The 55,621-nt window shown below is 71.5% G+C and carries 54 protein-coding genes (1 of these 54 cut by a window edge); 20 read left to right on the forward strand and 34 right to left on the reverse strand.

Translation table 11 applies throughout. The features are described 5' to 3' along the window. Window positions 1-232 precede the first annotated feature (232 nt). From ACZ3HQ_RS28795 to ACZ3HQ_RS28815, 5 genes are all read right to left on the reverse strand, one after another. Complete coding sequence (locus ACZ3HQ_RS28795; protein ID WP_467515370.1) at window positions 233-832, reverse strand: imidazolonepropionase-like domain-containing protein; 600 nt, start codon at window positions 830-832, stop codon at window positions 233-235. A gap of 7 nt (window positions 833-839) precedes the next feature. After that, the gene (gene mqnC / locus ACZ3HQ_RS28800) at window positions 840-2,054 is read right to left on the reverse strand and encodes a cyclic dehypoxanthinyl futalosine synthase (RefSeq protein WP_350905555.1); all 1,215 of its coding nucleotides are present in this window, start codon (window positions 2,052-2,054) and stop codon (window positions 840-842) included. Between the two features lie 94 nt (window positions 2,055-2,148). After that, complete coding sequence (locus tag ACZ3HQ_RS28805; protein ID WP_467515372.1) at window positions 2,149-2,865, reverse strand: prepilin peptidase; 717 nt, start codon at window positions 2,863-2,865, stop codon at window positions 2,149-2,151. Continuing rightward, the gene (locus ACZ3HQ_RS28810; RefSeq protein ID WP_467515374.1) at window positions 2,858-4,426 is read right to left on the reverse strand and encodes a serine/threonine-protein kinase; all 1,569 of its coding nucleotides are present in this window, start codon (window positions 4,424-4,426) and stop codon (window positions 2,858-2,860) included. The genes ACZ3HQ_RS28805 and ACZ3HQ_RS28810 overlap by 8 nt, the downstream gene beginning before the upstream one ends. Window positions 4,427-4,481: 55 nt before the next feature. Continuing rightward, window positions 4,482-5,330: a menaquinone biosynthetic enzyme MqnA/MqnD family protein gene (locus ACZ3HQ_RS28815; RefSeq protein ID WP_467515376.1), complete on the reverse strand. Its 849-nt coding sequence runs from the start codon at window positions 5,328-5,330 to the stop codon at window positions 4,482-4,484. A 285-nt stretch (window positions 5,331-5,615) separates the two neighbouring features. Between ACZ3HQ_RS28815 and ACZ3HQ_RS28820 the strand changes: the two genes are divergently transcribed. Together ACZ3HQ_RS28820 and ACZ3HQ_RS28825 are read left to right on the forward strand one after the other, a co-directional pair. Then, complete coding sequence (locus ACZ3HQ_RS28820; RefSeq protein WP_030813734.1) at window positions 5,616-5,819, forward strand: cold-shock protein; 204 nt, start codon at window positions 5,616-5,618, stop codon at window positions 5,817-5,819. Between the two features lie 219 nt (window positions 5,820-6,038). Then, window positions 6,039-6,710 (forward strand): class I SAM-dependent DNA methyltransferase, encoded by a 672-nt coding sequence (locus ACZ3HQ_RS28825; protein WP_467515378.1) that lies wholly within the window; start codon window positions 6,039-6,041, stop codon window positions 6,708-6,710. A gap of 142 nt (window positions 6,711-6,852) precedes the next feature. Here ACZ3HQ_RS28825 and ACZ3HQ_RS28830 read toward each other — a convergent pair whose 3' ends face one another. From ACZ3HQ_RS28830 to ACZ3HQ_RS28865, 8 genes are all read right to left on the reverse strand, one after another. After that, entirely contained in the window at window positions 6,853-8,817 is a 1,965-nt protein-coding gene (locus ACZ3HQ_RS28830; protein ID WP_467515380.1) for an AMP-dependent synthetase/ligase, read from the reverse strand. Between the two features lie 262 nt (window positions 8,818-9,079). Beyond that, window positions 9,080-9,367 carry a DUF4229 domain-containing protein gene (locus ACZ3HQ_RS28835; RefSeq protein ID WP_467515382.1) on the reverse strand — a complete coding sequence of 96 codons (288 nt, stop codon included), beginning with the start codon at window positions 9,365-9,367 and terminating at the stop codon, window positions 9,080-9,082. A 94-nt stretch (window positions 9,368-9,461) separates the two neighbouring features. Next, complete coding sequence (locus ACZ3HQ_RS28840; RefSeq protein WP_467515384.1) at window positions 9,462-9,986, reverse strand: GNAT family N-acetyltransferase; 525 nt, start codon at window positions 9,984-9,986, stop codon at window positions 9,462-9,464. Window positions 9,987-10,028: 42 nt separating this feature from the next. Next, a complete protein-coding gene (gene mqnE / locus ACZ3HQ_RS28845; RefSeq protein ID WP_031183153.1) occupies window positions 10,029-11,192 on the reverse strand; it encodes an aminofutalosine synthase MqnE in 1,164 nt (387 codons plus the stop codon). Window positions 11,193-11,254: 62 nt separating this feature from the next. Then, window positions 11,255-11,710: an Lrp/AsnC family transcriptional regulator gene (locus tag ACZ3HQ_RS28850; protein ID WP_018543802.1), complete on the reverse strand. Its 456-nt coding sequence runs from the start codon at window positions 11,708-11,710 to the stop codon at window positions 11,255-11,257. A 50-nt stretch (window positions 11,711-11,760) separates the two neighbouring features. Further along, window positions 11,761-12,411, reverse strand: coding sequence for a UbiX family flavin prenyltransferase (locus ACZ3HQ_RS28855; protein WP_467515387.1), 651 nt, complete (start codon window positions 12,409-12,411; stop codon window positions 11,761-11,763). 87 nt (window positions 12,412-12,498) lie between these two features. Further along, window positions 12,499-13,398 (reverse strand): menaquinone biosynthesis prenyltransferase MqnP, encoded by a 900-nt coding sequence (gene mqnP, locus ACZ3HQ_RS28860; RefSeq protein ID WP_467515389.1) that lies wholly within the window; start codon window positions 13,396-13,398, stop codon window positions 12,499-12,501. Further along, window positions 13,395-14,852, reverse strand: coding sequence for a menaquinone biosynthesis decarboxylase (locus ACZ3HQ_RS28865; protein WP_467515391.1), 1,458 nt, complete (start codon window positions 14,850-14,852; stop codon window positions 13,395-13,397). Before ACZ3HQ_RS28865 ends, mqnP begins: the two co-directional genes overlap by 4 nt. A 75-nt stretch (window positions 14,853-14,927) precedes the next feature. Here ACZ3HQ_RS28865 and ACZ3HQ_RS28870 point away from each other — a divergent pair, with 75 nt between their 5' ends. From ACZ3HQ_RS28870 to ACZ3HQ_RS28880, 3 genes are all read left to right on the forward strand, one after another. Further along, on the forward strand, window positions 14,928-15,203 hold the full coding sequence (locus ACZ3HQ_RS28870; RefSeq protein WP_161188087.1) for a PLD nuclease N-terminal domain-containing protein: 276 nt from the start codon (window positions 14,928-14,930) through the stop codon (window positions 15,201-15,203). 132 nt (window positions 15,204-15,335) lie between these two features. Further along, complete coding sequence (locus ACZ3HQ_RS28875; RefSeq protein WP_467515393.1) at window positions 15,336-15,785, forward strand: nucleoside deaminase; 450 nt, start codon at window positions 15,336-15,338, stop codon at window positions 15,783-15,785. A gap of 147 nt (window positions 15,786-15,932) precedes the next feature. Continuing rightward, complete coding sequence (locus ACZ3HQ_RS28880) at window positions 15,933-17,327, forward strand: condensation domain-containing protein (RefSeq protein WP_467515394.1); 1,395 nt, start codon at window positions 15,933-15,935, stop codon at window positions 17,325-17,327. Between the two features lie 16 nt (window positions 17,328-17,343). Here the strand turns inward: ACZ3HQ_RS28880 and ACZ3HQ_RS28885 are convergent, their stop codons facing one another. The 8 genes from ACZ3HQ_RS28885 to hemL all read right to left on the reverse strand — a co-directional run bounded on the left by ACZ3HQ_RS28885 (window position 17,344) and on the right by hemL (window position 25,483). Then, window positions 17,344-17,748 (reverse strand): SRPBCC family protein, encoded by a 405-nt coding sequence (locus ACZ3HQ_RS28885; RefSeq protein WP_467515396.1) that lies wholly within the window; start codon window positions 17,746-17,748, stop codon window positions 17,344-17,346. A 25-nt stretch (window positions 17,749-17,773) separates the two neighbouring features. After that, on the reverse strand, window positions 17,774-18,874 hold the full coding sequence (gene ccsB / locus ACZ3HQ_RS28890) for a c-type cytochrome biogenesis protein CcsB (RefSeq protein WP_467515398.1): 1,101 nt from the start codon (window positions 18,872-18,874) through the stop codon (window positions 17,774-17,776). Next, entirely contained in the window at window positions 18,871-20,562 is a 1,692-nt protein-coding gene (gene resB, locus ACZ3HQ_RS28895; protein WP_467515400.1) for a cytochrome c biogenesis protein ResB, read from the reverse strand. The genes ccsB and resB overlap by 4 nt, the downstream gene beginning before the upstream one ends. Before the next feature lie 3 nt (window positions 20,563-20,565). Then, window positions 20,566-21,339, reverse strand: a complete 774-nt coding sequence (locus tag ACZ3HQ_RS28900; protein ID WP_343237884.1) for a cytochrome c biogenesis CcdA family protein — start codon at window positions 21,337-21,339, stop codon at window positions 20,566-20,568. A gap of 1 nt (window position 21,340) precedes the next feature. Continuing rightward, complete coding sequence (locus ACZ3HQ_RS28905; RefSeq protein ID WP_467515403.1) at window positions 21,341-21,931, reverse strand: TlpA family protein disulfide reductase; 591 nt, start codon at window positions 21,929-21,931, stop codon at window positions 21,341-21,343. Between the two features lie 103 nt (window positions 21,932-22,034). Beyond that, entirely contained in the window at window positions 22,035-23,330 is a 1,296-nt protein-coding gene (locus ACZ3HQ_RS28910) for a polysaccharide deacetylase family protein (RefSeq protein ID WP_467515406.1), read from the reverse strand. Between the two features lie 120 nt (window positions 23,331-23,450). Next, a complete protein-coding gene (locus ACZ3HQ_RS28915; protein ID WP_467515477.1) occupies window positions 23,451-24,107 on the reverse strand; it encodes a histidine phosphatase family protein in 657 nt (218 codons plus the stop codon). A gap of 59 nt (window positions 24,108-24,166) precedes the next feature. After that, window positions 24,167-25,483, reverse strand: a complete 1,317-nt coding sequence (gene hemL, locus ACZ3HQ_RS28920) for a glutamate-1-semialdehyde 2,1-aminomutase (protein WP_467515408.1) — start codon at window positions 25,481-25,483, stop codon at window positions 24,167-24,169. A gap of 337 nt (window positions 25,484-25,820) precedes the next feature. Here hemL and ACZ3HQ_RS28925 point away from each other — a divergent pair, with 337 nt between their 5' ends. Continuing rightward, entirely contained in the window at window positions 25,821-26,459 is a 639-nt protein-coding gene (locus tag ACZ3HQ_RS28925; RefSeq protein WP_467515410.1) for a hypothetical protein, read from the forward strand. Between the two features lie 63 nt (window positions 26,460-26,522). On the opposite strand, the gene ACZ3HQ_RS28930 is transcribed toward ACZ3HQ_RS28925, so the two are convergent. Next, window positions 26,523-27,779 carry a hypothetical protein gene (locus ACZ3HQ_RS28930; RefSeq protein WP_467515412.1) on the reverse strand — a complete coding sequence of 419 codons (1,257 nt, stop codon included), beginning with the start codon at window positions 27,777-27,779 and terminating at the stop codon, window positions 26,523-26,525. Window positions 27,780-27,953: 174 nt separating this feature from the next. On the opposite strand from ACZ3HQ_RS28930, the gene ACZ3HQ_RS28935 reads away from it, so the two are divergent. Next, window positions 27,954-28,436 (forward strand): hypothetical protein, encoded by a 483-nt coding sequence (locus ACZ3HQ_RS28935; protein WP_467515414.1) that lies wholly within the window; start codon window positions 27,954-27,956, stop codon window positions 28,434-28,436. A 206-nt stretch (window positions 28,437-28,642) separates the two neighbouring features. Then, complete coding sequence (locus ACZ3HQ_RS28940; protein ID WP_467515416.1) at window positions 28,643-28,942, forward strand: hypothetical protein; 300 nt, start codon at window positions 28,643-28,645, stop codon at window positions 28,940-28,942. A 21-nt stretch (window positions 28,943-28,963) separates the two neighbouring features. Here the strand turns inward: ACZ3HQ_RS28940 and ACZ3HQ_RS28945 are convergent, their stop codons facing one another. The 4 genes from ACZ3HQ_RS28945 to ACZ3HQ_RS28960 form a co-directional block, all read right to left on the reverse strand. Continuing rightward, window positions 28,964-30,391 (reverse strand): sensor histidine kinase, encoded by a 1,428-nt coding sequence (locus tag ACZ3HQ_RS28945; RefSeq protein ID WP_467515418.1) that lies wholly within the window; start codon window positions 30,389-30,391, stop codon window positions 28,964-28,966. Next, window positions 30,391-31,095 (reverse strand): response regulator transcription factor, encoded by a 705-nt coding sequence (locus ACZ3HQ_RS28950; RefSeq protein WP_467515478.1) that lies wholly within the window; start codon window positions 31,093-31,095, stop codon window positions 30,391-30,393. Before ACZ3HQ_RS28950 ends, ACZ3HQ_RS28945 begins: the two co-directional genes overlap by 1 nt. Window positions 31,096-31,214: 119 nt before the next feature. Then, a complete protein-coding gene (locus ACZ3HQ_RS28955) occupies window positions 31,215-31,709 on the reverse strand; it encodes a MarR family winged helix-turn-helix transcriptional regulator (RefSeq protein ID WP_467515420.1) in 495 nt (164 codons plus the stop codon). 22 nt (window positions 31,710-31,731) lie between these two features. Further along, on the reverse strand, window positions 31,732-32,364 hold the full coding sequence (locus ACZ3HQ_RS28960) for a hypothetical protein (RefSeq protein ID WP_467515422.1): 633 nt from the start codon (window positions 32,362-32,364) through the stop codon (window positions 31,732-31,734). A 561-nt stretch (window positions 32,365-32,925) separates the two neighbouring features. On the opposite strand from ACZ3HQ_RS28960, the gene ACZ3HQ_RS28965 reads away from it, so the two are divergent. The 3 genes from ACZ3HQ_RS28965 (at window position 32,926) to ACZ3HQ_RS28975 (ending at window position 35,048) form a co-directional block, all read left to right on the forward strand. Next, window positions 32,926-33,264, forward strand: a complete 339-nt coding sequence (locus tag ACZ3HQ_RS28965) for a YnfA family protein (protein ID WP_467515424.1) — start codon at window positions 32,926-32,928, stop codon at window positions 33,262-33,264. Window positions 33,265-33,315: 51 nt separating this feature from the next. Continuing rightward, complete coding sequence (locus tag ACZ3HQ_RS28970; protein WP_467515425.1) at window positions 33,316-34,089, forward strand: SDR family NAD(P)-dependent oxidoreductase; 774 nt, start codon at window positions 33,316-33,318, stop codon at window positions 34,087-34,089. A 131-nt stretch (window positions 34,090-34,220) separates the two neighbouring features. Further along, entirely contained in the window at window positions 34,221-35,048 is an 828-nt protein-coding gene (locus tag ACZ3HQ_RS28975; RefSeq protein ID WP_467515428.1) for a hypothetical protein, read from the forward strand. Window positions 35,049-35,051: 3 nt separating this feature from the next. Here ACZ3HQ_RS28975 and ACZ3HQ_RS28980 read toward each other — a convergent pair whose 3' ends face one another. Continuing rightward, complete coding sequence (locus ACZ3HQ_RS28980; RefSeq protein ID WP_467515430.1) at window positions 35,052-36,245, reverse strand: RtcB family protein; 1,194 nt, start codon at window positions 36,243-36,245, stop codon at window positions 35,052-35,054. Window positions 36,246-36,508: 263 nt separating this feature from the next. Here ACZ3HQ_RS28980 and ACZ3HQ_RS28985 point away from each other — a divergent pair, with 263 nt between their 5' ends. The 3 genes from ACZ3HQ_RS28985 to ACZ3HQ_RS28995 all read left to right on the forward strand — a co-directional run bounded on the left by ACZ3HQ_RS28985 (window position 36,509) and on the right by ACZ3HQ_RS28995 (window position 39,681). Continuing rightward, window positions 36,509-37,345, forward strand: coding sequence for a DUF3558 domain-containing protein (locus tag ACZ3HQ_RS28985; RefSeq protein WP_467515433.1), 837 nt, complete (start codon window positions 36,509-36,511; stop codon window positions 37,343-37,345). Between the two features lie 126 nt (window positions 37,346-37,471). Next, a complete protein-coding gene (locus ACZ3HQ_RS28990) occupies window positions 37,472-38,344 on the forward strand; it encodes a DUF3558 domain-containing protein (protein ID WP_467515435.1) in 873 nt (290 codons plus the stop codon). A gap of 98 nt (window positions 38,345-38,442) precedes the next feature. Beyond that, window positions 38,443-39,681: a DUF2637 domain-containing protein gene (locus tag ACZ3HQ_RS28995; protein WP_467515437.1), complete on the forward strand. Its 1,239-nt coding sequence runs from the start codon at window positions 38,443-38,445 to the stop codon at window positions 39,679-39,681. Between the two features lie 65 nt (window positions 39,682-39,746). On the opposite strand, the gene lysS is transcribed toward ACZ3HQ_RS28995, so the two are convergent. Beyond that, the gene (lysS, locus tag ACZ3HQ_RS29000; protein WP_467515439.1) at window positions 39,747-41,489 is read right to left on the reverse strand and encodes a lysine--tRNA ligase; all 1,743 of its coding nucleotides are present in this window, start codon (window positions 41,487-41,489) and stop codon (window positions 39,747-39,749) included. 156 nt (window positions 41,490-41,645) lie between these two features. Here lysS and argS point away from each other — a divergent pair, with 156 nt between their 5' ends. The 3 genes from argS (at window position 41,646) to ACZ3HQ_RS29015 (ending at window position 45,010) form a co-directional block, all read left to right on the forward strand. Next, entirely contained in the window at window positions 41,646-43,415 is a 1,770-nt protein-coding gene (gene argS, locus ACZ3HQ_RS29005; protein ID WP_467515441.1) for an arginine--tRNA ligase, read from the forward strand. Window positions 43,416-43,575: 160 nt separating this feature from the next. Further along, a complete protein-coding gene (locus tag ACZ3HQ_RS29010; protein ID WP_130331205.1) occupies window positions 43,576-43,827 on the forward strand; it encodes a hypothetical protein in 252 nt (83 codons plus the stop codon). A 13-nt stretch (window positions 43,828-43,840) separates the two neighbouring features. After that, a complete protein-coding gene (locus ACZ3HQ_RS29015) occupies window positions 43,841-45,010 on the forward strand; it encodes a flotillin family protein (protein WP_467515443.1) in 1,170 nt (389 codons plus the stop codon). A 48-nt stretch (window positions 45,011-45,058) separates the two neighbouring features. Here ACZ3HQ_RS29015 and hemB read toward each other — a convergent pair whose 3' ends face one another. Then, window positions 45,059-46,051 carry a porphobilinogen synthase gene (gene hemB, locus ACZ3HQ_RS29020; RefSeq protein ID WP_467515445.1) on the reverse strand — a complete coding sequence of 331 codons (993 nt, stop codon included), beginning with the start codon at window positions 46,049-46,051 and terminating at the stop codon, window positions 45,059-45,061. 134 nt (window positions 46,052-46,185) lie between these two features. Here hemB and ACZ3HQ_RS29025 point away from each other — a divergent pair, with 134 nt between their 5' ends. Together ACZ3HQ_RS29025 and ACZ3HQ_RS29030 are read left to right on the forward strand one after the other, a co-directional pair. After that, the gene (locus ACZ3HQ_RS29025) at window positions 46,186-46,614 is read left to right on the forward strand and encodes a hypothetical protein (RefSeq protein WP_467515447.1); all 429 of its coding nucleotides are present in this window, start codon (window positions 46,186-46,188) and stop codon (window positions 46,612-46,614) included. A gap of 18 nt (window positions 46,615-46,632) precedes the next feature. Beyond that, window positions 46,633-49,743: a tetratricopeptide repeat protein gene (locus ACZ3HQ_RS29030; RefSeq protein ID WP_467515450.1), complete on the forward strand. Its 3,111-nt coding sequence runs from the start codon at window positions 46,633-46,635 to the stop codon at window positions 49,741-49,743. 54 nt (window positions 49,744-49,797) lie between these two features. Here ACZ3HQ_RS29030 and ACZ3HQ_RS29035 read toward each other — a convergent pair whose 3' ends face one another. The 5 genes from ACZ3HQ_RS29035 to ACZ3HQ_RS29055 form a co-directional block, all read right to left on the reverse strand. After that, on the reverse strand, window positions 49,798-51,501 hold the full coding sequence (locus tag ACZ3HQ_RS29035; protein WP_467515452.1) for a bifunctional uroporphyrinogen-III C-methyltransferase/uroporphyrinogen-III synthase: 1,704 nt from the start codon (window positions 51,499-51,501) through the stop codon (window positions 49,798-49,800). After that, window positions 51,498-52,457 carry a hydroxymethylbilane synthase gene (gene hemC, locus ACZ3HQ_RS29040; RefSeq protein WP_467515454.1) on the reverse strand — a complete coding sequence of 320 codons (960 nt, stop codon included), beginning with the start codon at window positions 52,455-52,457 and terminating at the stop codon, window positions 51,498-51,500. Before hemC ends, ACZ3HQ_RS29035 begins: the two co-directional genes overlap by 4 nt. Beyond that, window positions 52,454-54,166: a glutamyl-tRNA reductase gene (locus tag ACZ3HQ_RS29045; protein WP_467515456.1), complete on the reverse strand. Its 1,713-nt coding sequence runs from the start codon at window positions 54,164-54,166 to the stop codon at window positions 52,454-52,456. The genes hemC and ACZ3HQ_RS29045 overlap by 4 nt, the downstream gene beginning before the upstream one ends. Beyond that, on the reverse strand, window positions 54,163-54,921 hold the full coding sequence (locus ACZ3HQ_RS29050) for a redox-sensing transcriptional repressor Rex (RefSeq protein ID WP_130331179.1): 759 nt from the start codon (window positions 54,919-54,921) through the stop codon (window positions 54,163-54,165). Before ACZ3HQ_RS29050 ends, ACZ3HQ_RS29045 begins: the two co-directional genes overlap by 4 nt. Before the next feature lie 221 nt (window positions 54,922-55,142). Beyond that, entirely contained in the window at window positions 55,143-55,424 is a 282-nt protein-coding gene (locus tag ACZ3HQ_RS29055; protein ID WP_467515457.1) for a glutaredoxin family protein, read from the reverse strand. A 116-nt stretch (window positions 55,425-55,540) separates the two neighbouring features. Between ACZ3HQ_RS29055 and ACZ3HQ_RS29060 the strand changes: the two genes are divergently transcribed. Continuing rightward, a protein-coding gene (locus tag ACZ3HQ_RS29060; RefSeq protein WP_467515459.1) for an HAD family hydrolase crosses the window boundary here: on the forward strand, window positions 55,541-55,621 show its beginning. It continues 846 nt past the right edge of the window; 81 of the gene's 927 nt are visible here — the first part of the coding sequence; it begins with the start codon at window positions 55,541-55,543; its stop codon lies off the right edge, out of view.

A 55,621-nucleotide genomic window follows, 5' to 3' on the forward strand; every position in this document is an offset into this window, starting at 1 on the left:
CGGGCTTGTCATCCCACGGGGGGCCCCCCGGTTATTTGGCCGGGCCGGTTTGCGGGGGGGGGGGGGGGGGGGGGGGGGCCGGGGGGGGGGGCCCGCGCCGGGGGGTGTCCGTCCTCGGTCCGGCGACTTGCGTTTCTACGATGCGTTGAACTTGCCTTTTCGCCGGCCGCTGCGGGCGGACACCCCCCGGCACGTCCCCTCGCCGCCGTACCCGGCTTTCCCGCCGTGCTCGTCAGCGGCGGCGGTAGACCATACGGCCCTCGATCACCGTCGCCACGCAGGTGCCTGCGCCTCGGGTCACCAGTTCCTCGCGCGACGCCACGTCGAATACCGCGAAGCGGGCCGCTCCCGACCGTGCCAGAGGTGGCAGGAGGATCAGGGGGCGGGGGGAGAGGGACGGGGGGCCCGGCAGGCGGGGTGGGCGTTGGCCCACTGCCAAGCCCGCTCTGCGTACTACGTCCGCCACCGTGCGGGTGCGTAGCTCTCCGGCCACTGCCACCGTTCCGTGCGCCAGCATGCGTTGTACGCCCCTGCGCGCGCTCGCGCCCAAGCGGGAAGGGTCGCTGCGGAAGATCGCCTGGGCTCGCTCGCCTGTGATCGGGTCCGTGCCCAGCGTGTCTGCCTCGCGGGGGTCCGGGTGGTACGTCGACTCCAGGAGTTCTGGGGCGTAGGGGTTGAGGAGGCCCGGGGTGAGGATGCCGGGCCATCTGCGTACGCGTGCTTGGGGGGCTGCTGCGGTCAGGGTTTCGTACGGGGCTACGGCCGCCACCGTTGCCCCGTCCACCAGGACCGCTGTCTCCGGGGAGTTGTCCGCTACGTGAAGTGTCAGCACTTTGGGGTCAGTTGGAGGCGATCAGCTTCAGTTCGGGGTGGGCCGTGCCGCCCTCGATCGCCGTCGAGGAGATGTGGGAGACCACCCGGTCGTCCACCGGGTCGTTCGCCGGGTCGTCGTGCACCACCAGGTGCTCGTACGTCGTCGCGCGCTGCGCGGGCGTGCGGCCCGCCTTGCGGATCAGGTCGATGATCTCCATGCGGTTGCTGCGGTGCTTGGCGCCCGCCGAGGAGACCACGTTCTCCTCCAGCATGATCGAGCCCAGGTCGTCCGCGCCGTAGTGCAGCGAGAGCTGGCCCACCTCCTTGCCCGTCGTCAGCCACGAGCCCTGGATGTGCTGGACGTTGTCCATGAACAGGCGGGCGATCGCGATCATGCGCAGGTACTCGAAGAGCGTCGCCTGCGTGCGGCCCTTCAGGTGGTTGTTCTCGGGCTGGTAGGTGTACGGGATGAAGGCCCGGAAACCGCCCGTACGGTCCTGCACGTCCCGGATCATGCGCAGGTGCTCGATGCGCTCGGCGTTCGTCTCGCCCGTGCCCATCAGCATCGTGGACGTCGACTCCACGCCCAGGTTGTGCGCCGTCTCCATGATCTCCAGCCAGCGCTCGCCGCTCTCCTTCAGCGGGGCGATCGCCTTGCGCGGGCGGGCCGGCAGCAGCTCGGCGCCGGCGCCCGCGAAGGAGTCCAGGCCCGCCTGGTGGATGCGGGTGATGGCCTCCTCCACCGAGACCTTGGAGATCCGGGCCATGTGCTCGACCTCGGACGCGCCGAGGGAGTGGATGACCAACTGGGGGAACGCGTCCTTGATCGCCTTGAAGTGCGACTCGTAGTACTCGACGCCGTAGTCCGGGTGGTGGCCGCCCTGGAACATGATCTGGGTGCCGCCCAGTTCGACCGTCTCCGCGCAGCGGCGCAGGATGTCGTCCAGGTCGCGGGTCCAGCCCTTCTTGGTGTCCTTCGGGGCCGCGTAGAAGGCGCAGAACTTGCACGCCGTGACGCACACGTTCGTGTAGTTGATGTTGCGCTCGATGATGTACGTGGCGATGTGCTCGGTGCCCGCGTACTTGCGGCGCCGCACCGCGTCCGCCGCCGCGCCGAGCGCGTGCAGGGGGGCGTCGCGGTACAGGACGAGCGCTTCCTCGGGCGTGATGCGTCCGCCCGCTGCGGCTCGGTCCAGCACGGCTGCGACATCCAAAGAAGCGAGTTCGGCCTTCTCGGTCACCGGGCGTCCCTTTCGTCAAGGGTTGTGGACGGACCCCGTCAGCCTACGCCAGCGTCCTGGATCACCCGACTTCAGGCCGCGAGGGGGCACTCCCTCAGGAGGCGTACGCGCCCGCCAGCACGCCCAGCAACGTCCCCGTCAGGAGGAAGGGGCCGAAGGGGATGGCCGACTTGCGGGTGGCTCGGCGGGTGAGGAGGAGGGACAGGCCGTAGAGGGCGCCTGTGGTGAAGGTGGCGAACGTGCCGAGCATCAGGGTCGGCCAGCCGTACCAGCCCAGGGCCGCGCCCAGCGCCGGGGCCAGTTTCACGTCTCCGAAGCCCATGCCGGAGGGGTTCAGGAGGTGGAGGGCCAGGTAGACCGCGCCCAGGGTCAGGGCTCCGTAGAGCGCCGTGCGGTACGTGCCCGTGTGGTCGGGGAGCCTCGTCGCCAGGGCCAGCAACGCCAGTACCGCGGGGGTGAGGGGGAGGGTCAGGGGGTCCGGGAGGCGGTGTACGCGGAGGTCCACTGTCGTCAGGAGGATTGCCACCGGGGTCAGGGTCAGCCAGGCCGCCAGTTCCGGGCGGGGGCCCGTCGCCAGGGCCAGCAGGGCGCAGATCGTGGCCGTGAGGAGGGGGAGGGTGGCCGAGGTTCGGCGGGGGCACTTCGGGCATGGTGTCGTGCCCAGCCAGCCGGGCAATGGGTGGTCCGCCTCGCATGTTGCCCGCCACGGGGTGCCCTGCGGGGTCGTGAAGCGGTACGCGGCTCTGGGGAGCAGGGCGCCTGTCAGGGCGCCCCACAGAGCCGCCAGCGCCACGGGGAGGACGTCAGTCATCCGGCTTCACCTTGGACAGGCGGGCCTCGGGGTTGCCCTCCGCCGTGGCGGTGGAGGTGTAGGTGAGGTCGTCTCCGGTGGGGGTCAGGCGGATCTCGTGCGGGGCGGGGTCGCAGCCCTTGTGGTTGGTCTTCGCTCCGGTGGACGTGGCCAGCAGGCGGGTGGAGTTCACTTGCTTCAGGGTGAGGATGTCTACGCAGATTCCGTCCAGTTGGTCCGTCTGGCGCACGTTGCCCAGCTCCTTGCCGACCTTCGCCTGGTGGACCGTGACGCGGAAGGTGCCCATGGGGAGCGCGCCGTCCAGGGCGGTGGCCCTGCCCTCCCAGGTGCCCAGGTAGCGGGCCGGGATCGCGCCCGCGCGGTCGGCCGGGGCGGAGGGGGTCGGGGCGGCGCCGCCCGCCGTGTCGTTGCCGTCGCCGGAGCCGGGGTGCAGCCACGTCGTGACGCCCAGGGAGACCGCCGCCAGCGCGCCCGCCACCGCGAGCGCCACCGTGCAGCTCACCCGGCGCCCGCGTCCCCGCTCCCCCGGTGCCGAGGTCGCCGCCAGGCTGACGCTCACCTTGCCGGGGGCCGTCTCCGGAACCGGGGTCATCGGCGGGGCCGGGCCGAACTCCCCCGGCACCGCGGGGCTGCTGAAGTCCACCGGGCCCGAGGGCGCGTCGGCGGGCGCCTCCAGGTTGAGGATCTGGACCGCGCTCCGGCTGACCTGCTCGACCAGGGGGCCGGGGAGCCAGCCGCCGGTCATCAGCAAGGCGGCGCCCTGCGGGGCGAGGCGGTGGGCGAGGTCGGCCGGAGCGGGGCGCCGGGCGGGGTCCTTGGCCAGGCAGGCGGCGGCCAACACGCGCAACTCGCCGTCCAGCGGGCCGAGTTCCGGTTCCTCGTGGACCACCTTGTAGAGCAGCGCCGCCGAGGAGTCGCCGGGGAAGGGCGGGGTGCCGGTCGCCGCGTAGGCCAGGACCGCGCCCAGGGAGAAGACGTCCGCCGCGCCGGTGACAGGGGCGCCGAGTATCTGTTCGGGGGCCATGTAGCCGGGCGAGCCGACCGAGGCGCCGGTCGCGGTGAGGGAGGCGGTGCCGGTGGTGGCGCGGGCGATGCCGAAGTCGATCAGCAGCGGGCCGTCCAGGGTGAGCAGCACGTTGGAGGGCTTCACGTCCCGGTGGACGAGGTCCAGCGCGTGCACGGTGGCCAGCGCCTCGGCGAGGCCGGCGCCCAGCGCCCGCACGGTGCGGTCGGGCAGCGGGCCGTGGGCGGTGACGGCCTGGGCGAGGGAGGGGCCCGCCGCGTACGCCGTGGCGGCCCAGGGGACCGGGGCGTCCGGGTCGGCGTCCAGCACGGGCGCGGTCCAGGCGCCGCCCACCCGGCGCGCGGCCGCCACCTCGCGGCGGAAGCGCGCCCGGAACTCCTCGTCCAGCGCATACTGCGGGTGGACGATCTTCACGGCGACGGTCCGGCCGCCCGCGCTGCGGCCCAGGTAGACCCGGCCCATGCCGCCGGAGCCGAGCCGGCCCAGCAGCCGGTACGGGCCGACGGCGGCCGGTTCGTCCGCTCCGAGCGGCTGCATGGCGACCCCTCCTCCGCGGGCTCCCCCGTAAAGCCGCGCCCTCGCAGCGTAGTGATTACGCCCCGAGCAGTTCCACCTTCACGTCGGCCGGGAAGCCGGTCGTGGGGCCGACGCGGCGGGCGAACTCCGCGACCGCCTCCAGTTGCGCGGGGCCGAAGGAGAAGTCGAGGGTGGTGAAGTACTGCTCCAGGGTCGCCTCGTCGAACGCCTCCCAGCGGGCGGCCTGCTCGGCGACCTTGCCGACCTCCTCCAGGGAGACGTTGCGGGAGGCGAGGAACGCCTCGTGCACCTTGCGGGTGATCTCCGGCTCGCGTTCGGCGTAATCGCGCCGCGCGGCCCACACCGCGAAGACGAACGGCAGGCCCGTCCACTCCTTCCACAGCGCGCCCAGGTCGTGGACCTGGAGGCCGTAGCGCGGCGCGTCGAGCAGGTTGGCCCGCAGGGCGGCGTCGCCGATGAGGACGGCGGCGTCCGCCTCCTGCATCATCAGGCTCAGGTCGGGCGGGCAGGTGTAGTACTCCGGCCGCACCCCGTACCGCTCGGCCAGCAGCAACTGGGCCAGCCGGACCGAGGTCCGCGAGGTGGAGCCGAGGGCGACCCGCGCGCCGTCGAGCTCGTCCAGCGGCACCTGCGAGACGATCACGCAGGACATCACCGGGCCGTCGCAGCCCACCGCGATGTCGGGGAAAGCGACCAGGTCACCGGCGTTGCGCAGGAATTCCACGAGCGTGATGGGGCCGATGTCCAGATCACCGCGCACGAGCTGCTCGCTGAGCTTCTCCGGGGTGTCCTTGGTCAGCTCGAAGTCGAGGAGCGTGCCGGTTCTCGCGAGCCCCCAGTAGAGGGGCAGGCAGTTGAGGAACTGGATGTGGCCGACGCGCGGCCGGGTGCGAGAATTGTCCACATCGCGAGACTAGACCCCTTGCGATACGTAGCCCCGACCGGCCCGTCGTGTGCGCCTCCGGCGGAGGGTTCAAACATTCGGGTGACGTGATCTTGACCTCTATTGCTTTCCGGTGCCCGCGTGCTAGGCTCGCCGCAAGTTGCAGTTTGGTTTCCCTTGCAGTACAGAGCCTGCGGAGCATGTGACCGCGGGCTCTCGTCGTTTTCAGATGAATGCAGTTGTGCAGCACCGTTCGCACTTGCAGGTTCTGGAGCAGGGCAACCCTTTTGGGCCCAAGGAGGGCTTATGGCTACCGGAACCGTTAAGTGGTTCAACGCCGAAAAGGGCTTTGGCTTCATCGCCCAGGAGGGCGGCGGCCCCGACGTCTTCGTTCACTACTCCGCGATCAACGCCACCGGCTTCCGCTCCCTCGAGGAGAACCAGCAGGTGAACTTCGACGTGACCCAGGGCCCGAAGGGTCCGCAGGCGGAGAACGTCACCCCCGTCTGATCACTGCCTGATCGCAGAACCTGAGTGCAGTACCCAAGGAGCCCCACGCCTTCCGGCGACGGGGCTCCTGCCTTTTCGCCGTGACGTTCCCATGAATTCCGGACGAATTCCGCGCCCCGCCCGCCGCGCTTTGATCACCGGGGGCCCCGCCATTCCGGTCCCCGAGTCCTCACCCGAACGGCCGCGGGGAAGTCCCCGGAACCCCTAGGGTCGCTCCCCATGACCGACTCCTCCGCCTCCCCCGACTTCCTCGCCGCGACCCGGACGTTCTACGACGCGATCGCCGAGGAGTACTCCGATCATTTCCGCCGGGCGCATCTCGACCAGCCCTTCGACCGGGCCCTGCTGAAGGTCTTCGCGGAGCTGGTGGGCGCGGGCGCGGCGGTGGCCGATCTGGGGTGCGGGCCGGGCCGGGTCACCGGGTTCCTCGCCGCCGAGGGACTCGACGTGTTCGGGCTCGACCTCTCCCCCGCCATGCTGGCGATCGCCCGCCGCGAGAACCCCGGCCTGCGCTTCGAACAGGGCTCCATGCTGGAGCTGGACCTCCCCGACGCGGGGCTCGCCGGGGTCGTGTCCTGGTACTCCAGCATCCACACCCCGCTGGAGCGACTGCCCGCGCTGTTCGCCGAGTTCCGCCGTGTGCTGGCGCCGGGCGGGCATCTGCTGCTGGCCTTCCAGGCGGGCGAGGAACCCCGGCGCCACGACCGGCCCTGGGGGCATCCGGTCACCCTCGACTTCCTGCGCCGCGACCCAGAACGCATGGCCGCGCTGCTGGAGGAGGCCGGCTTCGCCCTCACCTCCCGCACGGTACGCGCGCCCGGTCCCACCGAGCCCGTCCCGCAGGCGTATCTGCTGGCCCAGGTGAGCCCGGATCAGGGGGTGTCTTGTTGATCAGGCCGGATCAGGGAGCGGCGTCTGGTGCCGTGCATCGCAAGGCGGAGGAGGGAGTCGATGCGGAGCATCGGGGACCGACGACAACGCGGCGAGGTGCGGTGCCAGGCGTCGCGAGCCCGGCGTGATCGACAAGACACCCCTAAGGCCCGGTGACCTGACCCGACCCCTCGTACAGACCCTCCACCGCGTCCGCGTGGTCCCGGAGGATGCGGGCGCGGCGGAGTTTCATGGACGGGGTGAGGTGACCGGTGTGCTCGGTGAAGTCGCCGGGCAGGACGGTGAAGCGGCGGATGGACTCGGGGCGGGAGACGAGCTGGTTGGCCTGCTCGATCGCGTCCCACAGCACGGCGTTCAAATTTGCGTCTCCGACGAGGAGTTCCGGCGGCACCGGGTGCTTGCCGTTCATCTGGCGCCAGTGGTGGACGCCGTCCGGGTCCAGGGTGATGAGGGCGCCGATGTAGGGGCGGCCGTCGCCGACGAGGAGGCAGTGGGAGATCAGGGGGTGCTGGCGCAGCCAGTTCTCCAGCGGGGCCGGGGCCACCGACTTGCCGCCCGCCGTGATCAGCAGCTCCTTCTTGCGGCCGGTGATGGTGAGGTAGCCGTCGTCGTCCAGCTCGCCCAGGTCGCCGGTGGCGAGCCAGCCGTCGCGGGTCGCGGGGACGACACCGCCCGCCTGCTGGTCCCAGTAGCCGCGCAGGACGTGGTCGCCGGAGATCAGGATCTCGCCGTCGGCCGCGATCCGGAGCCGGGTGCCGGGCAGCGGCCAGCCGACGGTGCCGAGGCGGGGCTTGAGGGGCGGGGTGACCGTGGTGGCGGCGGTGGACTCGGTGAGGCCGTATCCCTCGAAGATCTCGATGCCGGCGCCCGCGAAGAACGCGGCCAGGCGGCGGCCGAGGGGGGAGCCGCCGCAGATGGCGTAGCGGACCTTGCCGCCCATGGCGGCGCGCAGCTTGCGGTAGGCGAGCGGGTCGTAGAGCGAACGGCTGGCCTTCAGGGCCGCGTTGGGGCCGCTGCCGGTGCCGGCCCGGCGGGCCTCCAGCGCCTCGCCGTAGCGCACGGCGGTGGCGGCGGCCCGGTCGAAGGCGGCGGCCTTGCCGCTCGACTCGGCCTTCGCGCGGGCGGTGTTGTACACCTTCTCCAGCATGTACGGGATGGTCAGCAGACAGGTCGGCCGGAACGCGGCCAGGTCCGGCAGCAGATGCTCGGGCTTGAGGCTGGGGGCGTGGCCGAGGCGTACCCGGGCCCGGACGCAGGCGATGGCGACCATGCGGCCGAAGACGTGGGACATCGGCAGGAACAGCAGCACCGACGCCTCCTCCCCGGTCGTCGCCTTGAACACCGGGTGCAGGAGTTCGATGGCGTTGTCGACCTCGGCGAAGAAGTTGCCGTGCGAGAGGGCGCAGCCCTTGGGGCGGCCGGTGGTGCCGGAGGTGTAGATCAGGGTGGCGAGCGTGTCCGGGCCGAGCATGCCCCGGCGTACGGCGACCTCACCGTCCGGTGTGCCCGCGCCGGCCTCGGCGAGCAGCTCCACATGCCCCTCGTCGATGACCCAGACGTGCCGCAGCGCGGGGAGCTGGGCCAGCTCGGGCGCGAGCGCGGCGCCCTGGGCGGTGGTCTCGGTGATCAGGGCGACGGCGCCGGAGTCCTGGAGTATCCAGCGGGTCTGGTAGACCGAGGAGGTCGGGTAGACGGGCACGGTGACCAGGCCGGCCGCCCACGCGGCGAAGTCCAGCAGGGTCCACTCGTACCGGGTGCGGGCCATGACGGCGATCCGCTCGCCCGGCATCAGCCCCTCCGAGACCAGGCCGCGCGCCACCGCCAGCACCTCGGCGGCGAACTGCCCGGCCGTCACGTCCTCCCACTCGCCGGCGGCGTTCTTGCGGCCGAGCACCACCGCGCCGGGCGCCTTCTCGGCGTTGTCGAAGGGCAGGTCGGCCAGCGAGCCGTGGGTGACCGGGGGCGCGAGGGGGGGCACCGCCACTTCCCGCACGGCCCCGTCCAGGCGCCGGATCTCCGGCTCCACCAGCACCGGGCGGCCGTCGTAGTCGAGGGCCGAGACGAGCGGGGCGGGTGAGACGGGGGCGTTGGGGTACGGGGCGGTCACGGGCGGCTCCTGGGACGTGCAGCGGCGTACTGCTTGCTGCATGACATACGCGCCCCGCGCACCGGGGCGTTCAGGGCGGCCGTCCGTCGCACCGGTGCGCCGCCGTCAGGCTGGCGATCGTACGAGGCACCTGTGGTGACCCTGTGCACACCGGGCGGTGGTCCGGCACCGGGTGTGTGCAGTCCCGGAGATTTCGTGAGGGATGTTCCGCTTCGGGGACGGGGCCAGGAGGCCCAGGCCGCGTCAAAAAGCCCAGGCCGCGTCAGGAAGCCCGGCTCGGCGCCTCGGACGCGTCCTCCTGGCTGCGGTTGGCGTCCAGGTTGGCCTTCATCCGCTCCACCCGGCCGGCCACCTGGACCGAGGCCCGCTCGCGCTCCTTGCGCAGCACCACCCAACTGATGGGCGCCGAGAGGATCATGGCGAGCAGCACGATCCAGAAGAGGTTGGAGGCGCCGAACCCGCGCGGGAAGATCCCGGAGTAGACGGCTCCCCAGGCGACCACGAGGCAGCCGGCGAAGACGCCGAGGCGCATCAGCGTGTAGCGGAGCATCTCAATCCACTCTTCCGTGTCGTTACGGTCCCAAAGACGTGCACCGTCCAGTGAAGCACGCGCCCTACCCGATCTTGGCGCGGGGTGGGCGGGCTCAGCGCAGGGTCAGCAGCATGGTGACGTCGTCGCGGTGGTCGCCCGGCGCGACCCGGATGGCGTCCGGCACCCGGCCCACCTCGCGGTAGCCGCAGGAGGCGTAGAAGCGCTCCAGGCCGAGCCCGCCCCGGCAGGCCAGCCGTATCGCGTCGATGCCGTCGATGCCGCGGGCGGCGTCGGCGGCGGCCGCCAGCAGGTCGCGGCCGTAACCCCGGCCCTGGTACTTGGGGTGGACCATCACCGTGTACAGCCAGAGCCAGTGGCCCATCAGGCGGTGGGAGTTGAAGGTGAGAAAGGCGGTCGCGGAGACCCGGCCCTCGTTGTCATAGCCGACCAGCAGCCTGCTGTGCCCCTGCGCGAGCCGGGCCAGTGAGCGGACCAGCTCGGGGCGTATGTCCTCGCGGGTGGCGGGCGCCACGAAGCCGACGGCGCCGCCCGCGTTGGTGACGTCCGCCCACAGGTCGAGCAGGCCGTCGCGCAGCTCGGGGGTGACGGCGGGGTCCAGGGTGAAGGTAAGAGACACGGGGCCAAGGTAACCATTACCCCGGCCCCGGCTCAACGTACTTCAGACGCGCATCGCCTGCGGGGTCTCACGGCGCAGCGGGTCCGGGCCCTCGTACTCGCGGATGATCTCGTACCGGGTGTTCCGCTCCACCGGGCGGAAGCCCGCGTCGCGGATCAGGTCGAGCAGGTCCTCGCGGGTCAGCTTGTTCGGCGTGCCGTAGTTGTCCGCGTCGTGCGTGATCTTGTACTCGACGACCGAGCCGTCCATGTCGTCCGCGCCGTGCTGGAGGGCGAGCTGGGCGGTCTGCACACCGTGCATCACCCAGAACACCTTCACATGCGGCACGTTGTCGAACAGCAGTCGGGAGACGGCGAACGTCTTCAGCGCCTCGGCGCCGGTCGCCATCTGGGTGCGCGCCTGGAGGCGGTTGCGGACCTTGCCGTCCTTCATGTCCACGAAGTCGTGCTGGTAGCGCAGCGGGATGAAGACCTGGAAACCGCCGGTCTCGTCCTGGAGTTCGCGCAGCCGCAGCACGTGGTCCACCCGGTGCCGGGGCTCCTCGATGTGCCCGTACAGCATGGTGCAGGGGGTCTTGAGACCCTTCTCGTGCGCCAGGCGGTGGATACGGGACCAGTCCTCCCAGTGCGTGCGGTGGTCCACGATGTGCTGGCGGACCTCCCAGTCGAAGATCTCGGCGCCGCCGCCGGTCAGCGACTCAAGCCCCGCGTCGATGAGTTCGTCGAGGATCTCGGAGGCCGAGAGACCCGAGATCGTCTCGAAGTGGTGGATCTCGGTGGCCGTGAACGCCTTCAGCGAGACGTTCGGCAGCGCGGCCTTCAGCTCCCGCAGCGAGCGCGGGTAGTAGCGCCACGGCAGGTTCGGGTGCAGGCCGTTGACGATGTGCAGCTCGGTGAGGTTCTCCGACTCCATCGCCGTGGCCAGCTTCACGGCCTCCTCGATGCGCATCGTGTACGCGTCCTTCTCGCCCGGCTTGCGCTGGAACGAGCAGTAGGCGCAGGACGCCGTGCACACGTTGGTCATGTTGAGGTGGCGGTTGACGTTGAAGTGGACCACGTCACCGTTCAGCCGCGTCCGCACCTCGTGGGCGAGGCCGCCGAGCCACGCCAGGTCGTCCGACTCGTAGAGCGCGATGCCGTCCTCACGGGTCAGCCGCTCACCGGAGCGGACCTTGTCCTCCAGCTCGCGCTTGAGTCCGACGTCCATACCCACACCTTTCCACGACAACCTGACCAACCGTACTCCCCCGAAACCGCGTTCCGGCGCGGCTACACCTCTTCGGGCAGCTCCCCCACCCGGTTCTCCCACTTGGTGGAGAGCACGATCGTGGTGCGGGTGCGGGAGACGCCCTTGGTGCCGCTCAGCCGGCGGATCGTCTTCTCCAGACCGTCCACGTCGGAGGAGCGGACCTTGAGCATGAAGGAGTCGTCACCGGCGATGAACCAGCAGTCCTCGATCTCGGTGAGGTCCTTCAGCCTGCGGGCCACGTCCTCGTGGTCGGCGGCGTCGGACAGCGAGATGCCGATCAGCGCGGTGACACCCAGGCCCAGCGAGGCCGCGTCCACCGTGGCGCGGTAACCGGTGATGACCCCGGCCGCCTCCAGCCGGTTGATGCGGTCGGTGACGCTGGGTCCCGACAGGCCGACGAGGCGCCCCAGCTCCGCGTACGAGGCCCGGCCGTTCTCCCTCAGGGCCTGGATGAGCTGCCTGTCCACCGCGTCCATGCGATCGAAGCCTTCCGATGTGAAATTCGCCGTAGTGATGTGAGGTACCGCTACTTGTCCCGCGCGCCGCCGCCCAGCTCGCCCTTCCAGCGCCGGTACAGGCCGTGCTCCACGCCCGCCGCGTCCAGCACCCGGCCGGCGACGAAGTCCACCAGGTCCTGGATGTGGGTGGCGCCCGCGTAGAAGGCGGGCGAGGCGGGGACCACGCTCGCCCCGGCGTCGTCCAGCGCGACGAGCTGGCGCAGGGTCTGCCCGTTCAGCGGGGTCTCGCGCACCGCCACCACCAGCGGCCTGCGCTCCTTCAGCGTCACGCTCGCCGCCCGCTGGAGCAGGTCCTTGGACAGGCCCAGGGCCACCCCCGCGACGCAGGCGGTGGACGCCGGCACGATCAGCATGCCCTTGACCGGGTACGACCCCGAGGACGGCCCCGCCGCGAGGTCGCCCGCGTTCCAGTACCGCACCCCGCCGAGGGCCGGCGCGAAGGTGTCGGGCTTGCCGTCGGCGCCGCGCGCCAGCCAGTCGCGCAGGTCCTCGCGCCAGTGGGCGTCCCGGAACGAGATCCCCGTCTCGTCCAGCAGCGTCAGCCGCGAGGCCCGGCTGACCACCAGGTCGACGTCCTCCCCGGCGTCCAGCAGCGCCCGCAGCACCGCCGCCGCGTAGGGCGTCCCGGAAGCTCCCGAAACCCCCACGATCCAAGGCACGCGCTGCGTTTGTCCTGCGTTCACACCTTGAGAGTACCGGCGCGCCGCACGGTGCTCAGGCCGGGTGGGCATTGGGGGGGTGTCTTGTCAGACCGTCAGCCCCCGCACGAGCAGATCGAGCAGCGCGCACACGAACAGGGCGATCCCGATGAACCCGTTGACTTGGAAGAACGCCCGGTTCAGGCGGGACAGGTCGTGCGGGCGCACGATGCGGTGCTCGTACACGAAGGCCGAGCCCACGATGACCAGGCCCAGCCAGAAGAACGGGCCCGCGTGGGTGAGGACGGCGTACCAGGCGAAGAGGGCCATCGTGAGGGTGTGGCAGGCGCGCGCGCCCCAGATCGCGGCCGGGATGCCGAAGCGGGCCGGGACCGATTTCACGCCGACCTCGCGGTCGGTCTCCACGTCCTGGCAGGCGTAGATCAGGTCGAAGCCGCCGATCCAGATGCCGACCGCGAGACCCAGGATCACCGCGTCCCAGGACCAGGTGCCGGAGATCGCCAGCCAGCCGCCGACCGGGCCCATCGCCTGCGCGATACCGAGGATGGCCTGCGGGAAGTTGGTGAACCGCTTGCCGTACGGATAGACCACCATCGGGATCACCGCGATCGGCGCCAGCGCCAGGCACAGCGGGTTCAGCAGCGCGGCCGCGCCGAGGAAGACCACCAGCGCGACCAGCGCGCCGGTCCAGGCGTGCCGTACCGACATCGCGCCGGTGACCAGCTCGCGGTGGGCGGTGCGGGGGTTACGGGCGTCGATCTCGCGGTCGATGATCCGGTTGACCGCCATGGCGAAGGTGCGCAGGCCCACCATGCAGACGGTGACCAGCAGCAGCCGCGCCCAGTGGATGTTCTTGTCCCACTGGTACATGGCGGTGAGCGAGGCGATGTACGCGAAGGGCAGCGCGAAGACCGAGTGCTCGATCATCACCAGGCGCAGAAAGGCCTTGGTGCGCCCCGGCTGCGGGACGGCGGCGGCGGTGCTCACAGTCCGTACTCCTTCCAGCGCCGGTCGACCAGCGCCGCCGTGGCGGGGTCGGACAGGACCATCTCCGGCCAGCCCCCGTCCCTCGTGTAGCCCTCCTCGGGCAGCTTCTTCGTGGCGTCGATGCCCGCCTTGCCGCCCCAGAACTGCTGGTAGGAGGCGTGGTCGAGATGGTCGACGGGGCCCTCGGCGACCACCAGGTCACGGGCGTAGTCGGTGTTGCCCAGCGCCCGCCAGGCGACCTCGTGCAGGTCGTGCACGTCGCAGTCGGAGTCGACGACCACGATCAGCTTGGTCAGGGACATCATGTGTGCCCCCCAGATCGCGGACATCACCTTCTGCGCGTGCTTCGGGTACTTCTTGTCGATCGAGACGATCGCGCAGTTGTGGAAGCCGCCGGCCTCGGGGAGGTGGTAGTCCACGATGTCCGGGACGATGATCTTCAGCAGCGGCAGGAAGAAGCGTTCCGTGGCCCGGCCGAGCGGCCCGTCCTCGGTGGGCGGGCGTCCGACCACGATGGACTGGAGCAGCGGCCGCTTCCGCATCGTCACGCAGTCGATCTTCAGCGCGGGGAACGGCTCCTGCGGGGTGTAGAACCCGGTGTGGTCGCCGAAGGGCCCCTCGGGCAGCATCTCGCCCGGCTCCAGCCAGCCCTCGATGACGACCTCGGCGTTGGCCGGGACCTGGAGCGGGACGGTCTTGCAGTCGACCATCTCGATCCGCTTGCCCGCGATGAACCCGGCGAAGAGGTACTCGTCGATGTCGCCGGGCAGCGGCGCGGTGGAGGCGTAGGTGACGGCGGGCGGGCAGCCGAAGGCGATGGCGACCGGCAGCCGCTCGCCCCGGCGGGCGGCGACCGCGTAGTGGTTCCGGCTGTCCTTGTGGATCTGCCAGTGCATGCCGATGGTGCGCTTGTCGTGCCGCTGGAGCCGGTACAGGCCGAGGTTGCGGACGCCGGTGTCGGGGTCCTTGGTGTGGGTGAGCCCGAGGTTGAAGAAGGAGCCGCCGTCCTTGGGCCAGGTGAACAGGGCCGGGAGCGCGTCCAGGTCCACGTCGTCACCGGTGAGGACGACCTCCTGGACGGGCGCGTGGTCGCCCTTGACCTTCTTCGGCGGTACGTGCGCCATCGCGCCGAGCTTGCCGAACGCCTCGCGGACGCCGACGAAGCCGTGCGGCAGCTCGGGCCGCAGCAGCCCGCCGATCTTGTCGGAGATCTCCGCGTACGACTTGAGCCCGAGCGCCTTGAGGAGGCGGCGGTCGGTGCCGAAGACGTTCATCGCCAGGGGCATCGCGGAGCCCTTGACGTTCTCGAAGAGCAGCGCCGGTCCGCCGGCCTTCTGTACGCGGTCGACGATCTCACCGACCTCCAGGTATGGGTCGACCTCGGCCTTGATGCGCTTGAGGTCTCCCTCGCGCTCCAGCGCCCGCAGCAGGGAGCGAAGATCGTCGTAAGCCATGTGTCCCAGTATCGGCCACCGGCTACGCTGGCCCGGTCACCGGGGCCGTCCACACCGTGGGGAGATCGCGCGACCATGCTCAGGTATCTGCCGTTGCTGCTGGTCCTGGCCCTGTGGATCTACGCGTTCGTGGACTGTCTCAACACCCCCGAGGACGAGGTCCGCCACCTGCCGAAGGTGGCCTGGGTGTTCATCGTGCTGCTCTTCGGCGAGGTCCTGATCGGCCCGCTGGCCTGGCTGATCACCGGCAAGGTCCGCCAGGCGGCCGGTCCCGCCCCGACCTGGGTGGCCCCCGACGACAACCCGGACTTCCTGCGCTCCCTGAAGAAGGACGAGCCGGAGGCGGAGTGACCCGGCGGGCGGCGCGGGTCAGTCGCCCCGGAGGGGCGCATCGGCTGATGGGGAGCCGGACGAGTACGGGGAAGCTGCTGCTGCGCGTGTAGCCGCGTTTGGCCCCTGCGGCGGTACGGGGACAGTGCCCCCATGGATCTGGAGCTGGCGCGGGACTGGCTGCGCACCGCCGCCGAAGAGGCGCGGGCGGGGCATGCGGAGGGCGGCATCCCGATCGGGGCCGCGCTGTACGGCCCCGAGGGTGAGGTGCTCGGGCGGGGGCGCAACCGGCGGGTGCAGGACGGGGACCCGGCGACGCACGCGGAGACGGCGGCGTTCCGGGACGCGGGGCGGCGGCGGTCGTACCGGGGGACGACGATGGTGACCACGCTGTCGCCGTGCTGGTACTGCTCCGGGCTGGTGCGGCAGTTCGGGATCTCGCGGGTCGTCGTCGGAGAGGCGGGGACCTTCAGCGGCGGGCACGCGTGGCTGGCCGCGCACGGGGTGGAGGTCGTGCTGCTGGACGATCCCGAATGCGCCGCGCTGATGCGGGAGTTCGCGGCGCGGAACCCCGAGCTGTGGAACGAGGACATCGGGGCCTGAAAGAGCGCCGGCGGCGCACGGTCACGCGTTCGGCCCGCCATCCGTTCCGCTGAAAAGCCCCGCGCGGGCATGTCTCCACCGCGTGCGACGGCATTCCCTTGACGGGGGCCCCACCACACCGGGGTCCCCTTCTGCGATCGGAGACGCGTGCGAATCACTGACATCCAGCGCTGCGAGGTCCGGCCGGGGCGGCTCGTCGAGTGGACGCTGAGTCCGGCGACCGTCGCCACGGCGCACGCCTTGCCGGAGGACTCCCGCCCGCCCGCCTACATCCAGGAGTCGCACATCCGCACGGCCCGGCACGTCCGCGAGGACGGCCTGTTCGTGCCGACCTGGCTCGGCACCTCCTTCGACCTGGCCGGACCGGTCGACCTCGATGTACTCGAGGAGTCCCTGCGGGCCTGGACGGTCCGGCACGAGACGCTGCGCAGCGGCTTCCGCTGGGCCGGTGAGGACGGGGACGAGCTGCGCCGCTTCACCCTGGACGCCGGGGACGTCACCCTGCACCGGGAGGCGGGGGGCGACTTCACCGACGCGGCCGCGCTGACCGCGCGTCTCCAGTCCCGCTTCGACACGGTCGCGGACGCGCTGCGCTGGCCCAACCTGATCTACGCGGCGGTGGTCCGGGACGACTCGGCCACCGTCTTCCTCGCCTTCGACCACAGCAATGTGGACGCCTACTCGCTGCACGGCATCCCGGCCGAGATCGAGGAGCTGTACACGGCGGGCCTCCAGGGTCGCGGGCCGGTGGTGCGGACCCCGGCCGCCAGTTACGTGGACTTCTGCGAGATCGAGCGGGCGGACGCCGACCAACTGGACGGCGGGCACGCGACGGTGGCCCGCTGGCGGGAGTTCATCCGCCGCTGCGACGGCACGCTGCCCTCGTTCCCGGTGGAGCTGGGCGTGGAGCCGGGCGGCCCGCTGCCGCGCCAGCGGATGATCTGCGAGCCGCTGGTGGACGCGGAGGCGGCGGCCGCCTTCGAGGCGTACTGCCGGCCGTACGGGGGCAGCCTGGTCGGGCTGCTGGCGGCGACCGCGCTGATCGTGCAGGAGCTGGGCGAGCAGTCGGTGTACCGGACGGTGGTGCCGTTCCACACGCGGGTGAAGTCGCAGTGGAGCGAGTCGGTGGGCTGGTTCGTGGGCGGCGCCCCCATCGAGGTGCCGCTGGAGCACGCCCCCGACCTGACCGCCACCCTGCGGGCGGTGCGCGCGCAGCTCCAGGCCAACCGCACCCTGGCCCGCATGCCGCTGGCCCGCGTGCTGAGCCTGCTCGGCGCGGACTTCCGGCCCACGTCCCCGGACCTGTACTCGATCGTCTCCTTCGTCGACACCCGCGGCATCCCCGGCGCCGCCCGCTGGGCCGAGCAGAACGCGCACGCCCTGCTCCGGGTCTCCTACGGCGACCAGGTCTGCGTCTGGGTCAACCGCCTCCACGACGGTCTCTGGCTGGCCAGCCGCTACCCGGACACGGACGTGGCCGCCAAGAACATGGGCCTGTACGTGGAGCGCCTGCGGGACCTGATGTCGGCGCTGCCGGCCTGAGCGGGGGCGGGGCCGGCTAGCCCATCTGTTCGATCAGACGTTCGAAGCGGGTGCGCCACTCCGTCTCCGAGGCGCCCTCGCCCTGGTACTCGTGGGTGAAGCGGAGGGTGCTGCCCCGCTCGCCGTCGCGTTCGAGGTGGAAGCGGAGGCGGCCGCCGCCCTCGACGGTGTACTCCGCGACCCGGTCCACGTCCCAGGCGGTGACCCGCCCGGCGCCCAGGTCGCGCAGCGCGACCATGCCGTCCAGCCGGGGTTCGAGCACGTCGACCGGGGTGCACCAGGCGGACAGGCCCTCGGCGTCGGCCACCGCGGGCCAGACCTCCTCCATGGGCTTCGGCAGCCGCACGAGGAAGTGCCGGATGTGCGTGTTGCCGTGCGTCTGGCTCATGCTGCGCTCGATGGGGTCGATGGAACCGCACATGCCCCCAGTCTCTACGACCCCGCGCTCACACGCCCGCGTACGAGTGCTTGCCGCTGACGAAGATGTTGACGCCGTAGTAGTTGAACAGCCAGCAGCCGAAGGCGATCAACGCCAGGTAGGCGGCCTTGCGGCCCTTCCAGCCGGCCGTGGCGCGGGCGTGCAGGTAGCAGGCGTAGGCGACCCAGGTGATGAAGGACCAGGTCTCCTTGGGGTCCCAGTTCCAGTACCGGCCCCAGGCGTCGCCCGCCCAGATCGCGCCCGCGATGATCGTGAACGTCCACAGCGGGAAGACGGCCGCGTTGACCCGGTAGGCGAACTTGTCCAGCGAGGCCGAGGCGGGCAGCCGCTCCAGCACCGAGCGGGCGAAGGTGCCCGGCGTGCCGCCGTTCTCCAGCTTGTTCTCGTAGGAGTCCTTGAAGAGGTACAGGATCGTGGCCATCGCGCCCACGTAGAACACCGCGCCGCAGAAGATCGCGGTGGAGACGTGGATGTACAGCCAGTACGAGTGCAGCGCCGGGACGAGCTGGTCGCTGGCGGTGTAGAGCACGGTGACGGCGAGGCCGAGGTCCAGCAGGACCGTGGTGATCAGGAACAGGCCGAGCCAGCGCACGTTCTTCTTGAGCGCGAGCAGGCCCAGGTACACGCCGACCGCGACCGTGGAGAAGGTCAGGTTGAACTCGTACATGTTGCCCCAGGGGGCACGCTGCACGGAGGCCGCGCGGGCGACCACACCGGCCAGCTCCACCAGGAAGGCGAGCACGGTCAGGGAGATCGCGATCCGGCCGTACATGTCGCCCTGGACGTCACCGCCGTGGGCGCCGGGCCCGTCGGGCACGTCACGGCTACCGGCGGCGGCGCGTACGACGACCTGTGGGCGCTCCAGCACGGTGGTGCCGCCCGCCTGCTTCACGGTGACGGCCGGAGCGCTCCGGGCCGGCTTGGCCTCGGCGGTGAGGGCGGCGGCCGTGCGGCCGACCTTGCTGCGGCTGCCGAAGAGCCACTCGGCGATGTAGGCGAAGAAGGCCAGCGTGTACACGGCCATCGAGGAGTAGACCAGCGTGTTGCTGATGCTGGCCAGATGCTCGTTGGTCGCGGCGGCGAGGTCGGTTGCGGCGGCGAGAGTCACTGCTCAGCCCCTTCGGCAGGTACGGCGTGGGATGCGTCTTCGTGGGTGCCGGGGGCGCCCGGCGCGCGGTCGTACAGGGTTCCGGCGAGGTCGCCCAGTTCCTCGGGGACCTTGGCGGACTCGCTGCGGCCGAGCCCGGCCATCTCGACCACCGTGACCCCGTCGGCGCCGCGCACGGCCCGCACCCAGACCCGGCGGCGCTGGATGAAGAGGGACGCGGCGAGGCCGAGGATGGCGGCGATCGCGCCGCCCAGTGCCCAGGCGCCGCCCGGCTCCTGGACGATCTGGAAGCCGGCCCATTCCTTGACGTCCTTCTCGAACGTGACGGTGCCGGCGCCGTCGGGCAGCTTCATGGTCTGCCCGGGCTTCAGGTTGGCCCGGAGCTGCTTGCCGTCGGCGTCCTCGAAGCCCTTCATGTGCTTCTTGTCGAGCTGGTACACGCTCTGCGGCAGACCCGAGTTAACGCCCAGGTCGCCGTGGTACGGCTCCAGGTTGAGCACCGGGTTGAGCAGCGCGGGGAACTGGGAGAGGACGTCGGCGCCGCCGCCGTAGGTCGGCAGGAAGAAGGCGCGGATGCCGAGCTGGTCGTACCGGCCCTTGGCGTCGTGGTAGCCGTCCATGACCTTGATGACGCCCTGCGAGGTGACATTGCCGTCCAGCGGGAGCAGCGGCACCGCGTCCTTGTAGACGACGTTGCCCTTGCCGTCGCGGACGGTGATGACGGGCGCGTAGCCGTGGCTGACCAGGTAGACCTTGGAGTCCTCGATCTTCAGCGGCTGGTTGACCTGGACCGTCTTGGAGCGGCTCTTGCCATCCGCGCCCTCGGTGTAGTCGATCTTCGCCTCGAAGGTGCGCGGGGTGCCGCGGTTGGGGCCGGACAGCTCGTAGGTGCCCTTGAAGTCCTTGAGGTCGAAGCTGAACGGCACGAGGTCGTCGTTGCGGAACAGGCTGCCGGACTTGAAGTCGTCGTACATCGGCAGCGCGTTGGAGAAGCCGTCGCCCTCGACCACCAGCTTGGTGCCGTCGGACTTGAACAACTGGCCCGAGGCGAAGGCGATCAGCAGCACGATCAGCGCGATGTGGAAGGCCAGGTTGCCCAGCTCGCGCAGGTACCCCTTCTCGGCGGCGACCGCGTCCCCGGCGGTGTGGGCGCGGAAGCGGCGCTTCTTCAGCAGGGCGAGCGCGTCCGCCCGTACCTGCTCGGGGTCGGCGGTGGTGCGCCAGGTGGTGTACGCGGGCAGCCGGTCCAGCCGGCGGGGGGCGCCCGGCGGGCGGCCGCGGAGCTGGCCGACGAACTGCCAGGTGCGCGGGACGATGCAGCCGATGAGGGAGACGAACAGCAGGATGTAGATCGCGGAGAACCACACCGAGCTGTACACGTGGAACAGCCCGAGCTTGTCGTAGACCGGCGCCAGTGTGGTGTGGGCCGCCCGGAACGCCTCGACCTTGCTCGCGTCCGCGCCGGTCTGCGGGATCAGCGAGCCGGGGATCGCGCCCAGGGAGAGCATCAGGAGCAGCAGCAGCGCGACCCGCATGGAGGTGAGCTGCCGCCAGAACCAGCGGGCCCAGCCGATGACGCCGAGGCCCGGCAGGGCGCCGGTGTCCTCCTGGGGCGCGGTGGAGAGCTGCTGCCCGGCCGCGCCGAGACCCTCCTGGTCCCGACTCTGCTCGGTTTCGGTGTCGCTCATCGTTCAGATCCCCACAGAGAAGCCGTCGGACCAGGTCTGCATCTCCTGCACCAGGCTGTCCCAGGCCCCGGTCAGCAGGAGCACGCCGGTCACGATCATCATCGTGCCGCCGGCGCGCATCACCCAGACATAGTGGCGTTTGACCCAGCCGAAGGCGCCGAGCGCCTTGCGGAAGGCGATCGCGGTGAGCACGAAGGGCACGCCGAGCCCGAGGCAGTACGCGACGGTCAGTATCGCGCCCCGGCCCGCGCTCGCCTGCTGGGAGGAGAGGGCGACGACGGAGGCGAGGGTCGGGCCGATGCAGGGCGTCCAGCCGATCCCGAAGAGCGCGCCGAGCACCGGCGCGCCGATCAGGCCGGTCGCGGGGCGCTTGTGGAAGCGGAACTCGCGCTGGGTCAGCCAGGGCATCAGGCCCATGAAGAAGATGCCGAGCAGGATCATCAGGACGCCCAGGACATGGGTGAGCACGTCCTTGTAGCCCTGGAGCGTCTGCCCGAAGTACCCGAACAGGGCGCCGCCGGAGACGAACACCACGGTGAAGCCGAGTACGAAGAGGGAGGCACCGGCGGTCATCCGGCCGCGCCGGGCGTCGGCCAGGTCGGTGCCGGTGACGCCGGTCACGTAGGAGAGGTAGCCGGGGACCAGCGGGAGCACGCAGGGCGAGAAGAAGGAGACCAGACCGCCCAGCACCGCGACGGGCAGGGCGAGCAGCAGGGCGCCGTTGAGCACGGTCTCGTTCCGGCTCGTCACGGCGGCGAGCGTCAGCAGGGCGCTCACGTCACTTCTCCGCGAGGACCGGCTTGAGCATCTTCAGCAGGGCCGTGTCGTCGAGCGCCTCCAGCGCACGCGCGGCGACCTTCCCGTCCCGGTCCAGGACCAGTGTGGACGGGATGAGCTGCGGGTTGAGCGTGCCCTTGGGGAAGCGGAGCATCAGCTTGCCGGTCGGGTCGTACAGGCTCGGGTACGTGATCCCGTTGGCCTTCTCGAAGGCGAGGGCCGGGGTGGTGCTGGTGTCGCGGGTGTTGATCCCGACGAACTGCACTCCGTTGCCGGCGTACGCCTTGGAGACCTTGGAGAAGTACTTGGCCTCCTCCCGGCACGGTCCGCACCAGGAGCCCCAGACGTTGAGGACGACGACCTTGCCCTTGTAGTCGGCGACGTCGAGGGTCTTGCCGTCGATCGTCCTGCCGGACAGGGCGGGGGCTTCGGCGCGCTCGCTCTTCGCGGCGGTGTCTATGCCGTTGTGGCCGGTGACGAAGTTGGTGTCGCCGCCACCGCCGGAGGTCCCGCCGCTGCCGCACGCGGACAGGGTCAGGGCCGCGGCGGCGGCCACGGCACCGAGCAGGGCGGCGCGGCTACGGGTACTCATGTGAAAAGTTTCGCATGGCGGTTCCGCCGGTTTCGCCCGCCCCCCTACCGGCCCGAAAAGTGCCTTTCAGGGGGCATTTACACCGGGCATTACGGACGTATCGTCACGCGGCGTCGGCACCGGCGCTCTTGTCGCCCGTACCGGCGCTCCCGTCCGCCAGGAACGTCTTCCAGCCGCCGGCCGGCTGCTGGCCGACCTCCAGGGTGCGCAGCTTCTCCAGCACCTCGGGCCGCTGGACGTCCAGCCAGTCGGTGAACTGCCGGAAGGAGACCAGCCGCACGTCCGCTCCCTTCTCCTTCTCGCGCGCGATGTGCTTGAACGCCTCCTCGACGGAGTCCATGTAGATCCCGCCGTTCCACTCCTCGAAGTGGTTGCCGATGAAGAACGGCGCCCGGTTGGTCTCGTACGCGCGCCGGAAGCCGCTGATGTACGCCTGCGCCGACTGCTTGCGCCAGCCCGGGTAGTTGTAGGAGGGGGCCTTGGTCGAGTTGACCGACTGGTTGGCCAGCATGTTGTAGTCCATGGACAGCACCTCGAAGGAGTGTCCGGGGAACGGCACCTGCTGGAGCGGCAGGTCCCAGATGCCCTGGCGCTTGACCGGCCACGTCTGGCGGCCGCCGGGCGAGGAGGCGTCGTAGCGCCAGCCCAGCTCGCGGGCGGTGGGCAGCAGGTTGTCCTGGCCGAGCAGACAGGGGGTGCGGCCGCCGACCAGTTCCTTGTCGTAGTCGAAGGGCAGCGCGGGCAGGTCGGTCCAGCCCGTGTTGGTCCGCCACTCCTTGACGAACTTCTTGGCCTGGTCGATCTCGCTGCGCCACTGGGCGGGCGTCCAGTTGCCGACGGTGCCGGAGCCGCCGCAGAAGTGCCCGTTGAAGTGGGTGCCGACCTCGTGGCCCTCCAGCCACGCCCGGCGCACGTTGGTCAGCGTGGCCTTGACGTGCTCGTCGGTGAGGTAGCCGATGTCGGAGGCGCCGCGCGGGTTGTTCGGCGGGTTGTAGAGGCGCTTCTTCGACTCGGGCAGCAGATACAGCCCGGAGAGGAAGAAGGTCATGCTCGCGCCGTGCTCCTTGGCCAGGTCCAGGAAGCGCGGGAAGAGACCGTTGCCGACCTCGCCGGCGCCGTCCCAGGAGAAGACCACGAACTGGGGCGGGGTCTGACCCGGCTCCAGCGGCTCGGGGCGGGCGGGCTGGTGGGGCTGCCTGCCGGTGAAGGCGGTGGAACCGTCCCCGATGGGGCGGGCCTTGGCGGGGGTGCTGCCGCTGGGCGAGGGCTTGCCCTCTTCTCCGGAACCGCCGGGGTGCTTGCCGCCGCCCACGGAGGCGGAGGTACCGCAGCCGGCGAGTCCGGCCGCCGCCGCTCCCGCGCCGAGGCCGAGTATTCCCCGCCGGGTGATGGTCTGCATGAAGCTCCCCGATTCGTCACGCCTACTGGTTGCACCCAGTCAGATGATGTGACGAACGGGGAGGTTCCTCGATCGGGCGGTTCAGGTGGTGGTTCAGGCGGTTCAGGCGGTTCAGGCGGTTCAGGCGCCGAAAGCCTTGCCCTGCGCGGCAGAGCCCTTCTGCGGCTTGGCACCGGCACGCAGATGCGCCGGGACCAGGTCGATCGCGGGCTCGCTGTAGCCGACGGAGACGATCTTGTCGCCGAGGTAGGTGAAGGACGTCAGCGAGGCCAGCGTGCACTGCCGCTTGCGCGGGTCGTGCCAGAGCCGGCGCCGCTCGACGTAGCTGCGCACGATCCAGATCGGGAGCTGATGGCTCACCAGCACCGCCTCGTGCCCGCGTGCCGCGTCCTTGGCCGCGTTCAGCGCGCCCATCATCCGCACCACCTGGTCGACGTACGGCTCGCCCCAGGACGGCCGGAACGGGTTGACCAGGTGCTTCCAGTTGTCCGGGTTGCGCAGCGCGCCGTCCCCGACGCCGAAGGTCTTGCCCTGGAAGACGTTGTCGGCCTCGATGAGCCGGGCGTCGGTGGCGAGGTCGAGACCGTGCGCCTTGGCGATCGGGCCGGCCGTCTCCTGCGCCCGCTCCAGCGGGGAGGCGATGACCTGGGTGATGTCGCGCGACGCCAGGTGCTCGCCGACCCGCTCGGCCATCTTCCGGCCCAGCTCGGAGAGGTGGTAGCCGGGCAGCCGCCCGTACAGCAGGCCGTCGGGGTTGTGCACCTCGCCGTGGCGCATCAGGTGGACGACGGTGACGTCCTTCTCGCCGGACGTGTTCTCGGGGTGCTCGGGGGTGGTCACGCGGTCGCCTCCGCGGCGGCTCGGGCCGCCGCCGGGAGGGCGTCGGCGATCTTCTGGATGGCCCGCTCGTCGTGGGCCGTGGACACGAACCAGGACTCGAAGGACGACGGCGGCAGGTACACGCCGTTCGCCAGCAGCGAGTGGAAGAACGCGGTGAAGCGGAACGACTCCTGCCGCTTGGCGTCCTCGTACGTGCGCACCTGCCGGTCGGTGAAGAACACCGAGAACATGTTGGAGGCGTGCTGCAGCCGGTGGGCCACGCCCTCCTTGGTCAGCGCCTCGGTGACCAGCGACTGGATCTGCGCGGAGACCGCGTCGACCGTGTCGTACGCCGCGTCGTCCAGCAGCCGGAGCTGGGCCAGACCGGCGGCGGTGGCGACCGGGTTACCGGAGAGGGTGCCCGCCTGGTACACCGGGCCGGCCGGGGCGAGGTGCGCCATGACGTCGGCGCGCCCGCCGAACGCGGCCGCGGGGAAGCCGCCGCCCATCACCTTGCCGAAGGTCATCAGGTCGGGCTTCACGCCGTCGACGCCGTACCAGCCGGCGCGGCTCGTGCGGAAGCCGGTCATCACCTCGTCGGAGATGTACAGCGCGCCGTTCTTGGCGCAGGCGTCCTTCAGGCCCTGGTTGAAACCGGGCTCCGGCGGGACGACGCCCATGTTGCCCGGCGACGCCTCGGTGATCACACAGGCGATCTCGCCGGGGTGGCGGTGGAACGCCTCCTGCACGGCCTCCAGGTCGTTGTACGGCAGCACGATGGTGTCGCCCGCCTGCGCACCGGTGACACCGGGGGTGTCGGGCAGCGCGAAGGTGGCGAGGCCCGAGCCGGCGGCGGCCAGCAGGGAGTCGACGTGACCGTGGTAGCAGCCGGCGAACTTGATCACCTTGGACCGCCGGGTGAACCCTCGGGCCAGCCGGATCGCCGACATGGTGGCCTCGGTGCCGCTGCTGACGAGACGGACCTGCTCGACCGGCTCGACACGGGCAACGATCTCCTCGGCGAGCGCGACCTCGCCCTCACCGGGCGTACCGAAGGACGTGCCGCGCGCGACCGCCTCCTGGACGGCGGCGATGACCTCGGGGTGCGAATGGCCCAGGATCATCGGACCCCAGGAGCACACCAGGTCGACGTACTCCCGCCCGTCGGCGTCGGTCAGGTACGGCCCGCTGCCCGAGACCATGAACCGGGGCGTGCCGCCGACCGCGCGGAAGGCGCGCACCGGCGAGTTCACGCCACCCGGCGTGACCTCGGAGGCGCGGTCGAAGAGCGCCTGCGAGGCGGGCGCTTCGTAGGGGTAGGGCGTTTCGCTCATGACGTGCGGCTTCTCCGAGTTCTCGGACTCCGGTGGGCTGGTGACTCCCTCAGGGTAGGCGGAGCGGCCGGGCGACGGAGCCGTGGCCCGTCCGGGCGCGTGCAGGCGCTCTCGGGGTGCCGATCCGGCCGACCTTCCAGGCCGGTCTTTCACGATCTGCGAGACTGACACCTGATACACACACCTCCGCGGCACGTAGTGATCTGAGACCGGGAAGATCCTGCGGACTTCGGTTTCACCGCACGTTTCGGCGGGCGGCCGTGGGGGAGGTCACTGACACGATGATCGGGTTGCGCGGCGGGGGCCACGCGTCCTAGAAAAGCACTCGGGTGGAGATATGCATCGCGGTGGCGGACTGGGCGAGGGGACTGACGACCTGGGTCCTCGGCGAGCCCGGCGGGGAAGGCACCGGCGCGAAGCGGAGGAAGCGACCGAAACACGTCAGGCCGACGCACGTCAGGCACAGGGTCTGCCGAGTGAGCCCGGGCGGGACGACCGGGCCGCCGGCCTCGGGGCGGCAAGCAGAAATGGTGGTCGGGTGGGGGTGACGTACAAATACTTCGGTGCGCCGGACGGCGCGACCGCGGCCCGCGTCCCCATCTCGATGCGTCCCGAGGAACTCGGCGGCGACGAGCTGGGCATGAACGGCATGTTCACCAAGATCAAGCCGGAGACGATGGCCGCGATGGTGCTGACCGGCATCGAGGGCGTCCCCCTCCACAAGGTCCCGCCCCTCGAACTCGTCGTACTCCACCCGGACTACGCCGTCGTCAAACTCCCCATGACCGTCGTCGACCCCCTCCGCGACATAGGCGAGGAAGCGGTCGGCGCGGCGGCCTTCATCTGGTCCACGGTCCCGGACCGCGGCGGCCCCCGCGACGCCTTCAACGTGTACCAACTCCTGCACGAGTGGCAAGACTTCAGCCATCGACTGCATGAGGCGGGGCATCAGCCCTATTGCTTGGTGTGGCCGTGAGCCAAGGTTTGTGGAGGTGGGGCCGGCCGGGCGCCCGCCTCCGCCGCGACGCCGTCTGACGGCTCAGCCCGTCCGCTCCGCCCCCACGAAGTCCACCACCGCCAGCGCGAACAGCAACGCCAGCGCGATGCCCACGACCACCCAGCCGGTGGGGTGCGGCCACAGGACGAACGCGACCACCGCCCCTGCCACCAGCAGCCGGCCGAGCCAGACGCGGTGGCGGTGGACGAAGGGGCCCACCGGGCCGGTGTGGAGGCCGAGGCGGTCGGTCTGGGTGCGGGCCGCGCCGATGCCCGCGTGCCAGATCTGGCGGAGGGCGGAGGCGTGGCGGCCGGGGCCGCTGAGCCAGGCGGCCAGGGCGAGGACCACGCCGAGGGCGACCACCGCCCGTACCGCCGTGCGCAGGAAGCGGGTCAGGGTGTCGTAGACCGCCCCGGCGGCGGACTGGGACACCGAGGCGGGCAGCGCGTCCAGGTAGAAGGCGCGGAAGACGGTCAGGCCCACGCCCAGCAGCAGGGCGGTGACGGCGAAGCCGAGGGCCGCCGCGACCAGCGCCCGGCGGCGGCGGACCGCGAGCAGCACCCCGCCGGCGAGCAGCAGCGCGGCGACGACGGGCAGCCACACCCCGGCCAGTTGCAGCAAGCGGAAGTACGTCTGGAGATCGGCGACCTTCTCCGTCCGCAGGACCGTGAAGTCCGTGTGCACGTCCGGGATCTTCGCCGCGGGCTTCAGACCCGCGTCCACCAGCCGGGCCTTGACCTGCTCGATGACCGGGGCCAGATCGACCGTCACCGCGTCGCCCTCGATCCGTACCGCTCCCCCGCCGCTGCCGGTCAGTGCCTTGTCGACCGTGGTGTGGAGCCGGCGGTTGGCGTCGGTCCAGAAGCGGGCGAAGGTCTCGGAGGCGACGACCTCGCGCGCCTTGTCCTTGACGAAGCCGGACAGCGCGTCCTCGAGCGAGGACCCGAGAGCACCCAGGGCCTTCTCCAGCCGGGGCCGGTCGGCGGGGGCGGCTTCCTTCAGCAGGGCGGAGAGGTCCAGGTACCGCATCAGCGCGCCGGTGATCCGGTCGGCGGCGGCGTCCTGCACGGCGGGGTCCTGCGCGAGGGGCGCGACGGTGGCGACGTAGCGGTCGGTGTCGTCCGCCAGGTCGGCCGTCCACGTGGCGACCAGGGCGAGGGGCGCCAGCAGGCAGCCCAGGACGATCAGCACGGCCGCGCACGCCGAGCGCGTCCGGTGCCGGGCACGCGGCCGGGACTCCAGCGCGTCGACGCGCTCCCGCAGCCGGGCCAGGTCGTCGCCCGGCTCCCGATCCGCCATGCCGGCCCACCTCCGTCGAAGTCCCCGTAGCAGCAGCACACCCCGTGACCCGCGGGTACGCGAGCGACCGTGGGCCGTTCAGGTGTGCGTGCCCCACGCCTGCCGCACCCGGCGTGCGGACACCGGCGACCGGCCCTTCACTGGGGGCAGCGGAGCCGAATTCGGGAGGCTGGCATGGCTGGGTGCGGGACACGGCGGGCGGTCGGTACGGCCCTGGTGGTGGCGCTCGGCGTCGCGGTGACCGGCTGCTCGGACGGCAACAGCCCCTCCGGCCAGGCCAGCAAGGCCGCCTCGGCCGCCTCCTCCCTCGCCTCGCGCGCCTCCGGCACGGTGGCCTCGGCCACGGCGGAGGCCAAGCGGAAGCTGGACCAGGTCAAGGGCGGGGTGGACGCCAAGAAGGACGTTTCGGTGGGAAAGGTCACCACCGGCAAGGACGGCGTACCCACGACCGAGGTGTCCGCGAAGAACACCACGGGCGACAGGAAGAGCTTCACCGTCCAGGTCAACTTCCGTGACTCCAAGGGCGATCTGGAGGACACGGTGATCGTGAACATCGACGGTGTCGCCGCGGGCGCGACCGGCCGGGCCACCGCCCGCAGCCACCGCGAGCTGACCGGCGACATACGGGCCGACGTGGGGACGGCGCTGCGGCACTGAGCCGTCGGCCATGATGGAGCCATGAGCAAGGGGCCGTATACGGCCTCGCTCGCCAGTCCGGACGCCAGAGCCGTCGCCCGGAGGGGCCGGCCGTCGTTGTCCACACCCGGGGAGCAACCGCACGGCAATCACGCCCGCACCGGGCCGCGCCTACGTATCGTAGGTTTTCAACCGCCCCCAGCCACAAGCCAGTTCATCGGGGAGACATGCACCAGACACGAGCCGAGACCGAACCGGCGCGGACCGCGTCGACGCCGGTCGTCGATGTGCGGGACCTGAAACCCACCCTGACCCTGCTCTTCGTCAGCCTCGCCATCGCGGCCGTCGGCGTCTACGAACTGTGCGGCTTCGGCCTGCACAGCCTCGACCAGCGCCCGCATCTGTTCAGCGACGGCCTGACCACCGGCGGGGTGATCGTCGCCGCGGTCGCGGCCGGAGCCGCGGTCGGCAACCTGGCCTGGACCCTCTCCGCGGCCCGCCGGGGCCCCGAGGACGAGCGCGCCTAGGGCCTGTCCGGCGGACAGGCCCTACCCCTCGGCGGGGCCCACTCCCCCGCCGACCGTGAACCCGATCACCGCGCCCCCGCCCTCCCTGCGGTAGGCGAACGGCGCGCCGCCGTGGGCCATGGCGATCTCCCGCACGATGGACAGCCCGAGCCCCGAGCCGGGCTGGGAGCGCGCGTCGGCCGCCCGGTAGAAGCGGTCGAAGACGCGCAGCAGGTCGCCCTCGGCGATACCGGGCCCCCGGTCCAGCACCTCCACCCGGACCGTGCCCGCCGCCGCCCCGGCCACCCGCACCTCGATGGGCTCCGTGCCCTCCCGGTCGAACTTGGCCGCGTTCTCCACCAGGTTCGACAGCGCCCGCTGAAGCAGCCCCGGCCGGCCCTCCGCGTACGTGTCCCCGCTCACCGCCAGCACGATCCGCCGCCCGGTACGGCGCCCGGCCAGCCCCACCACGTCCTCCGCCACGTCCGCGAGGTCCACCCGCTGCGGCGGCTCGGAGTCCGACTGCCCGGCGGCAAGGTCCACCAGCTCGTTGACCAGGTCGGTCAGCTCCCGCGCCTCCAGCGTGAGGTCCGCCACCAGGTCCTCCCGCGTCTCCGGCGGCAGCTCGTCGATCCGGCGCAGCAGCGAGATGTTGGTCCGCAGCGAGGTCAGCGGGGTGCGCAGCTCGTGCCCGGCGTCCTGCACCAGCCGCCGCTGGTCCTCCTCGGACTGGGCGAGCCGGCCCAGCATCCGGTCGAAGGCGCGGCCCAGGCGCCCCACCTCGTCCGGCCCGGTCACCGGCACCTGGATGCCCAGGCGGCGGGTACGGGCCACGTCCTCGGCGGCGGAGGTCAGCAGCACCAGGCGCCGGGTGATGCGGCGGGCCAGCCACCAGCCGAACAGCCCGGCGCCCACCACCACGGCCGCCATCAGGATCAGCGTGCGCTGCTGGAGGGTGCGCAGCAGGTCCTCGGTGTCGCTGAACTCCTGCGCCACCTGCACCGCGCCCCGCCCCCGGCCGAGCGAGACGGTGGCGACCCGGAAGAGGTCCTCCCCGACCCGTACGTCCTTGTGCTCGGCCAGCTTCCCCGCGCCCGGCGCGGCGGCCACCTCGCGGTCGCGGGCGGTGACGGGCAGGCCGGGGGAGCCGTGGTCCACGACCTCGCCGCCCGGCCCCAGCACCTGTACGTCCGTACGGGCGGGCCGCACCAGGTCGTGGCCGGGCCGGGCCGAGGAGAAGTCGTCCGGGGTCATCGGGTGCTGCCGCACCTCCGCCTGCACATCCCGCACGACCTGCGTGAACACCGACTGCTGGTCCACCCGGACCAGGCGGGCGGCCGAGCCGTACGACAGGATGCCGACCAGGATCGTGACGGCGGCGGTGACGGCCGCGAACGACACGGCGAACGTGGTGCGCAGCGAGCGCAGTCCGGTGCGGGAGCCGCCCGGCAGCCGCCAGGTGCGGCCCACTACTCCTCCCGCAGCACGTACCCCACACCGCGCACGGTGTGGATGAGCTGCGGGGCGCCGGGGGCGTCCAGCTTGCGGCGGAGATAGCCGACGTAGACGGCGAGGTTCTTGGAGCCGGGGCCGAAGTCGTAGCCCCAGATGCGGTCGTAGATGGTGGCGTGGTCGAGCACGATGCCCGCGTTGCGCACCAGCAGCTCCAGCAGCTCGAACTCGGTTCGGGTCAGCTCCAGTTCGCGTCCCGCGCGCCAGGCGCGGCGGGCCTGGAAATCCATCCGGATGCCCGCGCCCTCGATCTGCCGGTCGGAGAGCTGCGCGTCACGGGCCGGGCCGGGCTCACCCGCGGGGGCGGGGCTCGTACGGCGCAGCAGCGCGCGCAGACGGGCGAAGACCTCCTCGACGTCGAAGGGCTTGACCACGTAGTCGTCGGCGCCCGCGTCCAGGCCCGCGATCCGGTCGGCGGTCTCCACCAGCGCGGTGAGCATCAGGATCGGGGTGCGGTCGCCCTCGGCGCGCAGCACCCGGCAGACCTGGAGGCCGTCGATGCCGGGCATCATCACGTCCAGCAGCAGCACGTCCGGCGGGGTGCGGTGGGCCTGCGCCAGCGCCTCGACGCCGTCGGCGACCGCCGTCACCGCGTAGCCCTCCAGGGTCAGGGCCCGCTCCAGGGCGTGGCGGATGGCGCGGTCGTCCTCGGCGAGGAGCACGGTGGGGGGTGTGGTGGGGGGGGTGGTGTGGGGCACGGTCTGGGGCACGCCCCCAGTCTGCCAAGGGCGGCGGCGCTCCGGCCGGGGCCGGGGGTCCCGGGGCGCCCTTTTTACCCGGCTCACACCTCGCCTTCGGTGTCCCGGCCCTCCCGCAGCCGGGCGATCCGCTCCCCGGTGAACTCCACCGTGCGCTGCATGTGCCCGATGATCACGGCGAGTTCGGTGTCGTCCAGCTCCCCGAAGATGCGCGACCAGTCGCCGGACAGCTCCTCCCAGGCATGCCGGAACTCCGCGATCCGCTCCGGTACGGGGATGACCAGCACCCGGCGCCGGTCGCCCGCGTCCCGGCGCCGTACGACGTACCCGGCGCGCTCCAGCCGGTCCACCAGGCGGGTCGCGGAGCCGGTGGTGAGGCCGGTCAGCGCGGCGACATGGCCGGTGGTGACGGGCTCGGGCTCCAGGGTGAGCAGGTTCAGGCACTGGAGGTCGGTGGGGTGCAGGCCGATGCGGTCGGCGACGGCCTGGTTGAACAGGGCGTACGAGGCGATGTAGCGGCGGGACACCGCGTCCAGCTCCGCGAGCAGCCGGGGCCGCGCGCTGTCGTTCCCGGCCATGCCGGCCTCCTCGCGTCGCGGGTCAGAACGAGTACTCGTCGCCGGTGGGCAGGACCAGGACCCGCAGCCGGTCGTTGCTGCGGTCGGGGTCGCTGATCCCGCCGTTCCACGCGGTCTCCACCTCCAGGGTCACCTCCGGCGCGGGCACCCGCAGCCGGACGCCCAGCCGAATCTCCTCCCCCGCCTGGCCCGCGACGAGCGCGCCGGTCCCGCAGACCACCGTCCGCTCCCCGGTCCGCGCGCACCCCGGCGACAGCGACACCGCCCCGGCGGGCCCCACCGACCACCGCACCCGCACACTCGCCTCCGGCACGGCGGCAGGCCCATGGTCGCGCGGCGTGAGCCGGACCTCCATCCGGCCCCCGTCGATCACGGCGTGCCCGTGAAAGGCGAGGTCGGCACGGGGGGTGGGGCCGGTGTGCGCCGGGGCGGCGGCCACGGAGCCGCCGCCGGGTGCGGCCGCCGTCCGACCGAGCCTGGACGCAGACACCGCCCGGCCGACGCCGGGTGCCGAGACAGCGGAGTCGCCGCCGGTTACAGCCGCCGTCCGGCCGGGGCCGGGGGCAGGCGCCATCCGGCCGACGCCGGGTGCCGGGACGGCGGAGTCGCCGCCGAGTACGGCCGCGGTCCGGCCGGGGCCGAGGGCAGGCGCCATCCGGCCGACCCCGGGTGCGGCCGCTGTCCGACGACTGGATGCAGGCACCGCCCGGCCGACGCCGGGTGCCGAGACGGCGGAGTCGCCGCCAGGTGGGGCCGCCGCCCGGCCGGGGCCGGGGGCAGGCGCCACCGGGCCGACCCCGGATGCGGCCGCTGTCCGGCGGCTGGATGCAGGCGGCGTCCGGCCGACGCCGGGTGCCGGGGCGGCGGAGTCGCCTCGGGATACAGCCGCCGTCCGGCCGGGGCCGGGGCCGGGGGCAGGTGCCGTCCGGCCGACCCCGGGTGCCGGGGCGGCGGAGTCGGCGCCGGGTGGGGGCGCCGGGGAGGCGGAGGCCGGTGCCGCGGGGGCGGGGGCGGGGCGGACCGTGGCCCGGGCCGGGCCTTCCGCCCACAGCAGGCCGCCCGCGCAGGCGCCCAGCAGCAGCCATGCCCTCGTCCGTACGCGCACGCCGACCACTCCCGTTCCCGTCACCGTTCCGCCCACCCGATGTATGCCACGCGAGCCGGACCGCAGGCGCCCTCCAACAGGTGAACGCGGGGCGCGTGCCAGGCTTCCCCCATGCTGATCGTGCGCTCCGCCGCCCTGTTCGTCGTCGCCGCCCTCTTCGAGATCGGCGGCGCGTGGCTGGTCTGGCAGGGACTGCGCGAGCACCGTGGCTGGCTGTGGATGACCGGCGGGGTGCTGGCGCTGGGCGCGTACGGGTTCGTCGCCACCTTCCAGCCGGACGCCCACTTCGGCCGCATCCTCGCGGCGTACGGCGGCATCTTCGTGGCCGGGTCGATCCTGTGGGGCGTGGTCGCGGACGGCTACCGCCCGGACCGCTTCGACCTCATCGGCGCCCTGATCTGCCTGGCCGGCATGGCCGTGATCATGTGGGCCCCGAGGAACGGCGGCTGAGGCTCGCCTAGGCTGGACGCGAGTCCGCGATCCCTCTTCCAGGAGCAGCCCATGGCCAGCGCCCCCTCCGCCGCGTCCCGTATCGCCGTCGTCACGGGCGCGAGCAGCGGTATCGGCGCGGCCACCGCGCGGCAGCTCGCGGCGGCCGGGTACCGGGTGGTGCTGACCGCGCGCCGGGCGGACCGTATCGAGGCGCTGGCGAAGGAGCTGACCGAGGCGGGCCACTCGGCCACCGCCTACCCGCTGGACGTGACGGACCGGGCGGCCGTGGACGAGTTCGCCGGGGCGTTCCGCACCATCGGCGTCCTGGTCAACAACGCGGGCGGCGCGCTCGGCGCGGACCCGGTGGCCAGCGCCGACCCGGAGCACTGGCGCACGATGTACGAGACGAACGTCATCGGCACCCTCAACCTCACCCAGGCCCTGCTGCCCAAGCTGGAGGCGAGCGGCGACGGCACGGTGGTCGTCGTCTCCTCCACCGCCGGCCTCTCCACCTACGAGGGCGGCGCGGGCTACGTCGCCGCCAAGCACGCGGAGCACGTCCTCGCCGAGACCCTCCGCCTGGAGATCGTCGGCAAGCCGGTCCGGGTCCTGGAGATCGCCCCCGGCATGGTCAAGACCGAGGAATTCGCCCTCACCCGCTTCGCCGGCGACACGGAGAAGGCCGCCAAGGTCTACGAGGGCGTGGCCGAACCCCTCACGGCGGACGACGTGGCCGAGTCCATCACCTGGGCCGTGACCCGCCCCGCCCACGTCAACATCGACCTCATGGTCCTCCGCCCCCGCGCCCAGGCCAGCAACACGAAGGTCCACCGGGAGCTGTGAGGCGCATACCCGGCGGCCACCGGCCGGGTAACTCACACGGGGGAACCTCTTAGATCACCCGCCTCATAAGCGAACTGGCGCCCTAGCCTCACGTCAACCATCGTCGTGACGCGAGAAGCAGGGGCTTCACCGTGGCCTTCCACGAGCAAGACCGCCACCGGTTCATGGACCTCACGGTCCCCGAGTACGCCTACATGTTCGGCTTCCTACAGGCCGACGGTCACCTCGCGAAGGGCACCGGCCAGAAGGGCGCCCTCACCGTCGAACTCGGGCTGCGCGACGCCGCGATCCTCCGCGCCTTCGCGGGATTGACCCCGTACCGGAGCAGCATCACCGAGCGCACCCGCTCCACCAACTTTGCCGCGACGCACACCTCCGCCACCTGGCGCCTGTACGCCCTCGAAGCCCGGACGAAGCTCAACGCGCTCGGCCTGCCGTACGGCAGGAAGTCGGGGACGGTCGCTCCGCCGCGCGTCGAGTTCTCCGGGCACGACTACGTAAGGGGACTGATCGACGGTGACGGGTCGGTCGGCCTCACCGGGAAGGGGCGCCCCTTCCTCGGACTGACGACGGCCAGCACGGCCATCGCCGCGTACGTGTGCGACTTTGGCGCCGAGACGACGGGAGTGGAGCGAAGCGTCCGGCGCAACGCGCGGGACGGCATGTACAACGTCCTCTGGACGAACGAGGCGGCCCAGCGGCTGGCCGCCGCCCTGTACTACCCGGACTGCCTGGCCCTCGACCGTAAACGGACGGCCGCCCGGTCCGTCACCGCATGGGTGCGGCCTGTGGGCATGCGGGCCGCGTACGCCCCGCGCCGCTGGAGCCCCGACGAGGACCGGGTCCTGCTGAACATCGACTCGCCCACCGCGGCCGCCGAAGCGCTGGGCCGGACGACGCAGAGCTGCAACCTCCGCCTCTGGCGCCTCCGCACCGGCCAGGTTCCCCGTCCGGCCTGACGGTCAACCCTTCACGCAGACGAACTGCTTCAGCTTGGCGACGACCTCGACGAGGTCCGTCTGCTGGGCCATCACCTGGTCGATGTCCTTGTAGGCGGCCGGGATCTCGTCCAGGACGCCCGCGTCCTTCCGGCACTCGACGCCTCGCGTCTGGGCCTCCAGGTCCCGCACAGTGAACCGGCGCTTGGCGGCGGACCGGCTCATCCGCCGGCCGGCGCCGTGCGAGGCCGAGTTGAAGGACTTCTCGTTCCCAAGTCCCTTCACGACGTACGAACTGGTCCCCATCGATCCCGGAATGATCCCGAACTCACCGGAGCCGGCCCGGATCGCGCCCTTGCGGGTCACCAGCAGGTCCATGCCGTCGTACCGCTCCTCGGCCACGTAGTTGTGGTGGCAGGAGATCTCCGGCTCGAAGGACGGCTTCGCCTTCTTGAACTCCTTGCGGATGACGTCCTTCAGGAGCGCCATCATGAGGGTGCGGTTGAACTTGGCGTACTCCTGCGCCCAGTAGAGGTCGTTCCGGTACGCGGCCATCTGCGGGGTGTCCGACACGAACACCGCGAGGTCGCGGTCGACCAGCCCCTGGTTGTGCGGGAGCCTCTGGGCGACTCCGATGTGGTACTCGGCCAGTTCCTTGCCGATGTTGCGGGAGCCGGAGTGCAGCATGAGCCAGACCGCGCCCTCGGTGTCCAGGCAGCACTCGATCAGGTGGTTGCCGCCGCCCAGCGTCCCCACCTGCGACGCCGCCCGGTCCCGGCGGAAGCGCACCGGCTCCGCGACCGTGTCGAAGCGGGACCAGAACGTGTCCCAGCCCGAGGTGGGCAGGGCGTGGAAGCGGGAGGGGTCGAGGGGGGTGGTGTGCATGCCCCGGCCCACCGGGATGACCTGTTCGATACGGGAGCGGAGACGGGTGAGGTCGCCGGGGAGGTCGTTGGCCGTGAGGGAGGTCCTGACCGCGGACATGCCGCAGCCGATGTCGACGCCCACCGCGGCCGGGCACACCGCGTCGCGCATGGCGATGACCGAGCCGACCGTCGCGCCCTTGCCGTAGTGCACGTCCGGCATCACGGCGAGGCCCTTGACCCAGGGCAGGGTGGCCACGTTCTGGAGCTGGCGCAGCGCGCCGTCCTCGACGGTGGCCGGGTCGGCCCACATCCGCACCGGGACACGGGCGCCCGGTATCTCCACGTACGACATGACTGATCAATCCCCCAAGGACGACATGACAACTCATATGCCGGACAAGGGACATCGCTCGCGGAAGTCACCCGAACCGGCAGAACGCAAAAGCGGCGCCAGGGCCGGTGAAATGGGACAGGGGACCGGCGACCACGGCGGTGCGTGCGATACACATTGTGTCCAGCAGGCGCCCCGCCGCGGCAAGCGATTAACCAGCGGGGACACTGGAGCATCGACCGGGCACCGCCGTCGGGTCGCACACCGTCCTAAGGAGCCCGACCGTGCAGCGGAAGGCGTACATCACCGGCACCGCCGCCCTCCTCGCGGCCCTGCTGGCAGGCTGCAGCTCGGGCTCCGGCGGCACCGCCCCCACCGACGACGCCAACCCCGGTGACGCCGCCTCCGCCTCCGCCGCCGCGCAGCCCGGCCGGTACCGCACTCTGCCCGAGCCCTGCGGCGCCGTCGGCCACGACACCCTCGGCACCCTCCTCCCCGGCATCCAGCAGCTCACCGACCCCGACCAGCGCGACAAGGCGTACCGGGGCGTGCCCGCGCTGACCTACGACACCGACCGCAAGGTGGGCTGCCGCTGGAAGGTGGAGTCCACCCTCGCCACCGACCGCCTCTCGGTCGACTTCGAGCGCGTGGTGTCGTACGACGGCGCGGTCAGTGACGACACCCAGGCGCAGAAGCTGTTCCAGGACATGGCCAAGGCAGCCGACCTCCCCGTGCCCTCGCTGTCCGCGCCCGCGTCCCCGAGCACCAGCACCAGCGCCGGCCCGAGCGGCAGCGGCACTCCGTCCCCCTCCGCCGACCCCTCCGGCAGCGCCTCCACCGACCCGGCGCCGGGCGGCTCCGGCAGCGCCGCGCCCACCGACCTCCAGCCCCGCGTGCTGCCCGACCTCGGTGACGAGGCGTACCTGGACGACCAGCTCGGCTCGTCCGGTTCGACCGCCGAACCCCGGACGGTGACTGTGGTGTTCCGCACGTCCAACGTGGTCGTCACCATCGACTACGAGGAGCAGCCGATGGCCGTCGGCGCGGTCCCCGACAGCAAGGAAATGCAGGACAGGGCACGCGATCTGGCCTCTCAACTGGCCGACGTGCTGGACGGCTGACGCCCTCTCGCCCGCCTTCGACCCCCTCCCCCGAGGCGCCCTTTCGGCGACCGCGTGCCGCGCGTACCGCGTACGGTGGCCCCGCAGGAACCCGCATGAACACCGAGCGTCACGAGTGAAGGAACCATGCAGCGAGCAGCCCAGCGAGACGACCGTGCCCAGCGTGGACCGCGTGCCACGCGTCTGAGCCGTGCCCTGGTGTGCGCGGCAGCCGTTCCCGCGGTACTGATCACCGCGGCCTGTTCCTCGGACTCCGGCGAGGCCCCGGGCAAGGCGGGCGCCTCCGCCGAGCAGTCCGCAGGCAAGGGCTCCGGGCAGCCCTCGGCGAAGCCCTCCCCCACCGTGCAGGCGTCGGTGTTCCGCAAGCTGCCCGAGCCGTGCAAGGTGCTGCCCAAGAAGACGCTGGGCGACCTGGTGCCGGAGGCGGACACGGACGGCAAGAAGGGCTCGACCGACAACGCCGCGAACCGGTCCTCCTGCTCCTGGACCAGCCTGGACAACAACGGCGTCAAGGGCTCGCAGTTCCGCTGGCTGAACGTCTCCCTGCTGCGCTTCGACTCCGACACCTCGCGCGGCAGCGGCAACGACCAGGCGCACGCGTACTACACGCGCCAGGTCGAGGACGCCAAGGCCGCCTCGGGCGCGAAGAACGTCAAGACGGAGGCGCTCGGCGGCACCGGCGACGAGGCGACCGCCGTGCACTACGACCTGAAGAAGAAGGAAGGCGCCTTCAAGCAGCAGACGGTGGTCGCGCGCGTGGAGAACGTCGTGATCACCCTCGACTACAACGGCGCCGGTCTCGCGGGCGACAAGACCCCGGACGCGGACGACCTCACGGCGGACGCCAAGAAGGCGGCCAAGGAGGCGGTCACGTCGGTGGCCGGTGCCAACGGCCGTGAGACGGAAGGCGCTTCGCCCTCTGCCACCCCGTCGAAGGGCGCCTCCAAGTCCCCCGCCCCCAAGGGCTCGGCGTCCTCCTCCGCCCCCAAGAAGGGCTGACCGACACCACGTTCGGCGCACACCTGTGCCACTCTGTTGCGCGCAACAACACGCAAGGGAGGGGAGTACGAGTGGCCGCGCCAATGCAGTTGACTCGGATGCACCGCGTTCTGATCGGCGTGGTCGTCACCGGCGCCCTGGTCATCGCCGGTATCGGCTTCGCCGGTTCGTACGCGGCCGTCCGGGAGCTGGCCCTGAAGAAGGGCTTCGGGAACTTCTCGTACGTGTTCCCGGTCGGCATCGACGCGGGCATCTGCGTACTGCTCGCGCTCGACCTGCTGCTGACCTGGATGCGCATCCCCTTCCCGATGCTGCGTCAGACGGCCTGGCTGCTCACGGCCGCGACGATCGCCTTCAACGGGGCCGCCGCCTGGCCGGACCCGCTGGGCACCGGCATGCACGCGGTGATCCCGATCCTGTTCGTCGTCTCCGTCGAGGCGGCCCGGCACGCGGTCGGCCGGATCGCGGACATCACCGCCGACAAGCACATGGAGGGCGTCCGCCTCACCCGCTGGATGCTCTCCCCGCTGCCCACGTTCCTGCTGTGGCGGCGGATGAAGCTGTGGGAGCTGCGCTCCTACGAGCAGGTCATCAAGCTGGAGCAGGAACGTCTCGTCTACCAGGCCCGGCTGCGCTCCCGCTTCGGCCGCGCCTGGCGCCGCAAGGCCCCGGTGGAGTCCCTGATGCCGCTGCGCCTGGCCCGCTACGGCGTCCCGCTGGCGGAGACCGCCCCGGCGGGCCTCGCGGCGGCGGGCATCGAGCCCGTCCTGCTGCCCCCGGCACCGGAACCGGCGCTCCCCCAGCCGGCCCCGGCCGCGCTCCAGGCCGCGCCCGCCCCGGCACCGGCGGCCGCCCCGGTGCAGCCGGCCCCGGCCCCGCAGCAGGCTCCGCCCCCGGAGCCCGAGGACGAGAACAGCCCCTGGTTCCAGACGCCCCCGCGTGACATCGACTACCACGGCGGCTACGACCCGTCCTTCGACCCCGGCCCGGACCCCCAGTACTTCCCCGAGGAGCAGTACGGGGACTGGTACGAGGAGCAGCCCCCGGAGCGGTTCCAGCAGCCCTCCCCGGAGGAGACCGGCAGCTTCCCGATACCCGTCGGCCCCAATCGCACCCGCGAACTGGGCGAGGGCGGCGGACCGGCGGAGCCGGACGAGGAGGACCTGTACCAGGTCTTCAGGCAGTCGATAGACGGCAGTTACCCGACCCCGCTGGTGCTCGGGGACAACATCAAGGCGACGTACGGCATCAGCCCGGACCCTGCCGTCCTGAAGGCTCTGGCGGAACGCTTCCAGCGACGCCGTGAGGCCGAGTTGGAAGAGGACCACATCGCCTGACCCCGCTTACGCGAGGAGGGGGCGCCCGGTGATGACACCGGGCGCCCCCTCCTCGTATGCGCGGCCTACTCCCCGAGCAGGGCCCGCACCCGCTCCTGACCGACCGCCAGCAGCAGCGTGGGCAGGCGCGGGCCGGTGTCCCGGCCGACGAGCAGGTGGTACAGCAGGGCGAAGAAGGTCCGCTGGGCCGTCTTGATCTCCGGCGGCAGCTCCTTGGGCGTGGCGTCGGCGGAGAAGCCGGCGCGTACCTTCGGGACGCCGTAGACGAGGTGGGTCAGGCCGTCGAGCGACCAGTTGTCCGCGAGCCCGTCGGCCAGCAGGCGCAGGGACTCACGGGCCTCCTCGTCCAGGGACTTCAGCAGCTCGGCGTCCGGCTCCTCGCGCACGATGGTGCGCTGGTCGGCGGGGACGTAGGTGTTGATCCACGCCTCGGCCTTGTCGTACCGGGGGCGGGCGTCCGCGAGGTCGGTGATCGGGTTGGCCGGGTCCAGCTCGGACAGGATGCGCAGCGCCTGGTCCTGGTGGCCGGCCGTGATGTCCGCGACCGAGGCCAGGGTGCGGTACGGCAGCGGGTGCGCGGTCTTCGGCAGCTCACCGGCGGCGGTGCCGACGGCGCGGGTGTACGCGGCGACGTCACCGGGGAGCGCGGAGCCGTCCTCCACCTTTCCGGCGAGCTTGTCCCACTCGTCGTAGAGCCGCTGGATCTCCTGGTCGAAGGCGATCTTGAAGGACTGGTTGGGGCGGCGGCGGGCGTACAGCCAGCGCAGGAGCTGCGGCTCCATGATCTTCAGCGCGTCGGCCGGGGTGGGCACACCGCCGCGCGAGGACGACATCTTGGCCATGCCGGAGATGCCGACGAAGGCGTACATCGGGCCGATGGGCTGCTCGCCGTCGAAGATCCCGACGATCTGGCCGCCGACCTGGAAGGACGAGCCCGGCGAGGAGTGGTCGACGCCGGAGGGCTCGAAGATCACGCCCTCGTAGGCCCAGCGCATCGGCCAGTCGACCTTCCAGACCAGCTTGCCCCGGTTGAACTCGCTCAGCCGGACCGTCTCGCCGAAGCCGCAGGCGGTGCAGGTGTAGGCCAGCTCGGTGGTGTCGTCGTCGTAGGAGGTGACGGTGGTGAGGTCCTTGCCGCACTCGCCGCAGTACGGCTTGTAGGGGAAGTACCCGGCGGAGCCGGAGCTGCCGTCGTCCTCGGCGGCCGCGCCGGAACCCTCCTCGGCCTCCAGCTCGGCCTCGTCGACCGCCTTCTGCTGCGGCTTCTTCCCCGGCGCCTTCTTGGTGCGGTACTGGGCGAGGATCGCGTCGATGTCACCGCGGTGCTTCATCGCGTGCAGGATCTGCTCGCGGTAGACACCCGAGGTGTACTGCGCGGTCTGGCTGATCCCGTCGAACTCCACACCCAGCTCGGCGAGCGCCTCGGTCATGGCGGCCTTGAAGTGCTCGGCCCAGTTCGGGTACGCGGAGCCCTCCGGCGCCGGGACCGAGGTCAGCGGCTTGCCGATGTGCTCGGCCCAGGACTCGTCCACGCCCGCGATCCCGGCCGGGACCTTGCGGTAGCGGTCGTAGTCGTCCCAGGAGATCAGGTGCCGGACCTGGTACCCGCGCCGCCGGATCTCGTCCGCGACCAGGTGCGGGGTCATGACCTCGCGCAGGTTGCCCAGGTGGATCGGGCCGGAGGGGGAGAGCCCGGAGGCGACGACGACCGGTTTCCCCGGAGCCCGACGCTCCGACTCCTGGATGACGTCATCCGCGAAACGGGAGACCCAGTCGGTGGTCTCGGGGCTCTGAGCCACGATCGGCACGTCCTTCGGTTCGGAGTGTTGTTGGTCCGGCGGTCGCTCGTCCGCTGGCCTCCTCCCATAATCCCAGACACCCCCGCACGCGAAAAAACGGCTTTACCCCCCGTGGGATACTGGCCGGGACCATCCATTCCCACGAGGAGAACGGCACCCTTACCTATGGCCTCGGTCACGTCCCTCCGCGACTCCGTCCAGCAGCACCTCGCCTCCGCCCTCTCGGCCGCCCTGCCGGAGGCCGCGGACGCGGACCCGCTGCTGCGACGAAGTGACCGGGCCGACTACCAGGCCAACGGCATCCTCGCGCTCGCCAAGAAGGCCAAGGCCAACCCGCGCGAGCTGGCCACGCAGGTCGTCTCCGGCATCGTCACCGGCGAGGTGATCGCGGACGTCGAGGTCTCCGGCCCCGGCTTCCTCAACATCACCGTCGCGGACAAGGCGATCACCGAGAACCTGGCCGCCCGGTACGCGGACGAGACCGGCCGCCTGGGAGTGCCGTACGCCGCGCACCCCGGCACCACGGTGATCGACTACGCGCAGCCGAACGTGGCCAAGGAGATGCACGTCGGCCACCTGCGCTCGGCGGTCATCGGCGACGCGATGGTGCGGCTGCTGGAGTTCACCGGCGAGAACGTGGTCCGGCGCCACCACATCGGCGACTGGGGCACCCAGTTCGGCATGCTCATCCAGTACCTGGACGAGCACCCGCACGAGCTGGACCACAAGGAGTCCGAGGTGTCCGGTGAGGAGGCGATGTCCAACCTGGACCGCCTCTACAAGACCGCGCGCAGGCTGTTCGACTCCGACGAGGAGTTCAAGACCCGCGCCCGGCGCCGGGTGGTCGACCTCCAGGCGGGCGACCCGAAGACCCTCGCCATCTGGCAGAAGTTCGTGGACGAGTCGAAGATCTACTTCTTCTCCGTCTTCGACAAGCTGGACATGGAGGTCCGCGACCCCGACATCGTCGGCGAGTCCGGGTACAACGACATGCTCGCGGAGACCTGCCGCCTGCTGGAGGAGTCCGGCGTCGCGGTCCGCTCCGAGGGCGCGCTGTGCGTGTTCTTCGACGACATCAAGGGCCCGGAGGGCAACCCGGTCCCGCTGATCGTCCAGAAGTCCGACGGCGGCTACGGCTACGCGGCCACCGACCTCTCCGCGATCCGCGACCGCGTCTTCAACCTCAAAGCGTCCACCCTGCTGTACGTGGTGGACGCCCGGCAGGCCCTGCACTTCCGGATGGTCTTCGAGACCGCGCGCCGGGCGGGCTGGCTGAACGACGACGTGACCGCGGTCCAGTTGGCCTTCGGCACGGTCCTCGGCAAGGACGGCAAGCCGTTCAAGACCCGTGAGGGCGAGACGGTCAAGCTGGAGAACCTGCTGGACGAGGCCGTCGAGCGGGCCACCGCCGTGGTGCGGGAGAAGGCCGAGAAGGTGGGCCTGACCGAGGACGAGATCGTCGAGAACGGCCGGTACGTCGGCGTGGGCGCCGTGAAGTACGCCGACCTGTCCACCTCGGCCGTGCGGGACTACAAGTTCGACCTGGACCAGATGGTCTCGCTCAACGGCGACACCTCGGTGTACCTCCAGTACGCGTACGCCCGTATCCAGTCCATCCTCCGCAAGGCCGGCGAGGCCCGCCCCGCCGCCCACCCGGAGCTGGCGCTGGCCCCGGCGGAGCGCGCGCTGGGCCTGCACCTGGACCAGTTCGCGGAGACGGTCCTGGAGGTGGCCGCGGCCCGCGAGCCGCACAAGATGGCCGCCTACCTCTACCAGCTCGCCTCGCTGCTGACGTCGTTCTACGACCAGTGCCCGGTGCTGAAGGCCGACTCCCCCGCCCAGGTGGAGAACCGCCTCTTCCTGGTCGACCTGACGGCGCGCACCCTGCACGAGGGCATGGCGCTGCTGGGCATCCGGACGCCCGGCAAGCTCTGACCCGTACGACCCCGAGACGGCCCGGCCCGCCCCCGCGCGGACCGGGCCGTTTCGCATGCCGACGGCCCTTCAAAAGCCAGAGAAAACCTTGGTGTACGCCCGTCATCGGCAGGTCTATCGTCGGAGCCGAGGACCAGAAACGACGGGAGGCAGCCGGACGATGGCCCAGGACGAAGCCGTGATCGGCTGCACGGGGGAACTGCTCATCGGCACGCGCGGCTCCGCCGGTCCCGGCGAGATCCTGGTGCGGGTCAGAGGCGGCTCCGAGACCTTCCTCGCCTGGTCGCAGGAGCCGCTGCCGCGCGGGGCGACCGTACTCGTCATCGAGTCACGGGGGCTGCGTGAGGTCGATGTCATCGCGTGGGGCGATCCATTGGACACGCTGGGCGGGCTGTCCGCCGGCGTCGACTGAGGAGACGAGCAGTATGTTCGGTTACCGCGTTCCCGCTCCCGACGAGGCGATGCTGATCTCGGGTGGCAGGCGGGGACTGGGGGGCGCGCCGTTCCGGGTGGTGACGGGGCACGGGAAGTTCGTGCTGCCCGTGTTCCGCAAGGTCCGCTTCCTCACGCTGTCGATGTGCGAGGCCGAGGTCACCGAGACCTGTGTGACCAGGCAGGGCATCGCCCTGCACGTCCGCGCCGTGATCGCGTTCAAGGTCGGCAACGACCCGGAGAGCATCATCAACGCCGGTCAGCGCTTCCTCTCCGACCAGGAGCAGATGTCGGTGCTGACCGGGCGGATCTTCGCGGGCCACCTGCGCGCGATCATCGGCTCCATGACGGTCGAGGAGATCGTCACCGAGCGGCAGAAGCTCGCGGCGGAGGTGCTGGACACCTCCAAGACGGAGATGGCGAAGATCGGTCTGACCGTGGACTCGCTCCAGATCCAGTCGATCGACGACGGCAACACCGGGTACATCGACGCGATGTCCGCCCCGCACAAGGCGGCCATCCGGCGGCAGGCCCAGATCGCCCAGGCCCAGGCCAACCAGGCCGCCGCCGAGGCGGAGCAGGTCGCGGCCCGCAAGCAGGCGGAGTACGCCCGGCAGACGGCGGTGGTCCAGGCGGAGTACTCGGCGCAGGTGGACCGCGCCCAGGCCGAGGCCGCCCAGGCCGGACCGCTGGCGCAGGCGCACGCGCAGCAGGAGGTGCTCGCCGCCCAGACCGAACTGGCGCTGCGCAAGGCGAAGTTGCGTCAGCAGGAACTGGTCGCGGAGATCGTGAAGCCCGCCGAGGCGGAGGCGGAGCGGGTCCGGGTGCTCGCCATCGCGGACGCCGAGCGGATGAAGATCCAGGCCGAGGCGGCGGCCTCGCACGACCGGGTCGCGCTGGACCGGATGCTGATCGACCAGCTCCCGCAGATCGTGAAGGAGGCCGCGGGCGGCCTCAAGGGCGCCAACGTCAACGTCCTGAACGGCGCGGACGGCCTGGGTGAGATAGCGGCCGGTCTGGTCGCCCAGGGTCTGACCATCCTGGACTCGGTCCGCAACAACCTCAGCGGCCAGAACGGCAACCAGCCGTCCGACGGCGAGCAGCACAAGGGCCGCCTGGAGATACAGGGCCCGCGCGTCTCGGAGGCCGACGGGGCGAAGTAGCCGGCCCCGGTCACCGCGCCGCACCACGGCGCGGTGACCGCCGACCGCTCAGCGCAGCTTCCGCGCCACCTCGGTGGCCCAGTAGGTGAGGATGTTCCGCGCCCCCGCCCGCTTGATCCCCGTCAGGGACTCCAGGATGGCCCGGTCGCGGTCGATCCAGCCCTTCTCGGCGGCGGCCTCGATCATCGAGTACTCGCCGGACACCTGGTAGGCGGCCACCGGCACGTCCACCGCGTCGGCGACCCGCGCCAGGATGTCCAGGTACGGCCCGGCCGGCTTGACCATGACCATGTCCGCGCCCTCGGCGAGGTCCAGCTCCAGCTCGCGCAGCGACTCGCGCAGGTTGGCCGGGTCCTGCTGGTAGGTCTTACGGTCGCCCTGGAGGGAGGAGCCGACAGCCTCACGGAAGGGCCCGAAGAAGGCGGAGGCGTACTTCGCGGTGTACGCGAGGACCGCCACGTCCTCCCGGCCGATCTGGTCCAGCGCGTCGCGTACGACCCCGATCTGGCCGTCCATCATGCCGCTCGGGCCCACCACATGGGCGCCCGCGTCGGCCTGGACCTGCGCCATCTCGGCGTACCGCTCCAGCGTGGCGTCGTTGTCGACCCGGCCCTCGGCGTCCAGGACCCCGCAGTGGCCGTGGTCGGTGAACTCGTCCAGGCACAGGTCGGCCATGACGAGGAGGTCGTCGCCGACCTCGGCGCGCACGTCGCGCAGGGCGACCTGGAGGATGCCGTCCGGGTCGGTGCCCGGCGTGCCGAGCCCGTCCTTCTTCGACTCCTCCGGCACCCCGAAGAGCATGATCCCGGAGACGCCCGCCTCGGCGGCCTCCAGCGCGGCCTTCTTCAGGCTGTCGCGGGTGTGCTGCACGACACCGGGCATCGCCCCGATCGGCACCGGCTCGCTCACGCCCTCCCGGACGAACGCCGGAAGGATGAAGTCGGCCGGATGCAGCCGCGTCTCCGCGACCATCCGACGCATGACGGGCGAGGTCCGCAGCCGCCGCGGCCGCGCACCGGGAAAGGAACCGTACTTCGACATATCCCCTACGCTACGCCCGCGGGGAGCGGGCCTTTGCCGACGGGATGTCGGGCTTTTTTTCGGCGGTCGATATCCACGGAACGGGGTACGGCCATAAGCTGTTGAGCCTCAACTGATCGCCGGTCAAGGGGGACATGGTGCTGGTAGAGGCATTGGTGGCGCTGTCGGCAGCAGGCGGAAGCGCCGTCGTACAGGCTGCGGGGACAGATGCCTGGAGCGCGCTGCGCACAGGTGTCGCCCGTCTGCTCGGCCGGGGTGAGACGACACGGGAGCAGGGCGAACTGGAGCGGCTGGACCGCACCCGGAGCGTGCTGGAGGCGGCGACGGCGGACGAGATCGAGCAGGTCCGTGTGGCGCAGGCCGCGGTCTGGAGCAGCCGTCTGGAGATGCTCCTCGAGGAGTTGCCCGAGGCACAGCGGCAACAGGCGGCTACCGAGCTGCGGGCTCTTGTCGACCAGACGGTGACCGACGCGGGCCGGCCGGTGCACAACGATTTCCGCGGGTCGACCTTCGAGAAGTCGGCGGTGCAGGGCAGCGGCACGCAGCACAACACGTTCAACTGAGGGGCGAGGCGGCGCGCGGTGGGGGGTAAGAACAAGACCAAGAGCATCAAGAGCAAGGGAAGAACCAAGAAGAACGGCGGAAACTACGCCGGCAGCCGGTTCGACCATTCCGCCGCTCTCGGCAGCGGTACCCAGTTCAACACCTTTGTCCGGGAGTACGCGCCGACTCCGCCCGCGCTCGCTTCACTGCCGGAGCTGCCGACGGAGTTCACGGGCCGGGAGGAGGACCTCTCCTTCCTCCTGGACGTTCTCAAGCCCGAATCGGGTGTGGAGCGGCCGGTGGTCGTGGTGGCGGGGCTCGGCGGGGTGGGCAAGACGACCCTCGCGCACGCCGCCGGCCGTGAGTCTTTGCGGCAGGAGTGGTTCAACGGCGTACTGCTGGTGGACCTCCGCGGCTACGACCCCCAGCCCGCCCAGGCCGAGCAGACCCTCGACTCGCTGCTCCGTCTGCTCGGGGAGCGGCCGGAGAACATCCCTCCCACCGGACCTGCGCGGGAGGTCTTCTACCGCTCGCGCCTCGCCGAACGCGCTGCGAAGGGTGAGCGGCTGCTGGTCGTGGCGGACAACGCCTTCAGCGCGGAGCAGGTCAAGCCGCTGCTGCCACCGGCTCCGCACGGAGTGATCGTCACGTCCCGCAAGGCCCTGCCAGGGCTCGGGCGGCCCCGCCCACTGCACCAACTGCGCCCGAAGGACGCGGTGACTCTGATAGATCTCGCCCTGCGCCAGGCCGATCCCGATGACCAGCGCGTCGCCGAGGACGAGGCGGCCGCCGAGCGGATCGCCCTCGCCTGCGACTGCCTGCCGCTGGCGCTGCAGATCGTCGCCGCCCAGCTCATCCAGGACCCCGGCCAGTCCCTGGCTGAACGCGCCCGGCTGCTCTCCTCCGGCGAAGGGCGGCTGGACAGCCTCAACGACGGTGAACGCGATCTGCGCACGGTCTTCGATCAAACCCTTGAGACTCTGCTCCCGCAGCAGCAGGACCTGTTCCGGATGCTGTCCCTCAACGCCGGCCCCGACATCTCCACGGCCGCCGTCGCCGCGCTGACGCACCAGAGTGAGCCGGTCACCTCCGGCCAGCTCGACCGGCTCACCGCCGCCCACCTGGTGGAGCGCGGCCCCGTACGCAATCGCTGGCGGATGCACGATCTCCTGCGCGACTACGCGGAGGAGAGCAGGCGCCTCCTCTGCCAGGAGAACCGCACCGCACGCCGCCGCTACGACCAGGCCCACCAACGCCTCAACGACTACTACGTGAACAAGGCCGAGGGTGCCGATTCGCATCTCTCGACGTCCGGCCAAGTGCCGAAGTCCGCAGCATTCACCGATCGCGGTGACGCGCTGGCGTGGCTGGACTCGGAGCGGGCGAATTTGATCGCCACCGCCCACGCCCAGTCCCCCTCCAACACCACCAACCGCCTCAGCTTCGCCCTGCGGGACTATCTGGAGTGGCGTCACCGCTCCCAGGAACTCCTGGTGATCAGCGCTCTGGCCCTGGACACCTGCCGCGCTCTTCACGACCGCCGCAACGAAGCGGGCGCCTGGCACAACCTCGGCAGCGCCCTGGACAATCTGCACCGCTACGAAGAGGCCCTGACCGCGTACACCACGTCACGCGCCATCGCGGAGGAGAACAACGACCGCATCAGTCAGGCGGCCGCCTGGAACGGCATCGGCAACATGATGCAGAGTCTGCACCGCTATCCCGAAGCTCTCGACGCCTACGAGAAGTCACGTGACTTCGCCGAACAGGTCGACAGCGCGCACGGCCGGACCGTCACCTGGAACAACAGCGGTGGCGCGCTGTACAACCTGCATCGCTTCGAAGAAGCCCTCGACGCCCATCACACAGCCCGGACGATCGCCGAACAGGCCGACGACACCGACGGACAGGTCACCTCCTGGAACAGGCTCGGCAACGCACTGCACCAACTGCGCCGCTACGACGAAGCCCTCGACGCCTATCGCAGGGCCCGGACGATCGCCGAACAGACCAGCAACACCGACGGCCGGATCATCGCCTGGAGCGGCATCGGCAACGTCTTGCACAGTCTCCACCGCTACGCCGAAGCCCTCGACGCCACGGACGAATCCCGCACTCTCGCCGAACAGAGCGACGACGCCAAGGACCAGATCGTCGCATGGAACAACCGGGGCGCCAGCCTGCGCAGCCTGCACCGCTACGAAGAGGCTCTCACCGCTCATGACAAGGCTCGCGCCCTGGCCGAGCTGACCAACGACACCAGTGGCGTGATCGGCACGTGGAACGGGACCGGCAGTTCGCTGGAGGGTCTCTACCGCTACCCGGAGGCGCTCGCCGCCTTCCGCGAGGCCCTGAGCTTCGCAGAACGGACGAACCACGCCGACGGACAGATCACGGCGTGGAACCGAACAAGCGACGTCCTGCGACAGATGCATCGCTACGACGAAGCCCTCACCGCGAGCGAGAAATGCCGGGTACTCGCCGAACAGACCAACAACCCCGACGGGCAGATCGCCGCATGGCACAGCACCAGCGAGATCCTGCGACAGATGCACCGCTACGACGAAGCCCTCACCGCGAGCGAGAAATGCCGGGTACTCGCCGAACAGAGCAACAACCCCGAGGGACAGATCGCCGCGTGGAACAGCATCGGCGACGCCCTGAAGGACCTGGAGCGCTACGAGGACTCCCTCACCGCTCAGGACAAGGCCCGGGAAGTCGCCGAACAGACCGGGAACGCCGACACGGCCGTCATCGTCTGGAACAGCACCGGCGACACCCTGACCGCCATGCACCGCTACGAGCAGGCCCTCACCGCGCACCACAAAGCCCGGGCCCTCGCCGAACAGACCAATGACGTCCTGGCGACAGCCATCTCCTGGCACGGCGCCGGGGTCGCCCTGAGGGGACTCGACCGCTACGAGGAAGCCCTCGCGGCCGGTCAGCGCGCCGTTTCCCTGCTGCAAGAGCTGGGAGACCTCAGCCGTACCGGTGAAGCCCTGGGCGAGTTGGCAGAAACGCTCCACGCCTCCGGCGGAACCGACGCCGAGGTACGCGAGACCTGGCGGAGCGCGGCCCAGTCCTACGAAAAGGCGGGCGCGGCCGAGAAGGCGACAAAGGCGTACGCGAAGGCGGAGGAACCAGGCTGACGCGAAGCGGGGCGCCTCCCGTGAAGGGGACGCCCCGCTCATGCCGTGAAGGGCTCAGGTCGTCGTGCGGCGCCTGCGCGCGCCCGGCCGGCGCTCGCTGGGCCGGGTCACCGGGTCACCCGCCTCCAGCGCGGACGTACGGCGCTTCGTGCCGAACGCGGCCAGGGCCTCGGCCAGCTTGTGGACGGAGGGCTCCGGGGCCATGACGTCGACCCGGAGTCCGTGCTCCTCGGCCGTCTTGGCGGTCGCGGGGCCGATGCAGGCGATGACCGTCACGTTGTGCGGCTTGCCCGCGATGCCGACCAGGTTGCGGACCGTGGAGGACGAGGTGAAGAGCACGGCGTCGAAACCACCGCCCTTGATCGCCTCACGGGTCTCCTGCGGCGGCGGCGACGCGCGGACCGTACGGTAGGCGGTGACGTCGTCCACCTCCCAGCCCAGCTCGATCAGCCCGGCCACCAGCGTCTCGGTGGCGATGTCGGCGCGCGGCAGGAAGACACGGTCGATCGGGTCGAAGACCGGGTCGTAGGGCGGCCAGTCCTCCAGCAGACCGGCGGCCGACTGCTCACCGCTCGGCACCAGGTCCGGCTTCACCCCGAAGGCGATCAGCGCGCCCGCGGTCTGCTCGCCCACCGCGGCCACCTTGATGCCCGCGAAGGCACGCGCGTCGAGCCCGTACTCCTCGAACTTCTCCCGGACCGCCTTGACCGCGTTGACCGAGGTGAACGCGATCCACTCGTAGCGGCCGGTGACCAGGCCCTTGACCGCGCGCTCCATCTGCTGCGGGGTGCGCGGGGGCTCGACGGCGATGGTCGGGACCTCGTGCGGCACCGCGCCGTAGGAGCGGAGCTGGTCGGAGAGGGAGGCGGCCTGCTCCTTGGTGCGCGGGACGAGGACCTTCCAGCCGAACAGCGGCTTGGACTCGAACCACGAGAGCTGGTCGCGGCGGGCGGCGGCGGACCGCTCGCCGACCACGGCTATGACCGGGCGCCCGCCGTCCGGCGACGGCAGCACCTTGGCCTGCTTCAGCGTCTGCGCGATCGTGCCCAGCGTCGCCGTCCAGGTGCGCTGGCGGGTCGTCGTACCGGCGACCGTGACGGTGAGCGGGGTGTCCGGCTTGCGGCCGGCCGACACCAGCTCGGCGGCGGCGGCCGCGACGGAGTCCAGCGAGGTGGAGACGACCACCGTGCCGTCCGAGGCACCCACCTCCGTCCAGCACCGGTCGGAGGCGGTACGCGCGTCCACGAACCGCACGTCGGCGCCGTGCGCGTCCCGCAGCGGGACACCGGCGTACGCGGGCACGCCGGTCGCGGCCGCGACACCGGGGACGACCTCGAAGGGCACCCCGGCCGCGGCGCAGGCGAGCATCTCCTCGGCGGCGTCGGTGTCCAGTCCCGGATCACCGGCGACCGCACGGACCACCCGCCTGCCGCCCCGTGCGGCCTCCATGACAAGATGAGCCGCATCCTGGGCAGCGGCCGGGGCCACAGCGGGAGTTGACGCACCGTCAACGACCGTGAGCTGCGGTGCGCCCGGAAGCGCGTCCGGGGAGGAGACCGCCTCCGTCGGCACGACGGAGACGCCCTGCCGGGCGTGCGTCCGGATCACGTCGAGCACCTCGTGCTCGGCGACCAGGACGTCCGCGTGGGACAGCGCCTCCACGGCGCGCAGAGTCAGCAGTCCCGGATCTCCGGGTCCGGCACCCAGGAAGGTGACGTGCCCGTGCTCGGGACCGGCGGGAAAGGCGGTGGGGCTCAATGTGCTCGCTCCCCCATCAGACCGGCCGCGCCCTGGGCGAGCATCTCGGTGGCGAGTTCGCGCCCGAGTGCCATCGCCCCGTCGTGCGTCAGGGGCACGGAACCGGTGGTGGACTGCTGCACCATCCGCGAGCCGTCGGTCGTGCCGACGACGCCGCGCAGGCGCATTTCCTTGATTACAGGCCCGTCGGTCAAGAGGTCGGCCAGCGCACCCACAGGGGCGCTGCAGCCGGCCTCCAGCGCGGCGAGCAGTGACCGCTCGGCGGTGACGGCGGCCCGCGTGTGCGGGTCGTCGAGTTCGCCGAGCGCGGCGACCAGGTCCGCGTCGGATGCCGCGCACTCGATCGCCAGGGCCCCCTGGCCGGGGGCGGGCAGGACCGTGTCGACCGACAGGAAGTCGGTCACCTCGTCGATCCGGCCGATCCGGTTGAGCCCGGCGGCGGCGAGCACGACGACGTCCAGCCGTCCCTCGTGGACGTACCCGATGCGGGTGTCCACGTTGCCGCGGATCGCCACCGTCTCGATGTCCAGACCATGGGTCCGCGCGTACGCGTTGAGCTGGGCCATCCGGCGCGGCGAGCCGGTGCCGATGCGCGCGCCGCGCGGCAGGTCGGTGAACTTCAGCGCGTCGCGGGCCACGATCACGTCCCGCGGGTCCTCCCGCACCGGCACGGCGGCCAGCGCGAGTTCGTCGGGCTGCGTGGTCGGCAGGTCCTTGAGCGAATGAACCGCGAAGTCCACCTCGCCGCGCACCAGCGCGTCCCGCAGCGCCGTGACGAACACCCCGGTGCCGCCGATCTGCGCCAGCGCCTCCCGGGAGACGTCGCCGTACGTGGTGATCTCGACCAGCTCGACGGGCCGGCCGGTCACCCGGCTCACGGCGTCCGCCACCTGCCCTGACTGGGCCATGGCGAGCTTGCTCCGCCTCGTCCCCAGTCGCAGTGCCTTGTCAGTCATGCCGGTCGGTCCTTCTCGTCTGTGTTGTCCACGGCCCGCGAGACGGCGGCGACCGTCTCCGGGTCGAGGTCGAACAGGGTGCGCAGCGCGTCCGCGTACCCGGTGCCTCCGGGCTCGGCCGCGAGCTGCTTGACCCGTACGGTCGGCGCGTGCAGCAGCTTGTCCACCACGCGGTGCACGGTCTGCCGGATCTCGCCGCGCAGCCGGTCGTCCAGGCCGGGCAGGCGTCCGTCGAGCCGCGCGATCTCGGCGGCGACGACATCGGCGGCCATGGTGCGCAGCGCGACCACGGTGGGCGTGATGTGCGCCGCCCGCTGAGCCGCGCCGAACGCCGCGACCTCGTCGGAGACGATACGCCGAACCTGGTCCACGTCGGACGCCATCGGGGCGTCGGCGGACGCCTCGGCCAGCGACTCGATGTCCACCAGGCGCACCCCGGCCAGCCGGTGCACGGCCGCGTCGATGTCGCGGGGCATGGCGAGGTCGAGGAGGAAGACGGCCGGGGCCGGGCGCGGGATCGCGGCGACCGGCTCGGGCCTGCGGTACTCGGGGACGCGGCCGGCGGTGGCGACGGCCTCGGCGAGCGCGGCGATCAGCCCGGCGTCCGCCTCGGGGGTGAACCGGCCGCCCGCGTCGTGCTCGCGGCCCTGCTCCCGCAGGGTGGTGCCCTCGCCGACCCAGGCGGCGTGCTGCTCCAGGGTGGCCGCGTCCATCCCGGCGACGGCGGCCTCGCCGTGCACCGAGAAGCCGGGCGTGCCCTGCACGGAGGCCAGGTCCAGCGGGCAGTTCTCGTCGGTGCCGACACTGGTCGGCGGCAGCGCGTCGGTCCCCGGAGCCTCGGCGCCCGTGTCGGCCGCCGGCTGCCCGGTACGGCCCGCGACCGCCTCGGCGACGGCGTCCGCCGTCAGCACCAGACCGGTCGCGCCGGTACAGGAGACGACCACGTCGGCACGTGTAAGTTCCGCCGCCACGGCGTCCATCCGCACCGCGCGGGCACGGGTGGTGGCGCCCTCGGCGTCGGCGAGGATCCCGGCGAGCCGCTCGGCGCGCTCGAAGGTGCGGTTGGCGACGACGATCTCGGCGACCCCGGCCCGCGCCAGCGTGGCGGCGGCCAGCGACGACATCGACCCGGCGCCGATGACCAGCGCGGTACGGCCCCGCGCCCAGCCCGGCACGTCGGTGCCCGCGGCGAGCTGCTCCAGGCCGAAGGTGACCAGGGACTGCCCGGCGCGGTCGATGCCGGTCTCGGAGTGGGCGCGCTTGCCGACCCGCAGGGCCTGCTGGAAGAGGTCGTTCAGCAGCCGCCCTGCGGTGTGCAGGTCCTGGGCGCGGGCGAGGGCGTCCTTGATCTGGCCGAGGATCTGGCCCTCGCCGACGACCATGGAGTCCAGCCCGCAGGCCACCGAGAACAGGTGGTGGACGGCCCGGTCCTCGTAGTGGACGTAGAGGAACGGCGTCAGCTCCTCCAAGCCCACTCCGCTGTGCTGGGCGAGCAGCGTGGACAGCTCGGCGACACCGGCGTGGAACTTGTCGACGTCGGCGTACAGCTCGATCCGGTTGCAGGTGGCGAGCACCGCGGCCTCGGTGGCCGGTTCGGCGGCGACGGTGTCCTGGAGCAGCTTGACCTGGGCGTCCGCGTTCAGCGCGGCCCGCTCCAGCACGCTGACCGGGGCACTGCGGTGGCTCAGCCCTACGACGAGGAGGCTCATGCCGGCATCACGGCGGGCACGTCCCCGTCGGGTCCCTGGCCGTCGGCGCTCGCACGCTTGGCGGGTACGGCGCCGTCGCCGGACGCGGTCTCCTCGCCGGCCTTGCGCTGCTCGTGGAAGGCGAGGATCTGCAGCTCGATGGAGAGGTCGACCTTGCGCACGTCGACGCCGTCCGGGACGGTCAGCACGGTCGGCGCGAAGTTCAGGATGGAGGTCACCCCGGCGGCCACGAGCCGGTCGCAGACCTGCTGGGCGGCACCGGCGGGGGTGGCGATGACGCCGATGGAGACGCCGTTGTCCTCGATGATCTTCTCGAGCTCGTCGGTGTGCCGCACCGGGATGCCCGCGACCGGCTTGCCGGCCATCGCGGGATCGGCGTCTATCAGCGCCGCGACCCTGAAGCCGCGCGAGGCGAAGCCGCCGTAGTTGGCGAGGGCCGCGCCGAGGTTTCCGATACCGACGATGACGACGGGCCAGTCCTGGGTGAGGCCCAGCTCGCGGGAGATCTGGTAGACGAGGTACTCCACGTCGTACCCGACGCCGCGGGTGCCGTAGGAGCCCAGGTAGGAGAAGTCCTTGCGGAGCTTGGCGGAGTTGACGCCCGCCGCCGCGGCCAGTTCCTCGGAGGAAACCGTGGGCACCGAGCGCTCGGACAGGGCCGTCAGCGCACGGAGGTACAGCGGAAGCCGGGCGACGGTGGCCTCGGGAATCCCTCGGCTGCGGGTCGCCGGTCGGTGAGTTCGGCCAGTTGCCACGGTGCTCCTGCGGGTAGAGCGGGGCTGCGAGCGGTCATGCTTCCCCGGACCGCCCCGTCGACAAGAAGGCTATGTCTTTGTGAACGTGTGCACAAAGATGGTGTCCGATTTGCCCGGCCAACGTGACCGGGGTCACGCATGCCCGTTGCGGGGCCCTACCTGGGGGCAAAACTACACACTCGCCGCGTTTCGCGCCCCCGAGGCCCCTTCGGCACCGTTCGTCACCCCGTCAGCGCGCGGCGCAGCCGTCCCTCGTCCACCCGCCAGAAGGTGTGCTGCTCGCCATCGACCAGGACCACCGGGATCTGTTCCCAGTACTGGTCGTGCAGCGCCCGGTCCTCGGTGATGTCCCGCCCCTCCCAGGGCACGCCGAGATCGCCGCAGACCTTCTCGATCACGGCCTGCGCGTCGTCGCACAGATGACAGCCGGGCTTGCGGATGAGAGTGACCAGCCGCTCCTGGGGGGCGGCCTTGCGCCGGAAGAGGGGACTCATACGGGTCATTGTCCCGCCCCGCGCCCCCGCCGCCGCGCCGCCCGGAGCGGTACGTATGCCCGGAGTTCACAGACTCCGAACCTCTCGGCTCCGGAACCGCCGAACGGACTGGCTATGCTCACGCCATGGCCGCTCTTGGATGGCTCACCCCCCGTAGGCGCTCCGCCACGGCGCGGAGCGTGTTGGCAGGCGAGGCTTCCGCGGAG

This window comes from Streptomyces sp. NPDC018263, from assembly GCF_055562575.1.

Excerpts from the sequence above, each read along its gene's own strand:
- ACZ3HQ_RS28865 (WP_467515391.1), bottom strand. The coding sequence starts at position 14,852 with ATGGCTTACGACGATCTTCGCTCCCTGCTGCGGGCGCTGGAGCGCGAG.
- ACZ3HQ_RS28885 (WP_467515396.1), bottom strand. The coding sequence starts at position 17,748 with ATGTGCGGTTCCATCGACCCCATCGAGCGCAGCATGAGCCAGACGCAC.
- ACZ3HQ_RS28870 (WP_161188087.1), top strand. The coding sequence starts at position 14,928 with ATGCTCAGGTATCTGCCGTTGCTGCTGGTCCTGGCCCTGTGGATCTAC.
- ACZ3HQ_RS28910 (WP_467515406.1), bottom strand. The coding sequence starts at position 23,330 with ATGCAGACCATCACCCGGCGGGGAATACTCGGCCTCGGCGCGGGAGCG.
- ACZ3HQ_RS28930 (WP_467515412.1), bottom strand. The coding sequence starts at position 27,779 with ATGGCGGATCGGGAGCCGGGCGACGACCTGGCCCGGCTGCGGGAGCGC.
- hemL (WP_467515408.1), bottom strand. The coding sequence starts at position 25,483 with ATGAGCGAAACGCCCTACCCCTACGAAGCGCCCGCCTCGCAGGCGCTC.
- ACZ3HQ_RS28875 (WP_467515393.1), top strand. The coding sequence starts at position 15,336 with ATGGATCTGGAGCTGGCGCGGGACTGGCTGCGCACCGCCGCCGAAGAG.
- ACZ3HQ_RS28935 (WP_467515414.1), top strand. The coding sequence starts at position 27,954 with ATGGCTGGGTGCGGGACACGGCGGGCGGTCGGTACGGCCCTGGTGGTG.
- ACZ3HQ_RS29025 (WP_467515447.1), top strand. The coding sequence starts at position 46,186 with ATGGTGCTGGTAGAGGCATTGGTGGCGCTGTCGGCAGCAGGCGGAAGC.
- ACZ3HQ_RS28970 (WP_467515425.1), top strand. The coding sequence starts at position 33,316 with ATGGCCAGCGCCCCCTCCGCCGCGTCCCGTATCGCCGTCGTCACGGGC.
- ACZ3HQ_RS29010 (WP_130331205.1), top strand. The coding sequence starts at position 43,576 with ATGGCCCAGGACGAAGCCGTGATCGGCTGCACGGGGGAACTGCTCATC.
- ACZ3HQ_RS28995 (WP_467515437.1), top strand. The coding sequence starts at position 38,443 with ATGCACCGCGTTCTGATCGGCGTGGTCGTCACCGGCGCCCTGGTCATC.
- hemB (WP_467515445.1), bottom strand. The coding sequence starts at position 46,051 with ATGTCGAAGTACGGTTCCTTTCCCGGTGCGCGGCCGCGGCGGCTGCGG.
- ACZ3HQ_RS28820 (WP_030813734.1), top strand. The coding sequence starts at position 5,616 with ATGGCTACCGGAACCGTTAAGTGGTTCAACGCCGAAAAGGGCTTTGGC.
- ACZ3HQ_RS29045 (WP_467515456.1), bottom strand. The coding sequence starts at position 54,166 with ATGAGCCTCCTCGTCGTAGGGCTGAGCCACCGCAGTGCCCCGGTCAGC.
- ACZ3HQ_RS28990 (WP_467515435.1), top strand. The coding sequence starts at position 37,472 with ATGCAGCGAGCAGCCCAGCGAGACGACCGTGCCCAGCGTGGACCGCGT.
- ACZ3HQ_RS28915 (WP_467515477.1), bottom strand. The coding sequence starts at position 24,107 with ATGCGCCACGGCGAGGTGCACAACCCCGACGGCCTGCTGTACGGGCGG.
- ACZ3HQ_RS28810 (WP_467515374.1), bottom strand. The coding sequence starts at position 4,426 with ATGCAGCCGCTCGGAGCGGACGAACCGGCCGCCGTCGGCCCGTACCGG.
- ACZ3HQ_RS28960 (WP_467515422.1), bottom strand. The coding sequence starts at position 32,364 with ATGGCGCCTGCCCTCGGCCCCGGCCGGACCGCGGCCGTACTCGGCGGC.
- ACZ3HQ_RS28905 (WP_467515403.1), bottom strand. The coding sequence starts at position 21,931 with ATGAGTACCCGTAGCCGCGCCGCCCTGCTCGGTGCCGTGGCCGCCGCC.
- ACZ3HQ_RS28825 (WP_467515378.1), top strand. The coding sequence starts at position 6,039 with ATGACCGACTCCTCCGCCTCCCCCGACTTCCTCGCCGCGACCCGGACG.
- ACZ3HQ_RS28850 (WP_018543802.1), bottom strand. The coding sequence starts at position 11,710 with ATGGACGCGGTGGACAGGCAGCTCATCCAGGCCCTGAGGGAGAACGGC.
- ACZ3HQ_RS28835 (WP_467515382.1), bottom strand. The coding sequence starts at position 9,367 with ATGCTCCGCTACACGCTGATGCGCCTCGGCGTCTTCGCCGGCTGCCTC.
- resB (WP_467515400.1), bottom strand. The coding sequence starts at position 20,562 with ATGAGCGACACCGAAACCGAGCAGAGTCGGGACCAGGAGGGTCTCGGC.
- argS (WP_467515441.1), top strand. The coding sequence starts at position 41,646 with ATGGCCTCGGTCACGTCCCTCCGCGACTCCGTCCAGCAGCACCTCGCC.
- hemC (WP_467515454.1), bottom strand. The coding sequence starts at position 52,457 with ATGACTGACAAGGCACTGCGACTGGGGACGAGGCGGAGCAAGCTCGCC.
- ACZ3HQ_RS28965 (WP_467515424.1), top strand. The coding sequence starts at position 32,926 with ATGCTGATCGTGCGCTCCGCCGCCCTGTTCGTCGTCGCCGCCCTCTTC.
- ACZ3HQ_RS28925 (WP_467515410.1), top strand. The coding sequence starts at position 25,821 with ATGCATCGCGGTGGCGGACTGGGCGAGGGGACTGACGACCTGGGTCCT.
- ACZ3HQ_RS29055 (WP_467515457.1), bottom strand. The coding sequence starts at position 55,424 with ATGACCCGTATGAGTCCCCTCTTCCGGCGCAAGGCCGCCCCCCAGGAG.
- ACZ3HQ_RS28980 (WP_467515430.1), bottom strand. The coding sequence starts at position 36,245 with ATGTCGTACGTGGAGATACCGGGCGCCCGTGTCCCGGTGCGGATGTGG.
- ACZ3HQ_RS29015 (WP_467515443.1), top strand. The coding sequence starts at position 43,841 with ATGTTCGGTTACCGCGTTCCCGCTCCCGACGAGGCGATGCTGATCTCG.
- mqnE (WP_031183153.1), bottom strand. The coding sequence starts at position 11,192 with ATGGACGTCGGACTCAAGCGCGAGCTGGAGGACAAGGTCCGCTCCGGT.
- ACZ3HQ_RS28940 (WP_467515416.1), top strand. The coding sequence starts at position 28,643 with ATGCACCAGACACGAGCCGAGACCGAACCGGCGCGGACCGCGTCGACG.
- ACZ3HQ_RS28955 (WP_467515420.1), bottom strand. The coding sequence starts at position 31,709 with ATGGCCGGGAACGACAGCGCGCGGCCCCGGCTGCTCGCGGAGCTGGAC.
- ACZ3HQ_RS28805 (WP_467515372.1), bottom strand. The coding sequence starts at position 2,865 with ATGACTGACGTCCTCCCCGTGGCGCTGGCGGCTCTGTGGGGCGCCCTG.